General features: G+C 72.5%; 52 protein-coding genes (1 of these 52 running past the window's edge). 19 read left to right on the top strand and 33 right to left on the bottom strand.

The window, feature by feature from the left end; genetic code table 11:
- Positions 1-455 precede the first annotated feature (455 nt).
- Positions 456-1,535, top strand: coding sequence for a tryptophan--tRNA ligase (trpS, locus tag Sri02f_RS23105; protein WP_109003227.1), 1,080 nt, complete (start codon positions 456-458; stop codon positions 1,533-1,535).
- Here trpS and Sri02f_RS23110 read toward each other — a convergent pair.
- Positions 1,421-2,470 (bottom strand): GlxA family transcriptional regulator, encoded by a 1,050-nt coding sequence (locus Sri02f_RS23110; protein ID WP_159106765.1) that lies wholly within the window; start codon positions 2,468-2,470, stop codon positions 1,421-1,423. The two genes, trpS and Sri02f_RS23110, sit on opposite strands and share 115 nt — an antisense overlap.
- A 75-nt stretch (positions 2,471-2,545) precedes the next feature.
- Between Sri02f_RS23110 and Sri02f_RS23115 the strand changes: the two genes are divergently transcribed.
- Positions 2,546-3,133, top strand: a complete 588-nt coding sequence (locus tag Sri02f_RS23115; protein WP_109003228.1) for a cysteine hydrolase family protein — start codon at positions 2,546-2,548, stop codon at positions 3,131-3,133.
- Positions 3,134-3,220: 87 nt separating this feature from the next.
- Here the strand turns inward: Sri02f_RS23115 and proC are convergent, their stop codons facing one another.
- The 6 genes from proC to Sri02f_RS23145 all read right to left on the bottom strand — a co-directional run bounded on the left by proC (position 3,221) and on the right by Sri02f_RS23145 (position 7,936).
- On the bottom strand, positions 3,221-4,033 hold the full coding sequence (gene proC / locus Sri02f_RS23120; protein ID WP_109003229.1) for a pyrroline-5-carboxylate reductase: 813 nt from the start codon (positions 4,031-4,033) through the stop codon (positions 3,221-3,223).
- Positions 4,034-4,154: 121 nt separating this feature from the next.
- Complete coding sequence (locus Sri02f_RS23125) at positions 4,155-4,958, bottom strand: ABC transporter permease (RefSeq protein ID WP_109003230.1); 804 nt, start codon at positions 4,956-4,958, stop codon at positions 4,155-4,157.
- Positions 4,955-5,800: an ABC transporter ATP-binding protein gene (locus tag Sri02f_RS23130; RefSeq protein WP_109003231.1), complete on the bottom strand. Its 846-nt coding sequence runs from the start codon at positions 5,798-5,800 to the stop codon at positions 4,955-4,957. The genes Sri02f_RS23125 and Sri02f_RS23130 overlap by 4 nt, the downstream gene beginning before the upstream one ends.
- Positions 5,801-5,984: 184 nt before the next feature.
- Positions 5,985-6,755: a class I SAM-dependent methyltransferase gene (locus tag Sri02f_RS23135; protein WP_109003232.1), complete on the bottom strand. Its 771-nt coding sequence runs from the start codon at positions 6,753-6,755 to the stop codon at positions 5,985-5,987.
- A 168-nt stretch (positions 6,756-6,923) separates the two neighbouring features.
- Complete coding sequence (locus tag Sri02f_RS23140) at positions 6,924-7,514, bottom strand: hypothetical protein (protein WP_109003233.1); 591 nt, start codon at positions 7,512-7,514, stop codon at positions 6,924-6,926.
- 92 nt (positions 7,515-7,606) lie between these two features.
- Positions 7,607-7,936 carry an SH3 domain-containing protein gene (locus Sri02f_RS23145; protein WP_109003234.1) on the bottom strand — a complete coding sequence of 110 codons (330 nt, stop codon included), beginning with the start codon at positions 7,934-7,936 and terminating at the stop codon, positions 7,607-7,609.
- Between the two features lie 182 nt (positions 7,937-8,118).
- Between Sri02f_RS23145 and Sri02f_RS23150 the strand changes: the two genes are divergently transcribed.
- Positions 8,119-10,434 (top strand): serine/threonine-protein kinase, encoded by a 2,316-nt coding sequence (locus Sri02f_RS23150; RefSeq protein WP_109003235.1) that lies wholly within the window; start codon positions 8,119-8,121, stop codon positions 10,432-10,434.
- A 185-nt stretch (positions 10,435-10,619) separates the two neighbouring features.
- Here the strand turns inward: Sri02f_RS23150 and ilvD are convergent, their stop codons facing one another.
- The 4 genes from ilvD to Sri02f_RS23170 form a co-directional block, all read right to left on the bottom strand.
- Positions 10,620-12,473, bottom strand: a complete 1,854-nt coding sequence (gene ilvD / locus Sri02f_RS23155; RefSeq protein ID WP_109003236.1) for a dihydroxy-acid dehydratase — start codon at positions 12,471-12,473, stop codon at positions 10,620-10,622.
- A 111-nt stretch (positions 12,474-12,584) separates the two neighbouring features.
- On the bottom strand, positions 12,585-13,190 hold the full coding sequence (locus Sri02f_RS23160) for a TetR/AcrR family transcriptional regulator (protein WP_109003237.1): 606 nt from the start codon (positions 13,188-13,190) through the stop codon (positions 12,585-12,587).
- Complete coding sequence (locus Sri02f_RS23165) at positions 13,187-14,164, bottom strand: sugar phosphate isomerase/epimerase family protein (RefSeq protein WP_245970746.1); 978 nt, start codon at positions 14,162-14,164, stop codon at positions 13,187-13,189. Before Sri02f_RS23165 ends, Sri02f_RS23160 begins: the two co-directional genes overlap by 4 nt.
- A 220-nt stretch (positions 14,165-14,384) precedes the next feature.
- Positions 14,385-15,317 (bottom strand): Ppx/GppA family phosphatase, encoded by a 933-nt coding sequence (locus Sri02f_RS23170; RefSeq protein ID WP_109003238.1) that lies wholly within the window; start codon positions 15,315-15,317, stop codon positions 14,385-14,387.
- A gap of 124 nt (positions 15,318-15,441) precedes the next feature.
- Between Sri02f_RS23170 and Sri02f_RS23175 the strand changes: the two genes are divergently transcribed.
- Positions 15,442-16,332: a DUF3109 family protein gene (locus tag Sri02f_RS23175; protein WP_109003239.1), complete on the top strand. Its 891-nt coding sequence runs from the start codon at positions 15,442-15,444 to the stop codon at positions 16,330-16,332.
- 56 nt (positions 16,333-16,388) lie between these two features.
- On the opposite strand, the gene Sri02f_RS23180 is transcribed toward Sri02f_RS23175, so the two are convergent.
- Positions 16,389-18,257, bottom strand: a complete 1,869-nt coding sequence (locus Sri02f_RS23180) for a BACON domain-containing protein (RefSeq protein WP_445009691.1) — start codon at positions 18,255-18,257, stop codon at positions 16,389-16,391.
- A gap of 273 nt (positions 18,258-18,530) precedes the next feature.
- On the opposite strand from Sri02f_RS23180, the gene radA reads away from it, so the two are divergent.
- Both radA and disA read left to right on the top strand, forming a co-directional pair.
- Complete coding sequence (gene radA, locus Sri02f_RS23185) at positions 18,531-19,940, top strand: DNA repair protein RadA (RefSeq protein ID WP_109003241.1); 1,410 nt, start codon at positions 18,531-18,533, stop codon at positions 19,938-19,940.
- An 80-nt stretch (positions 19,941-20,020) separates the two neighbouring features.
- Positions 20,021-21,145, top strand: coding sequence for a DNA integrity scanning diadenylate cyclase DisA (gene disA / locus Sri02f_RS23190; protein ID WP_109003242.1), 1,125 nt, complete (start codon positions 20,021-20,023; stop codon positions 21,143-21,145).
- Between the two features lie 289 nt (positions 21,146-21,434).
- Here the strand turns inward: disA and Sri02f_RS23195 are convergent, their stop codons facing one another.
- The gene (locus tag Sri02f_RS23195; protein ID WP_174855689.1) at positions 21,435-22,280 is read right to left on the bottom strand and encodes a hypothetical protein; all 846 of its coding nucleotides are present in this window, start codon (positions 22,278-22,280) and stop codon (positions 21,435-21,437) included.
- Between the two features lie 259 nt (positions 22,281-22,539).
- Here Sri02f_RS23195 and Sri02f_RS23200 point away from each other — a divergent pair, with 259 nt between their 5' ends.
- The 5 genes from Sri02f_RS23200 to cseC all read left to right on the top strand — a co-directional run bounded on the left by Sri02f_RS23200 (position 22,540) and on the right by cseC (position 27,403).
- Positions 22,540-23,487: an HhH-GPD family protein gene (locus tag Sri02f_RS23200; protein ID WP_109003244.1), complete on the top strand. Its 948-nt coding sequence runs from the start codon at positions 22,540-22,542 to the stop codon at positions 23,485-23,487.
- A 322-nt stretch (positions 23,488-23,809) separates the two neighbouring features.
- Positions 23,810-24,352 carry a SigE family RNA polymerase sigma factor gene (locus tag Sri02f_RS23205; RefSeq protein WP_020132466.1) on the top strand — a complete coding sequence of 181 codons (543 nt, stop codon included), beginning with the start codon at positions 23,810-23,812 and terminating at the stop codon, positions 24,350-24,352.
- Positions 24,337-24,996: a hypothetical protein gene (locus tag Sri02f_RS23210; RefSeq protein ID WP_109003245.1), complete on the top strand. Its 660-nt coding sequence runs from the start codon at positions 24,337-24,339 to the stop codon at positions 24,994-24,996. Before Sri02f_RS23205 ends, Sri02f_RS23210 begins: the two co-directional genes overlap by 16 nt.
- Before the next feature lie 336 nt (positions 24,997-25,332).
- Positions 25,333-26,034, top strand: a complete 702-nt coding sequence (cseB, locus tag Sri02f_RS23215; RefSeq protein WP_109003246.1) for a two-component system response regulator CseB — start codon at positions 25,333-25,335, stop codon at positions 26,032-26,034.
- Between the two features lie 28 nt (positions 26,035-26,062).
- Positions 26,063-27,403, top strand: coding sequence for a two-component system sensor histidine kinase CseC (cseC, locus tag Sri02f_RS23220; RefSeq protein WP_109003247.1), 1,341 nt, complete (start codon positions 26,063-26,065; stop codon positions 27,401-27,403).
- On the opposite strand, the gene Sri02f_RS41325 is transcribed toward cseC, so the two are convergent.
- Together Sri02f_RS41325 and Sri02f_RS23225 are read right to left on the bottom strand one after the other, a co-directional pair.
- Positions 27,385-27,567: a hypothetical protein gene (locus tag Sri02f_RS41325; protein WP_159106766.1), complete on the bottom strand. Its 183-nt coding sequence runs from the start codon at positions 27,565-27,567 to the stop codon at positions 27,385-27,387. The genes cseC and Sri02f_RS41325 overlap by 19 nt on opposite strands.
- Positions 27,568-27,629: 62 nt before the next feature.
- Positions 27,630-29,213 (bottom strand): MDR family MFS transporter, encoded by a 1,584-nt coding sequence (locus Sri02f_RS23225; RefSeq protein WP_109003248.1) that lies wholly within the window; start codon positions 29,211-29,213, stop codon positions 27,630-27,632.
- 167 nt (positions 29,214-29,380) lie between these two features.
- Here Sri02f_RS23225 and Sri02f_RS23230 point away from each other — a divergent pair, with 167 nt between their 5' ends.
- Entirely contained in the window at positions 29,381-29,968 is a 588-nt protein-coding gene (locus Sri02f_RS23230; protein WP_109003249.1) for a TetR/AcrR family transcriptional regulator, read from the top strand.
- A gap of 63 nt (positions 29,969-30,031) precedes the next feature.
- On the opposite strand, the gene Sri02f_RS23235 is transcribed toward Sri02f_RS23230, so the two are convergent.
- Complete coding sequence (locus tag Sri02f_RS23235; protein ID WP_109003250.1) at positions 30,032-30,613, bottom strand: M23 family metallopeptidase; 582 nt, start codon at positions 30,611-30,613, stop codon at positions 30,032-30,034.
- A 514-nt stretch (positions 30,614-31,127) separates the two neighbouring features.
- Here Sri02f_RS23235 and Sri02f_RS23240 point away from each other — a divergent pair.
- Positions 31,128-31,784: an HAD family acid phosphatase gene (locus Sri02f_RS23240; RefSeq protein ID WP_109003251.1), complete on the top strand. Its 657-nt coding sequence runs from the start codon at positions 31,128-31,130 to the stop codon at positions 31,782-31,784.
- Between the two features lie 136 nt (positions 31,785-31,920).
- Here Sri02f_RS23240 and Sri02f_RS23245 read toward each other — a convergent pair whose 3' ends face one another.
- Positions 31,921-34,449 (bottom strand): ATP-dependent Clp protease ATP-binding subunit, encoded by a 2,529-nt coding sequence (locus tag Sri02f_RS23245; protein WP_109003252.1) that lies wholly within the window; start codon positions 34,447-34,449, stop codon positions 31,921-31,923.
- 721 nt (positions 34,450-35,170) lie between these two features.
- Here Sri02f_RS23245 and Sri02f_RS23255 point away from each other — a divergent pair.
- Complete coding sequence (locus Sri02f_RS23255) at positions 35,171-35,719, top strand: SCO3374 family protein (protein WP_373865121.1); 549 nt, start codon at positions 35,171-35,173, stop codon at positions 35,717-35,719.
- Here Sri02f_RS23255 and Sri02f_RS23260 read toward each other — a convergent pair.
- The 10 genes from Sri02f_RS23260 to Sri02f_RS23305 form a co-directional block, all read right to left on the bottom strand.
- A complete protein-coding gene (locus Sri02f_RS23260; RefSeq protein WP_069773146.1) occupies positions 35,698-36,033 on the bottom strand; it encodes a histone-like nucleoid-structuring protein Lsr2 in 336 nt (111 codons plus the stop codon). The genes Sri02f_RS23255 and Sri02f_RS23260 overlap by 22 nt on opposite strands.
- A gap of 225 nt (positions 36,034-36,258) precedes the next feature.
- Entirely contained in the window at positions 36,259-36,807 is a 549-nt protein-coding gene (locus Sri02f_RS23265) for an amino-acid N-acetyltransferase (protein ID WP_109003255.1), read from the bottom strand.
- A gap of 9 nt (positions 36,808-36,816) precedes the next feature.
- Positions 36,817-37,287 carry a BlaI/MecI/CopY family transcriptional regulator gene (locus Sri02f_RS23270; protein WP_109003256.1) on the bottom strand — a complete coding sequence of 157 codons (471 nt, stop codon included), beginning with the start codon at positions 37,285-37,287 and terminating at the stop codon, positions 36,817-36,819.
- Positions 37,288-37,458: 171 nt separating this feature from the next.
- A complete protein-coding gene (locus Sri02f_RS23275; protein ID WP_109003257.1) occupies positions 37,459-37,638 on the bottom strand; it encodes a hypothetical protein in 180 nt (59 codons plus the stop codon).
- A gap of 52 nt (positions 37,639-37,690) precedes the next feature.
- Positions 37,691-38,437 (bottom strand): hypothetical protein, encoded by a 747-nt coding sequence (locus tag Sri02f_RS23280; protein WP_109003462.1) that lies wholly within the window; start codon positions 38,435-38,437, stop codon positions 37,691-37,693.
- A 212-nt stretch (positions 38,438-38,649) separates the two neighbouring features.
- Positions 38,650-39,447: a type III pantothenate kinase gene (locus Sri02f_RS23285; protein ID WP_109003258.1), complete on the bottom strand. Its 798-nt coding sequence runs from the start codon at positions 39,445-39,447 to the stop codon at positions 38,650-38,652.
- Positions 39,448-39,463: 16 nt separating this feature from the next.
- Complete coding sequence (gene nadC, locus Sri02f_RS23290) at positions 39,464-40,465, bottom strand: carboxylating nicotinate-nucleotide diphosphorylase (RefSeq protein WP_109003259.1); 1,002 nt, start codon at positions 40,463-40,465, stop codon at positions 39,464-39,466.
- Positions 40,466-40,470: 5 nt separating this feature from the next.
- Positions 40,471-42,186, bottom strand: coding sequence for an L-aspartate oxidase (locus Sri02f_RS23295; protein WP_109003260.1), 1,716 nt, complete (start codon positions 42,184-42,186; stop codon positions 40,471-40,473).
- Positions 42,183-43,175 carry a pantoate--beta-alanine ligase gene (panC, locus tag Sri02f_RS23300; protein WP_109003261.1) on the bottom strand — a complete coding sequence of 331 codons (993 nt, stop codon included), beginning with the start codon at positions 43,173-43,175 and terminating at the stop codon, positions 42,183-42,185. The genes Sri02f_RS23295 and panC overlap by 4 nt, the downstream gene beginning before the upstream one ends.
- A complete protein-coding gene (locus Sri02f_RS23305) occupies positions 43,172-44,200 on the bottom strand; it encodes a Rossmann-like and DUF2520 domain-containing protein (RefSeq protein ID WP_109003262.1) in 1,029 nt (342 codons plus the stop codon). Before Sri02f_RS23305 ends, panC begins: the two co-directional genes overlap by 4 nt.
- Before the next feature lie 201 nt (positions 44,201-44,401).
- Here Sri02f_RS23305 and Sri02f_RS23310 point away from each other — a divergent pair, with 201 nt between their 5' ends.
- A complete protein-coding gene (locus tag Sri02f_RS23310; RefSeq protein ID WP_109003263.1) occupies positions 44,402-45,583 on the top strand; it encodes a threonine aldolase family protein in 1,182 nt (393 codons plus the stop codon).
- 110 nt (positions 45,584-45,693) lie between these two features.
- The gene (locus Sri02f_RS23315) at positions 45,694-46,800 is read left to right on the top strand and encodes a DUF5937 family protein (protein WP_109003264.1); all 1,107 of its coding nucleotides are present in this window, start codon (positions 45,694-45,696) and stop codon (positions 46,798-46,800) included.
- Between the two features lie 97 nt (positions 46,801-46,897).
- On the opposite strand, the gene Sri02f_RS23320 is transcribed toward Sri02f_RS23315, so the two are convergent.
- The 3 genes from Sri02f_RS23320 to Sri02f_RS23330 all read right to left on the bottom strand — a co-directional run bounded on the left by Sri02f_RS23320 (position 46,898) and on the right by Sri02f_RS23330 (position 49,636).
- Positions 46,898-47,530 (bottom strand): AAA family ATPase, encoded by a 633-nt coding sequence (locus Sri02f_RS23320; protein ID WP_109003265.1) that lies wholly within the window; start codon positions 47,528-47,530, stop codon positions 46,898-46,900.
- A 50-nt stretch (positions 47,531-47,580) separates the two neighbouring features.
- A complete protein-coding gene (locus Sri02f_RS23325) occupies positions 47,581-48,249 on the bottom strand; it encodes a response regulator transcription factor (protein ID WP_069773135.1) in 669 nt (222 codons plus the stop codon).
- A 184-nt stretch (positions 48,250-48,433) separates the two neighbouring features.
- Complete coding sequence (locus tag Sri02f_RS23330) at positions 48,434-49,636, bottom strand: sensor histidine kinase (protein ID WP_109003266.1); 1,203 nt, start codon at positions 49,634-49,636, stop codon at positions 48,434-48,436.
- Positions 49,637-49,780: 144 nt separating this feature from the next.
- Here Sri02f_RS23330 and Sri02f_RS23335 point away from each other — a divergent pair, with 144 nt between their 5' ends.
- Entirely contained in the window at positions 49,781-51,034 is a 1,254-nt protein-coding gene (locus Sri02f_RS23335; protein ID WP_245970748.1) for an SAM-dependent methyltransferase, read from the top strand.
- A gap of 40 nt (positions 51,035-51,074) precedes the next feature.
- Here the strand turns inward: Sri02f_RS23335 and Sri02f_RS23340 are convergent, their stop codons facing one another.
- Positions 51,075-52,226 (bottom strand): NADH-quinone oxidoreductase subunit D, encoded by a 1,152-nt coding sequence (locus Sri02f_RS23340; protein WP_109003267.1) that lies wholly within the window; start codon positions 52,224-52,226, stop codon positions 51,075-51,077.
- Between Sri02f_RS23340 and Sri02f_RS23345 the strand changes: the two genes are divergently transcribed.
- The gene (locus tag Sri02f_RS23345) at positions 52,225-52,770 is read left to right on the top strand and encodes a PH domain-containing protein (RefSeq protein ID WP_507772819.1); all 546 of its coding nucleotides are present in this window, start codon (positions 52,225-52,227) and stop codon (positions 52,768-52,770) included. The two genes, Sri02f_RS23340 and Sri02f_RS23345, sit on opposite strands and share 2 nt — an antisense overlap.
- Entirely contained in the window at positions 52,755-54,248 is a 1,494-nt protein-coding gene (locus Sri02f_RS23350) for a PH domain-containing protein (RefSeq protein ID WP_507772820.1), read from the top strand. The genes Sri02f_RS23345 and Sri02f_RS23350 overlap by 16 nt, the downstream gene beginning before the upstream one ends.
- Positions 54,249-54,372: 124 nt before the next feature.
- Here Sri02f_RS23350 and Sri02f_RS41330 read toward each other — a convergent pair whose 3' ends face one another.
- On the bottom strand, positions 54,373-55,917 hold the full coding sequence (locus Sri02f_RS41330) for a prolipoprotein diacylglyceryl transferase (RefSeq protein ID WP_159106767.1): 1,545 nt from the start codon (positions 55,915-55,917) through the stop codon (positions 54,373-54,375).
- A gap of 337 nt (positions 55,918-56,254) precedes the next feature.
- Positions 56,255-56,453 carry the final stretch of an alpha/beta hydrolase gene (locus Sri02f_RS23360; protein WP_109003269.1) on the bottom strand. 929 nt of this gene lie beyond the right edge of the window, so the window shows 199 of its 1,128 coding nt (coding positions 930-1,128); its start codon lies off the right edge, out of view; the stop codon is at positions 56,255-56,257.

Raw genomic sequence — 56,453 nt, forward strand, 5'->3', positions numbered from 1 at the left:
CTGTTGGGCCGTTCCGACGAGTGAGACTTTAGCGGATTCCCGGCCCCCGAAGCCAATCGGGGTCCTGCGCCCTTTCGAACGCGGATTCCTCATTTCGCGAATACACACGCCTATCGACGCGACGGCAGACGAATGGACTGCACGTCGAGAAGGGGCTGGTACCTGCGGAATGGCTGTCCGGGGACCGACCGGGGTCGGCGCTCACGTCGAACAACTCGGAGAACACTACGTACGCGGTCAGGGCGTGTCAACTCATGTCCCGACGGCACCCCTGACGCGTACGCTGGCCGGCATGACTACGCGTACGTGCACCCAGCTGTGGTGGGCCGCCTGACGGCGGCCGTGCTCACGTATGCACTCAACGGCCGCCGCTTCGGCGGCCGTTCGCGTATCTCCCTCCAGAGGTTCAGGGGATCGGCCGGCCGGGGCGGCGGTCTCGACCAGGAGGTGGAGAGATGAAGCGGGTCTTCAGCGGGATCAAGCCGACCGGGCACCTGACGCTGGGGAACTATCTGGGAGCGCTTCGGCAATGGGCCGAGGTCGACCAGCACCGCGCGGACGCGTTGTTCTGCGTGGTCGATCTGCACGCGCTGACCGTGGAGCACGATCCGGCGCGGGTGCGTCGGCTGAGTCGGCAGGCGGCGACGCTGCTGCTGGCGGCGGGGCTGGATCCCCGGTTGTGCACCGTGTTCGTCCAGAGCCATGTGGACGAACACGCGCGGTTGTCGTACCTGCTGGAGTGCGTGGCCACGGACGGCGAGATGCGGCGGATGATCCAGTACAAGGAGAAGGCCGCGCGGGAGCGCGAGCGCGGGGGCAGCGTGCGGCTCTCCTTGCTGACGTATCCCGTGCTGATGGCCGCGGACATCCTGGCCTACGCGACCGATGAGGTGCCGGTCGGCGACGACCAGGCGCAGCACGTGGAGCTGGCGCGGGATCTGGCGGTGCGGTTCAACCAGCGGTACGGGCACACGTTCGTCGTGCCGAAGGCCACGCTTCCGCCGGTGGCGGCGCGGGTGATGAACCTGCAGGAGCCTGCGTCGAAGATGGGCAAGAGCGACGACTTCGGACCGGGGATCGTCTATCTGCTGGACGAGCCCGACGTCGTCCGCAAGAAGGTGATGCGGGCCGTCACCGACAGTGGGCAGGAGGTCGTCTACGACCGGGCCGGGCGGCCGGGGGTGGCGAACCTGCTGGAGATCCTCGCCGCGTGCACGGGCGGGGAGCCGGAGGCCTTGAGCGCCGGGTACGCGTCGTACGGGGAACTGAAGAAGGACACGGCCGATGCGGTGGTGGAGGCCCTGCGGCCGCTGCGGGCCCGGCACCAGGAGCTGTGCGCAGACCCGGGCTACGTGGAGCGGGTGCTGCGGGAGGGGGCCGAGAAGGCGCGGGCCATGGCCCGGCCCGTCGTGGACGGGGCCTATCGCGCGATCGGGCTGCTGCCGCCGTTGGAGGAGCCCGCGGCGGAGCCCATGGCCGCGGCCGGGGCCCCGACCGGGCCGGGGGCGGTGGCGTCGCTGAACGCGGCGCGGTAGGCGCGGGGGCTGGTGGCGAGGCGCGATGCGAAGTGCTGGCGCATCGTGACCTCGCTGCCGAAGCCTGCGCGCCGGGCGACCTCGGGCATGGCGAGGTCGGTGCGTTCGAGGAGCTTCTGGGCGGCGGCGACGCGCTGGTCGAGGAGCCAGCGCAGGGGGGTGGCTCCGGTCGCCGCGGTGAAGTGGCGGGCGAAGCTGCGCGGGGACATGCCCGCGTGCGCGGCCAGGTCGGCGACGGTGAGCGGTTCGTGCAGGTGACGCAGGGCGTGTTCGCGTACGGCGGCCAGGGCGTCGGCGTCCCGGTCCGTGTGCGGGGTGGGGTGTTCGATGAACTGGGCCTGGCTGCCGGTGCGGAAGGGGGCGGTGACCATCGAGCGGGCGATGGCGGCGGCCGTCTCCGCGCCGTGGGAGCGGCGGACCAGGTGGAGGCAGAGGTCGATGCCGGCTGCCGTGCCGGCGGCGGTCCAGATGTTGTCGTCCTCAATGAAGAGGGCGTCGGCGACGACGGTGACCTGGGGGTGGTGGGTGCGCAGGAGGTCGATGAGGTTCCAGTGGGTGATCGCCCGGCGGCCGTCGAGGAGGCCGGCCTGGGCGAGGGTGAAGGCTCCGCCGCAGAGGGCGGCGAGGGTGGCGCCGCGGGCGTGGGCTCGGCGGAGGGCGTCCAGGACGGGGGCGGGCGCGGGGGTGAGGTGGTCGTCCAGGCCGGGGACCAGGACGAGGTCGGCCCGGGCGAGCCAGGTGAGGGGGCGGTCGGGCAGGAGGGCGAGGCCGCCGCGCATCGGGATGGCCGTGTCGTCGACGGCGACCCGGCGCAGGTCGAAGGCGGGGACGCCGCGGTCGGTGCGGTCGGTGCCCCAGACCTCGGTGATGACGGAGACGTCGAAGGCGCGGATGCCCGCGAAGGCGACGAGGGCGACCCGGTACGCGGGCTTCATGGGTGGCAGTAAACCATCGATCGATGACTTCGCGGGCTCTGGGGAGCGGGTCGGGCCGGCGGCAGGATCGTGGGCATGGACATCGCAGAGAACGCAGCGCTGGTGGTCGTCGACGTGCAGAAGGGCTTCGAGGAGCTGGAGTACTGGGGGGCGCGGAACAATCCGGGGGCCGATGACAACATCGCCGCCCTCGTCGACGTGTGGCAGGGGTCGGGACGGCCGGTCGTGTTCGTGCGGCACGACTCGGTGAAGCCGGGGTCGCCCCTGCGGGTGGGGTACGAGGGGAACGACTTCAAGGAGTACGTGGAGAGGCGTCGGGGGAAGGGCGCCGGGGCCGAGCTGTTCGTCACGAAGACCGTGAACTCGGCCTTCCTCGGGACGCCGGATCTGGGGGCCTGGCTGACGGCTCAGGGGATCTCGCAGATCGTGGTGGCCGGGATCCAGACGAACATGTGCGCCGAGACGACGGCGCGGATGGGCGGGAACCTCGGGTACGACGTGCTGTTCGCGTACGACGCCACCTACACGTTCGATCTGGAGGGGCCGTTCGGATGGCGGCGCGGTGCGGACGAGATCGCGCAGGCCTCGGCGGTCTCGCTGCACGGGGGCGGGTTCGCGCGGGTGGTGACCACCGAGGAGCTGGTGGACTCGGCGGCCGGGTGAACGGCCGTGGCGCAGGCCGGTCGCCGTGGCGCAGGCCGGTCGCCCGGTGCCCGGGGGCGGTCGCCCCGGGGGCACCCGGAGGGTCAGTCAGTCCTTCTTGCCGGCGGCCAGTTCGCGGCTGCGGTCGCGGGCGGCCTCCAGGGCGGCGATGAGGGCGGCCCGTACGCCGTGGTTCTCGAGTTCGCGGATGGCGTTGATGGTCGTGCCCGCGGGGGACGTGACGTTCTCACGGAGCTTGACCGGATGCTCGCCGCTGTCGCGCAGCATCGTCGCGGCGCCGATCGCGGACTGGACGATCAGGTCGTGGGCCTTGTCGCGGGGCAGGCCGAGCAGGATGCCCGCGTCCGTCATCGCCTCGACCAGGTAGAAGAAGTACGCCGGGCCGGAGCCGGAGAGGGCGGTGCAGGCGTCCTGCTGGGACTCGGGGACGCGGAGGGTCTTGCCGACCGCGCCGAAGATCTCCTCGGTGTGGGCGAGGTGACCGGCGCTGGCGTGGGTGCCGGCCGAGATGACGGACATCGCCTCGTCGACGAGGGCGGGGGTGTTCGTCATGACGCGGACGACCGGGGTGCCGGCGGCGAGGCGCTCCTCGATGGAGGCCGTGGTGATGCCGGCGGCGCCGCTGATGACCAGGCGGTCGGCGGGGACGTGCGGGGCGAGCTCGTCGAGGAGGGCGCCCATGTCCTGCGGCTTGACCGTCAGGATCAGCGTGTCGGCGGACTTGGCGGCCTCGGCGTTGGTGACCGGGGTGACTCCGTGGCGGGCGCGGAGTTCCTCGGCCCGCTCGGGGCGCCGGGCGGTGACGAGGAGGTCGGCCGGGCGCCAGCCGCCTCGGATCATGCCGCTGAGGAGGGCTTCGCCGATCTTGCCGGTGCCGAGGACTGCGACTTTCTGGGTCATGGCTGGAGGGTCCTCCGGGGGTGCGTCTTCCGTCGTCCGGGATCATCCTCGCACCGGGAGCGGGGGGTGGGTCCGGGTGTCCGGTGGGCGGACGGGCTCCGGGCGGGTCGGGCGGCCGCGGTCAGGGGGTTCGGCGTCGCAGCGTGGCCGCTCCCAGGAAGAGGACCAGGAGGGCGCAGCCGGCGACGATCAGGACGTCCCGGACGAAGGTCGCCGTCATGTCCGTGTGGTGGAGGACCTCGTTCATGCCGTCGACGGCGTAGGACATGGGCAGGACGTCGGAGACGGCTTCCAGGGCGGGGTGCATGGTGTCGCGGGCGGCGAACAGGCCGCACAGCAGCAGCTGGGGGAAGATCACCGCGGGCATGAACTGGACGGCCTGGAACTCCGAGGCCGCGAAGGCGGAGACGAAGAGACCGAGAGCCGTGCCGAGCAGCGCGTCCAGGAGGGCCACCAGGAGCAGGAGCCAGGCGCTGCCCGTGACGTCGAGATCGAGGAACCACACGGCCAGGGCCGTGGCCAGGGCCGACTGGACGATCGCGAGGCCTCCGAAGGCGAGCGCGTAGCCGGCGATCAGGTCCCCTTTGCCCAGCGGCATCGCGAGGAGGCGTTCGAGGGTGCCCGAGGTGCGTTCGCGCAGGGTGGCGATGGAGGTCACCAGGAACATCGTGATCAGCGGGAAGATCCCGAGGAGGGACGCGCCGATGCTGTCGAAGGTGCGGGGACTGCCGTCGAAGACGTAGCGGAGCAGGAACAGCATCAGGCAGGGGATGAGGATCAGCAGCGCGATCGTGCGGGGGTCGTGGCGCAGTTGGCGCAGGACGCGGGCCGCGGTGGCGGTGGTGCGGGACATGTTCAGGGCGCTGCCCGGGGCCGGGGCGACGGGCTGGGCGGGGGACGTCCGTGTGCTCGTCCTGGTGGTCATCGGGTGCTCTCCTTCGCTCGGGCCGTCTGCGTGGCGGCGTCCACCAGGTGCAGGAAGGCCGACTCGACGGTGTCGGCGCCGGTGCGGGTGCGCAGCGCGTCAGGGGTGGCGTCGGCGAGGATCTGGCCCTCGCGCATGAGGAGGAGGCGGTGGCAGCGCTCGGCCTCGTCCATCACGTGGGAGGAGATCAGGAGGGTCGCGCCGCGGCCGGTGGCGATCTCGTGGAAGAGGTTCCACAGGTCGCGGCGCAGGACGGGGTCCAGGCCGACGGTGGGTTCGTCGAGGACCAGGAGCTCCGGTGTGCCCAGGAGGGCGACGGCCAGGGAGACGCGGTTGCGCTGGCCCCCGGAGAGGTTGCCGGCCAGGGCGTCGGCGTGGTGGGTCAGGTCCACGTCGGCGATCGCGCGGGTGACGTTCTCGTGGCGCCGGTCCGCCGCCGCTCGGCCCGGGTCGAGGATCGCCGCGAAGTAGTCCAGGTTCTGGCGGATCGTCAGGTCGTCGTAGACGGAGGGGGCCTGGGTGACGTAGCCGATGCGGGTGCGCAGGGCGGGGTGACCGGCGGGGCGGCCGAGGACGTCCAGGGTGCCGGTGACCTTCGCCTGGGTGCCGACGACGGCGCGCATGAGGGTCGACTTGCCGCAGCCGGAGGGACCCAGGAGGCCGGTGATCTGGCCGCGGGGGACGGTGAAGTCGAGGGTGCGCAGGACGGTGCGGGGGCCGCGGACCACGGTGAGGCCGTGCGCACGTACGGCGTCCGCGGCGGCTTCGGAGGGGGCGGCGTGACCGCCGGAGCCGCCGGGGTCGGTCCCGGGCGGGCGGGAGCCGGGATTGAAATTCATCATGTGATGAATAATGCTCGCGGGGCGGTGAGGCGTCAAGTGGCGGGGCGCGGCGAACACACGTGCGCGGCGGCCCTCGAGGATGGGCCGCCGCGCACGGTCAGGTGTTGGACGGGTGGGTCGGTGCGGGTGGGGGGTCGGTGCGGGTGGGGGGCAGGCGCGGGTGGGGGTCGGGCGCGGGTGGGGGTCAGGCGCGGGCGTTGGTCGCGAGCAGCAGGATGACGTCGTAGACCTCTTCGACGAGTCCGTCGGGGAAGGCCCGGGTCAGGTGCTCGCGCTCCTCGGCCAGGAAGGCCGCGGTCGCCTCCTCGCCCTGGACCAGGAAGATCGAGTGGCTGCCGATGTTGGCCAGGTGCGTGTCGACCGGGACGGTGCGGCTCCAGCGGATCTCGCGGCGGACCAGGTCCAGGCGGCCCGAGGGGTCGACGGCACGGGCGCCCACGTTCCGGTCGGCCACGGGGACGCCCTCCCCGAAGGCGCGGGCGATGCGTCGGCCCTGCTCGTCGAGCCAGGGCACGTCCGGGGCGTCGGTGTTCCACCACAGTGCCAGCGCCCCGCCCGGACGCAGCACGCGCAGGGCCTCCGGGACCGCGCGGGCCGGGTCGGTCCAGTGCCAGGACTGGGCGTAGGTGAGGAAGTCGAGGGAGGCGTCGGCCAGCGGGAGGTGGTTGCCGTCGCCTCGGACGACCGTCACCTCGGGGAGGACGCGACGGAACTGCGCGGCCATGCCCTCCCCCGGCTCGACGGCGAGGACGTCCGCACCGCGAGCGTGCAGGAGAGCGGTCGAGATGCCGGTGCCGGCTCCGACGTCCGCGACCCGCGCACCGGCGAGGGGGCGGCCGGCCAGCTCCTCGATCGCGTCGAGGAGGGCGCTCGGGTAGGAGGGGCGGTTGGCGGCGTACTGGGCCGCGGCGGCGTTGAAGGAGTGGGCTCGGGCTGCGTGGGAGGAGACCGTCATGGGGCCATGCTCGCGGGGGGCGGGCGAGCAGGGGAACGTATTTACGAGCCCATGGACGCGTCAGGGTGAGGGGCGCCGGGCTCGGCCGGGGGGGCTGCCCTCCCCCGGGGACAGGGCGGAGCGGCCGGGCGGCCGACCGGGCGGCCGACCGGGCGGGTGGAGTCGGTGTCAGTTGTTGCGGCGCTTCTTCGAGGGGTTGCCCGTGCGGCGGGTGGCGCGCTGGGTGTGGCGGCGGCGGGCCTCTTCGAGTTCCTTGCGGTGGAGGCTCTCGCCGGGGGCCTCGGTGAGGGTGCGGAAGAAATAGGCGAGCAGTGAGCCCACGAAGCCGATGGCCAGCAGACCGCGCAGGGAGGCCTGGCGGTCGGGGTCGGGGCGCTTGGCGAAGCCCTCCCAGGTGTGGCGGAAGGCGAGGGCGCTGCAGACCGCGAACATCACGACGACCAGGAGGGTCACGAAGCCGCCGAGGTCGGCGATGGCGATGCCCTGGTAGGCGAGGCGCAGAACGAGGCAGGAGACGGCGGCGGCGACGAGGGAGCCGGCGGCTGCGGCGACCCGTCGGACCGCGTAGCCGCGCAGGCCGGGGTCGTGGTCCACCCAGGTGGTGCCGAAGAAGCGGAGGGGCTCCGGGCGGGGGCCCGCGCCCGGGCCGATCCCCGGGCCGGTACCCGCGGCGGGGGTTCCGGCCGCCCGGCCGGTCGGGGAGCCCGGAGAGGCCGGGGAGCCCGCCGAGGTGTCCGGGGTGCCGTTTTCGTCGCTCACGTGACGATTATGGCTCCGGGCGGGCGTGCGCTTCCGGGCGGGCTGCCCGGAACCCTCCTGCGAGAGGGCTCCGGACAGCGGTCGCCGTCGGATCAGGCGCAGCGCGAGGCGACGTAGCCGTCGCTGCCCGTGCGCACATACGCGTCCGAGACGTACTGGCCGTCCCCGATGTTGTCCCAGATGTCCGTCGTGCCGTACGGGCCGGAGACCGTGGTGCCCGGCGTCTGGCAGAAGATCGGGACCTTGACGCCCTCGGCCAGGACCTTGACGACCGAGTAGCCGGTGCCCGGGCCGCTGCGGACGTTCAGCCGGACGCCCGGGGCGACCGGGTAGTAGGTGAGGGCCAACGTCTTGAGGTCCGCCGCCGTGACGGCCACCGCCGTCTCGACGCCTTCGACCTCTTCCACACGGTCCACAGACATGAAAAAACCTCCCCCGTCGGACCCCATGACTGCCATGGGGTCACGTTGATTCCCCCGAATCCCGCAATAAAACACATGTACAGAATTCGCACGCGCAGGCTAGCAAGCCGCCTCTGCCGTTCACGCGTCATCGACTAGGCTCCGTGCGTCGCGCGCGCGGTTGAACAGCACGGGGGTGGTCCATGTCGCCACAGCGCAACACCGGGGCGGGCGCGGAAGCGGAACTTCCGGAGTACGCCGGCCACTACCGCCTGCGGGAATGCCTGGGCTCCGGTGGCATGGGCGTGGTGCATCTGGCCCACAGCACCTCCGGCATGAAGGTCGCGGTGAAGGTCGTGCACGCCCGGTTCGCCCGGGATCCCGAGTTCAGGGGCCGTTTCCGGCAGGAGGTGGCCGCGGCTCGGCGCGTGAGCGGGGCGTTCACCGCGCCCGTCGTCGACGCCGACCCCGAGGCCGAACGGCCCTGGATGGCGACCCTGTTCATTCCCGGGTCGACCCTCGCCGAGCAGGCGAAGCGGAACGGTCCCATGAGGTCCGGGGAGTTGCGGCGGTTGATGGCCGGGCTCGCGGAGGCCCTGCGGGACATCCACCGCGTCGGGGTCGTCCACCGGGACCTCAAGCCGAGCAACGTGCTGCTCGCCGAGGACGGCCCGAAGGTGATCGACTTCGGCATCTCCCGGCCGAAGGACAGCGAACTGCGCACCGAGACCGGCAAGTTGATCGGCACGCCGCCCTTCATGGCGCCGGAGCAGTTCCGGCGGCCCCGCGAGGTCGGGCCGGCCGCCGACGTCTTCGCGCTCGGCTCGGTGATGGTGCACGCGGCGACCGGGCGCGGGCCGTTCGACTCCGACAGCCCCTACGTCGTCGCCTACCAGGTCGTGCACGACGAGCCGGATCTGACGGGCGTGCCGGACAACCTCGCGCCGCTGGTCTCGCGCTGCCTCGCCAAGGAGCCCGAGGAGCGGCCCACTCCGGACGAGTTGATGCGGGAGCTGCGGTCGGTGGCGGCCTCGTACGACACACAGTCGTTCATACCGGCGCAGCGGACCCTCGGGGACGAGGTGACGGACCCGGCAGGCGTGGGGGGCCCGGCGGATCCCGCGGCTTCGGCTGGTCCGGGGGCTTCGGCTGCTCCGGGACTTGCGGCTGCTCCGGCAGTTCCGGCTGCTCCGGGGGCTCCTGATGAGCCGTCGGGGACGGGGTCCGAGCGGGCGGGCGGGACCGGGCGGGGGCCGGAGGCGCGGTCCGGGCCGTGGGCGCGGGCGCGGGCCCGGTCCGGGGTCCGGGGGCGGCGCGGGCGGATCGCGCTCGCCGCCGGCGCGCTGGCCGTCGTCCTCGCGGGCGGCGCGCTCGGCGTCCCGCGGCTGCTCGACGACGGTGACGCGGGCCGTGACGCGCGGACCGGCACGGCCGGCTCGCACTCCGCGTCGCCCGCCTTCAGCCCCTGGAGCACCCGGCCGGCCCAGGCGGACGCCGGGACGGACGCCGGCGCCGGGACGGGCGGCATGCCGCTGTGCGCGTCCGACGGCAGGCGGCTGCTCTGCGCGCAGTCGGGGCTGGTGTCCGCGTTGGCCGCCGCCGACGGGCGCGTGCTGTGGCGGCATGTGCTCGCCGACGGCGACCGGCCGGGCGAGGCGCCCGTGCTCGCGGGCGGGATGGCGCTGGTGGTCACGCACTCGGGCAGGCGCGTCGAGGCGCTGGACCCCGTGACGGGCGCCGTGCGCTGGCAGCAGGACCTGTCGGGGTACGGGAGCCTGCGTGCCGCCGGCGGCACGCTGCTGCTGACCGCGGCCGACGGAACGGTCACCGGGGTGGCCGCGGCGACGGGCGAGAAGACCTGGAGCCGCCGGATCCCGGGGGTGAGCGAGCCCTATTTCACCTCGTTCCCCGGTGATCCGCTGGCGTACGCGTCGAGCGTCTCGGACGACAAGCACACCAGGATCACGGCCGTGGATCCCGCGACCGGCGAGGTGCGGTGGAAGGAACGGCTCAGCGGCGCGCTCATACTGGTGGGAACCTCGGCCGGCAGCGCGGTCCTGCTGTCCCAGGGCGACGGCTACGGCACGGTCGACGCCGTGGTCCGCTACGACCCGGCGGGCCGGGCGGCGCGGCGGGTGCGGCTCGGCGTCGCACTGCAGGAGGCCCAGGCCGCGGTGCGCGGGGACCGGGTGTATCTGCTGGCCTTCGACGGGACGCTGGCGGCCGTCGACACGGCCGCCCAGAAGCAGGTGTGGTCCCTGCAGACGTCCGTGAGCCGGGGTTCGGCGCCGGCCGCCGACGGCGGGTACGTCTACTTCAGCGCCGCCGACGGCCGTCTCCTCGCCGTCGACGCGCAGGACGGCAGGCTCGTCGGGCAGACGGCGCTGCGGCTCGGCGCCCACTCCGACCGGGTGGTGGCCACGCTGCCCGCGCCCGAGGCGGTCGGCGGCCGGGTCTACGCCGGCGCTCCCGACGGAACCGTCTTCGCGGTGGACGGGCGGGATCCGGCGGGCTGGTGAGCCCGTCTGCCGGATCACGCCGACCGGGTCGGGGCAGGGCCGGTCGCCAGGCCCCGGGCCGCCGGCGGGCGGGCCGCCCCCGCGTCGGCCGGCGGGATCCGGCCGGGCGGTTCGCCCTTGCGCCGACGCGCCGAAGGCCGCCTCCGCGGTGCGGAGACGGCCCTCACGGCAACACCGGGCGGACGTCAGCCGAGCTTCGACACGTCCCGCACGGCGCCCTTGTCGGCGCTCGTCGCCATGGCGGCGTAGGCGCGCAGCGCGGCGGACACCTTGCGCTCGCGGTTCTTCGGGGCGTAGACGCCGCCGAGGGCCGCCTCGCGCCGGGCCAGCTCGGCATCGTCGACGAGGAGCTCGATCGTGCGGTTCGGGATGTCGATGCGGATGCGGTCGCCGTCCTCGACCAGGGCGATCGTGCCGCCGGACGCCGCCTCGGGCGAGGCGTGGCCGATCGACAGGCCCGAGGTGCCGCCGGAGAAGCGGCCGTCGGTGACCAGCGCGCAGGTCTTGCCGAGGCCGCGGCCCTTGAGGAAGGACGTCGGGTAGAGCATCTCCTGCATGCCCGGGCCGCCCTTGGGACCCTCGTAGCGGATGACGACGACGTCGCCGTCGGTCACCTGCTTGTTGAGGATCTTCTCGACGGCCTCCTCCTGCGACTCGCAGACGACCGCCGGGCCCTCGAAGGTCCAGATCGACTCGTCGACCCCGGCCGTCTTGACCACGCAGCCGTCGACGGCGAGGTTGCCGCGCAGGACGGCGAGGCCGCCGTCCTTGCTGTAGGCGTGCTCGGCGGAGCGGATGCAGCCGCCCTCGGCGTCCTGGTCCAGCGCCTCCCAGCGCTCGGACTGGGAGAAGGCCTCGGCGGAGCGGACGCAGCCGGGGGCCGCGTGCCACAGTTCCAGGGCTTCGGGGGAGGGCGAGCCGGCGCGGACGTCCCACGTCTTCAGCCAGTCCCCGAGGGACGGGCTGTGCACCGAGTGCACGTCCTCGTTGAGCAGGCCCGCGCGGTGCAGTTCGCCGAGCAGGGCGGGGATGCCGCCGGCGCGGTGCACGTCCTCCATGTAGTACGTGCGGTCCTTCGCGACGTTCGGCGCCACCTTCGCCAGGCAGGGCACGCGGCGCGAGACCTCGTTGATCTCCTCCAGGCCGAACGGGACGCCCGCCTCCTGGGCGGCGGCGAGGAGGTGCAGGATCGTGTTGGTCGAGCCGCCCATCGCGATGTCGAGGGCCATCGCGTTCTCGAAGGCCGCGATGGTGGCGATGTTGCGCGGCAGGACCGTCTCGTCGTCCTGCTCGTAGTAGCGGCGGGTGATGTCCATCACCGTGCGGCCGGCGTCCTCGTACAGCGCCCTGCGGGCGGTGTGGGTGGCCAGGACCGAGCCGTTGCCGGGGAGCGAGAGGCCGATGGCCTCGGTCAGGCAGTTCATCGAGTTGGCGGTGAACATGCCGGAACAGGAGCCGCAGGTCGGACAGGCGTTCTCCTCGATGCGGAGGATGTCCTCGTCCGAGATCTTGTCGTTGACGGCGTCGGAGATCGCGTCGACCAGGTCGAGCGTGCGGACCGTGCCGTCGACGAGCGTGGCGCGGCCGGACTCCATCGGGCCGCCGGACACGAACACCGTGGGGATGTTCAGCCGCAGGGCCGCGTTCAGCATGCCCGGGGTGATCTTGTCGCAGTTGGAGATGCAGATCAGGGCGTCCGCGCAGTGCGCCTCGACCATGTACTCCACGCTGTCCGCGATCAGGTCGCGGGAGGGCAGGCTGTAGAGCATGCCGCCGTGGCCCATCGCGATGCCGTCGTCGACGGCGATCGTGTTGAACTCGCGCGGGATGCCGCCGGCCTCCCGGATGGCCTCGCTGACGATCCGGCCGACCGGCTGGAGGTGCGTGTGGCCGGGCACGAACTCGGTGAAGCTGTTCGCCACCGCGATGATCGGCTTCCGGCCGATGTCCGCACCGGGTACACCGGAGGCGCGCATAAGGGCGCGGGCGCCCGCCATGTTGCGTCCGTGGGTGACTGTGCGGGACCTCAGCTCGGGCATCGTCGCTCGCTCCTTCAGACGGGTGTGGCTGTTAATGAGCGTACGCCGGTCATCCAGGGGGCGGGACGAGGTGTCCGGAATGCGGGACGCATGTCTCGGCGCCGGCGGCCGTCACGGGCCGGTCAGGTGCCCCTGCACGACCGGCGCCACGCGCGCGATGATCTGTTCCAGGTCCGCCGAGGCCAGCGGCTCCACCTTGATCACGTACCGCAGCATCGCGCAGCCCACCAGCTGCGCCGCGGCCAGCTCGGCGCGCAGCTCGGCGTCCGGCAGGTCGAGCTGGGAGGCGATGCGGCGCAGCAGCTGGGAGGCGACCAGACGGCGGAAGACGGCGGCCGCGGTGTCGTTGTTCACGGCGGAGCGCACGATCGCCAGCAGCGGCTTGCGGGTGGTGGGGTTCTCCCACACGCCGAGGATGAAGCGGGCGAGACGTTCGCCGACCTGGTCCGGCGGGCCGTCGGCGACCGCGGTCGGCGCGTTGAGCGCGGGCGCGAAGGCCACCTCGATCGCGGCCTCGAAGACCTGCTCCTTGGTGCCGAAGTAGTGGTGGACCAGCGCCGAGTCCACGCCGGCCGCCTTGGCGATCCCGCGCACGGACGTCTTGTCGTAGCCCCGCTCGGAGAACTCCTCGCGGGCGGCGGTCAGGATGCGGTCGCGGGTGTCGGCCGACTCGGCCCGCGGGGGCCGGCCGCGCCCGCGGGCGGTGACGCCGGTCATCGGCGGCGCGCCTTCGCCGACGACCGGCGCGACGACCGGGCCGACGGCGCGGACGACGGGGACGGGGGAGCCGACGAGGACGACGGAGCCGACTGAGCCGACGCGGACGAGACGGAGGAGTGGGGCCCGGGCGACGACGGGGCGGAGGACCGGGCCGAGGACGACGACGAGGCCGACGCGAGGTGCAGACGCGTGAAGGCCAGTGCCTCCGCCAGGTCGGCCTCCCGTTCGGCGCCGGACATCGCCCGCCGGGTGTTGACCTCTATGACCACGTGCCCGTCGAAACCGGTCAGCGCGAGCCGCTCCAGAAGTTCGGCACAGGGCTGGGAGCCGCGGCCGGGCACCAGGTGCTCGTCCTTCGCCGAACCGTTTCCGTCGGCGAGATGGACGTGGCCCAGCCGGTCGGCCATGCGGTCGACCATCTGCATGGCGTCCGTGCGGGACGTCGCGGCGTGGCTGAGGTCGATGGTGAAGTGCCGGTAGTCGTCCTTCGTGACGTCCCAGTCGGGCGCGTACGCGAGCATCTCGCGGTCGCGGTAGCGCCACGGGTACATGTTCTCGACGGCGAACCGCACATCCGTCTCGTCCGCCATCCGCCAGATGCCGGTGACGAAGTCGCGCGCGTACTGGCGCTGCCACCGGAACGGCGGGTGGACGACGACGGTGCTCGCGCCGAGCCGCTCGGCGGCCGCGCGGGCCCGCTGGAGCTTGGTCCACGGGTCGGTCGACCACACCCGCTGCGTGATGAGCAGGCAGGGGGCGTGCACGGCGAGGATGGGGATCCGGTGGAAGTCGCTGAGTCTGCGCAGCGCGTCGATGTCCTGGCTGACGGGATCGTTCCAGACCATGACCTCGACGCCGTCGTATCCGAGGCGCGCGGCGATCTCGAAGGCCGTCGCCGTCGACTCCGGATAGACCGAGGCAGTCGACAGGGCGACCTTCGCATCCGGGATCCGCACGACTGGCTCTGCCATGGGGGACAGGTTACGGGGTGGGATCGGGTGGGTGCGGGGCACCTGCGGCCCCGGACGCCCGCGCGCAGTTGTGCCGTCGCGCCGTCCCGCACGTCGTTCCGCTGCCGAGTCCGCCGCACTGTCGGGTCCGTCACGTCCGTCACGTCCGTCACGTCGCCCCGGTCCGGCAGGCGGCCACCGTCCGTCATGCCGGCCCTGCCCGCCGGGCCGCCCCCGTCTCTCAGGTGGACGCCATGTGATCGAGTTTGCGCAGGATGACGCCCTCCCTGAGCGCCCAGGGGCAGACCTCCAGCGTCTCGACGCCGAACAGGTCCATCGCGCCCTCGGCCACCAGCGCGCCCGCCACGAGCTGGCTCGCACGGCCCTCCGAGACGCCCGGGAGCGCCGCCCGCTGGGCCGACGTCATCCCGGCCAGGCGGGGCACCCAGGCTTCCAGGGAGCCGCGCTTGAGCTGACGCTGGGTGTACGGGCCGTCGGCGGACCGGGCCGCGCCGGCGATGCGGGCGAGCTGCCTGAAGGTCTTCGACGTGGCGACCACGTGGTCGGGAGCGCCGAAGCGGGCGAACTCGCCGACCGTGCGGGCGATCTGCGCGCGGGCGTGGCGGCGCAGGGCTCGTATGTCCTCGGGGGCGGGCGGGTCGCCGGGCAGCCAGCCCGCGGTCAGCCGGCCCGCGCCGAGCGGCAGCGACACAGCCGCGTCGGGCTGCTCGTCGATGCCGTACGCGATCTCCAGGGAGCCGCCGCCGATGTCCAGGACCAGCAGCTTTCCGGCCGACCAGCCGAACCAGCGGCGGGCGGCGAGGAAGGTGAGCCGGGCCTCCTCGGCGCCGCTGAGGACCTGGAGCTCGACGCCGGTCTCGGCCTGCACGCGCGCGAGGACGTCGTCGGCGTTGGTGGCCTCGCGCACGGCGGAGGTCGCGAAGGGCAGCAGATCCTCGACGCCCTTGTCCTCGGCCGCCTGGAGGGCGTCCTTGACGACGCCGATCAGTTTGTCGACGCCCTCGGGGCCGATCGCTCCGTCCTCGTCGAGGAGTTGGGCAAGGCGCAGTTCCGCCTTGTGCGAGTGCGCGGGCAGCGGGCAAGCGCCCGGGTGTGCGTCCACCACCAGCAGATGCACCGTGTTCGATCCCACGTCGAGGACACCGAGTCTCATGCAGGGAACGCTACTGCCCGCCGGGCGATCACGGTGGTGCGGGGCGAAACGCCTCGTCGAGAAGGTGATGGCCGGGCGGTGGACGACGTCCCCGAAGCGGCTCCCGGCGACTTACCCTGGACGGGTGCCAAAGACGAACAAGGCGAAGGCCGACAAACCGACCGCCGGCCCTTCCCGGGCGAAGCCGGTGAAGCCGCCGAGGAAGTCCAGGAAGGACCCGGCGGCGAAGGCTACGGCTGCCGACGAGAAGGGCCTGGACTTCGCCCGCGCGTGGGTGGAGTTCCCGGACCCGGCGGACGCCGAGCAGGTCTTCCGGTGTGATCTGACCTGGCTGACCTCACGTTGGAACTGCATCTTCGGCAGCGGCTGCCAGGGCATCCAGGCGGGCCGCGCGGACGACGGATGCTGCTCGCTGGGCGCCCACTTCTCCGATGAGGACGACGAGAAGCGCGTCGCCGGGCATGTGGCGAGGCTCACCCCCGACATCTGGCAGCACCACGCCGAGGGCGAGCGCGGCGGCTGGGTCTCGCAGGACGAGGAGGGCTCCCGCCAGACCCGCCCGTTCAACGGCTCCTGCATCTTCCAGAACCGTCCGGGGTTCGCGGGCGGCGCCGGCTGCTCGCTGCACATCCTGGCCCTGCGCGAGGGCCGCGAGCCCCTGGAGACCAAGCCGGACGTCTGCTGGCAGCTTCCGGTGCGGCGGACGTACGACTGGATCGACCGGCCCGACGACACGCGCGTGCTGCAGGTGTCGATCGGCGAGTACGACCGGCGTGGCTGGGGCCCGGGCGGCCACGACCTGCACTGGTGGTGCACGTCGGCGACCTCGGCGCACGGCGCGGGCGACCCGGTGTACGTGTCGTACCGCCCGGAACTGACCGAGCTGATGGGCAAGGCCGGCTACGACCGCCTGGTCGAACTGTGCGAGGAACGCCTCGCCGCGCAGTTGCCGCTGCTGGCGCCGCATCCGGCGGACCCGGTCGACGCGGTCGACCCGGTGCCGCCCGTCGGCTGACCTCACGACGGGCTGTCGCCGGCCTTGACGCCCGGCGACCTGCCCGCGACCCGGGTCTACGACGTCGCCGGGCCCGGCGGGTCGCCGTCCCCGCTCGGGGACGGGCTGTCCGGGGCGGACGGGGACGGGTCGCCGGGACTGGGCTCCGGATCGGCCGAGGCGGGCGGGGCCGTCGGGGCGGGGTCCGCCGAGGGCGCGGTCGTCGGGGTCGGCGCCGGGCCGGACGTGGAGGGCGGGTCGCCGGGGCCCGGACCGTGGCCGTGGCCGTGGCCGGGGTGCGACGGCCCGGGGTGCGACGCGCCGGGGGCGGTGCCGTAGCCCTCGATGGAGACGACGGCGCCCGCCGGGGCGATCGCCACCCGCGCGTGCCAGTGCCCGGAGGGTTCGCGCAGGGGGTCGACGTAGACCTTGACCGTCACCGACTCGCCGGGCTTCAGGGTGCCCGCGGAACGGCTCAGGTAGAGCCAGGGGGCGGGAGTGGTGGCCGACCAGCGGATCGGCTCCTCCGCTTCCGCGGACGCGGCGAGGGTGACGAGGGTGGTGTCGCCGCTGGTGACGGCCGTCACGGAGAGCCGGCCGGAGGCGCCGCGGCCGAGTCCGCTGACGCTGATGACCTCCACGGAGACGTCCGGTCGGCCGCTCCTGGACGGATCGACGCCGGGGCGGGTGGTCACGTTCCCGGCGTTCTCGTACCCGCCCCCCGTCTCGCCGTCGAAGCTGCCGGGGCCGTGCGCCTCGCCGGCGCTGGCCGAGCGGCCCTCGGCCCCCTCCCCCGTCGGCGTGCCGCGATAGGCCGCCCACAGGGCGATCACGGGGGCGGCGACGACGGTGGCGACGACGGTCGTCGTGACGGCACGCGCGCGGAGCCGCTCCCGGCGGGCGGCGCGGTCCTTGGGGTCCATCGGGAAGCCGCGCCGGTCGTAGCGCGGGACCACGACCCCCCGCGCGCGGGCGAGGCGGGCCATGGCGACGTGCAGCTGCGCGCGGGGCGCTTCCAGGACCGGCAGCTCGGAGGGGGTGACGCCGGCGCCGGGCCAGCGGCCGGGGACGGCCCGCTCGGCGGCGCGACGGCAGTGGGGGCAGTCGTCGACGTGCCGGACGAGCTCGCGGCGCAGGGCGGCGCTCAGCACGAGCTGGTTCTCCCCGGCGAGGCGGCTCACACCGGGGCAGCCGCCGGTCTCCACGACGGCGAGCGCCGCGCGCGTGCGCTCGACCTCACAGGCGGCGGAGGCGAGCAGTTCGCGGGCGGCGGCGAGATCCCTGCCGAGCACGGCGGCGACCTCGTGCGCGGCCAGGTGGTGGCGCACGGCCAGTTCCAGCGCCTCGCGCTGCTCCGGGGAGGTGCCGGCGGCCTCCGGCCAGGCGAGCAGGGCGAGTTCGCGCCGCTGCTGCTCCTGGAGTTCGTCGCAGCCGGGTGGCGCGGAGGAAAGAGGGGTCGCTGCGGCGGACGCCGAGGGCGCGACGGACGCGGCGGAAGAGGCGGCGGCGGTCGGAGCTGCGGGTGTCGGGGGCGTCATGGACGCCGGGGACGCCGGGGACGGCGCACGCTTCCTGGTCTGCCGGTGGTGGCCCCCGTCGCGCCGCGCGGCGTGCGTGCTCCGACGTTTCTGCTTGGCCTCGCCGAGCTTGCGCAGACAGGCCCAGCGGGCCAGCGCGTACAGCCAGGCCCGGCGGTCGCCCGCCGCGTCCGGCATCCGCTGGCCGCGCCGCTCGGCGAACGCGAGGGCGTCCCCCAGGGCGGCGACGGCCGCGTCGTGGTCGCACAGGACGGACAGACAGTAGGTGAACAGGCCGTCCAGGTACGGCTCGTAGCGCGCGGGCGGCCGCTGCGCGGGCGTGCGCGCCGCAGCGGTGTCGCGCGCCTCCCGGTGCGCCCGGTGCGCGCCGGTCGTGCGGGTCGAGGTTTCCGGGCTGCTGCTCATCACCCGTGCGACCGTAGGCGGCGCGGAACGAGGTCCACTTGTCCCTTGAGTCCTTTTAATCCGTACGGGTGAAACGATCCCTCATAAGGGGACAGCGGAGGGGGGTCCCATGGCCCGTTCGTGACGGGGCGTGGCCGGATCACAGGGGGTGTCACTCGTTCCCCGGCGCGCGCCCCCGCGCGCGTGCGGTGGCTGAGCGACAGCGCGGGGCCTCCGGGGGAGCCCGGTCGTCCACTGGCGCGTCCGGCTGTCAGTGGCGGCGGCTACGGTTTCCCCATGGCTGCCCGTACGAAGACCACCAAGGACCGACCGTCCTACCGCTGCACGGAGTGCGGCTGGCAGACGGCCAAGTGGCTCGGCCGCTGCCCCGAGTGCCAGGCGTGGGGGACGGTCGAGGAGTACGGCGCGCCCGCGGTCCGCACGACGACGCCGGGCCGGGTCACCACCTCCGCGGTGCCCATCGGCCAGGTCGACGGCCGCCAGGCCACCGCCCGCCCCACCGGCGTGCCCGAGCTGGACCGCGTCCTGGGCGGCGGGCTCGTGCCCGGCGCGGTCGTGCTGCTGGCCGGGGAGCCCGGCGTCGGCAAGTCGACGCTCCTGCTCGACGTGGCGGCCAAGTCGGCCAGCGACGAACACCGCACGCTCTACGTCACCGGCGAGGAGTCCGCGTCCCAGGTCCGCCTGCGCGCCGACCGCATCGGCGCCATCGACGACCATCTGTACCTGGCGGCCGAGACCGATCTGTCGGCCGTCCTCGGCCACTTGGACGCCGTGAAGCCGTCCCTGCTGATCGTGGACTCCGTGCAGACGGTGGCCTCTCCGGAGATCGACGGAGCGCCCGGCGGCATGGCCCAGGTCCGCGAGGTCGCGGGAGCCCTGATCCGCGCCTCCAAGGAACGCGGCATGTCCACGCTCCTGGTGGGCCATGTCACGAAGGACGGCGCGATCGCCGGCCCCCGCCTCCTCGAACACCTCGTGGACGTCGTCCTGAGCTTCGAGGGCGACCGGCACGCGCGGCTGCGCCTGGTGCGCGGCGTCAAGAACCGTTACGGCGCCACCGACGAGGTCGGCTGCTTCGAACTGCACGATGAGGGCATTACCGGCCTTGCGGACCCGAGCGGACTTTTCCTGACCCGTCGTGACGAACCGGTCCCGGGCACCTGTCTGACGGTCACCCTGGAAGGCCGCCGCCCCCTGGTCGCCGAAGTGCAGGCGCTCACCGTGGACTCCCAGATCCCCTCGCCCCGGCGCACGACGTCCGGCCTGGAGACCTCCCGCGTCTCCATGATGCTGGCCGTCCTGGAGCAGCGCGGCCGGATCAGCGCGCTCGGCAAACGGGACATCTACTCGGCGACGGTCGGCGGGGTGAAGCTCTCGGAGCCCGCCGCGGACCTGGCCATCGCCCTCGCCCTGGCCTCCGCCGCGAGCGACACCCCGCTGCCCAAGAACCTCGTCGCGATCGGCGAGGTGGGCCTCGCGGGCGAGGTCAGAAGGGTCACGGGCGTCCAGCGCAGGCTCTCCGAGGCCCATCGCCTGGGCTTCACCCACGCGCTCGTGCCGGGCGATCCGGGAAAGATCCCGGCGGGCATGAAGGTCCTGGAAGTGGCGGACATAGGAGACGCCCTGCGGGTCCTGCCGCGTTCCCGTCGCCGAGACGCCCCCCGGGAGTCGGAGGACCGCCGGTAGACTTTGCCCTGGTCTCGCCCGTCCGTACGAAACGAGTGCGCGAAACGGGAGCGTCCCAGACCTGTGACCGGAGGAGTGCAGTGGCAGCCAACGACCGGGCGGCAGCTCCCGGAAAGTCCGGTGGGAGTTCCGGTGCCGACGGCCTGATGCGTGCCGCGCTGAGCGCGGTGGCTCCCGGCACGGCCCTGCGCGACGGCCTGGAGAGGATCCTCCGCGGCAACACCGGCGGGCTCATCGTGCTGGGCTCCGACAAGACGGTCGAGGCGATGTGCACGGGCGGGTTCGTCCTGAACGTCGAGTTCGCGGCCACGCGCCTGCGTGAGCTGTGCAAGCTCGACGGCGGCATCGTGGTCTCCTCCGACCTGTCCAAGATCCTCCGGGCGGGCGTCCAGCTCGTGCCGGACCCCATGATCCCCACGGAGGAGACGGGCACCCGGCACCGCACGGCGGACCGGGTCAGCAAGCAGGTCGGCTACCCGGTCGTCTCGGTCTCCCAGTCCATGCGCCTGATCGCCCTGTACGTCGACGGGCAGCGCCGCGTCCTGGAGGACTCCGCGGCGATCCTGTCCCGCGCGAACCAGGCGCTGGCCACCCTGGAGCGCTACAAGCTCCGCCTGGACGAGGTCGCGGGAACGTTGTCAGCGCTGGAGATCGAGGACCTGGTGACGGTCCGGGACGTCTCCGCGGTGGCACAGCGCCTGGAGATGGTCCGCCGCATCGCCACCGAGATCGCCGAATACGTGGTCGAACTGGGCACGGACGGGCGACTGCTCGCCCTTCAGCTCGACGAGTTGATCGCAGGCGTGGAGCCGGAGCGCGAGCTGGTGGTCCGCGACTACGTCCCCGAGCCCACGGCCAAGCGTTCCCGCACGGTCGACGAGGCGCTCTACGAGCTGAACGCGCTGTCCCACGCCGAGCTGCTCGAAATGTCCACCGTGGCCCGCGCATTGGGCTACACCGGCTCGCCCGAGGCGCTCGACTCGGCGGTCTCCCCGCGCGGCTTCCGCCTGCTGGCGAAGGTGCCTCGTCTCCCCGGCGCCATCATCGACCGCCTGGTCGAGCACTTCGGCGGCCTGCAGAAACTCCTCGCCGCGAGCGTCGACGACCTGCAGACGGTGGACGGCGTGGGCGAGGCGCGGGCCAGGAGCGTCCGCGAGGGCCTGTCCCGGCTGGCGGAGTCGTCGATCCTGGAGCGCTACGTCTGACCGACGGGTCCGGTCGACGGGTCCGGTCGACATGGTCTACGGGTCCGGCCGGCACGTCCGACCGGTTCGACCGTTCGGGCCGGCACGTCTGACCGATCCGGCGAGCCCGGCGGGCTGCGGCGAGCCCGGCGGGCTGCGGCGAGCCCGGCGGGCTGCGGCGGGCCCGGCTCGATCGGCCGCCCCTGCTTGCTGGACCGCTGCGGTCCGCCGGGCTTCCGGCCGGCCGGTGGCCGCCCCGAGACCGACCCCCTGTGCAGCCGGTCCAGTCGCTTCAGCCGCTTCAGCCGCTTCAGTCGCTCTTCAGCACGAAAGACGTCTGCGCTTTCGCGAACCCGGGGGCCTTGGCCTCCACCAGATACGTGCCCGCTCCCGCCGTCCCCGCCGGAGGCGTGGCGCACTGCGGTGCGCTCGGCTTGCGGTCCCACTTGAGGGTGTACGTGAAGCTGCTTCCGGCCGGCACCCGGTACAGCAGGCTCCCGGCTCCCTTGGGGCAGTCCGCGGACGACCAGTAGTCGTCGTCGCCGTCCGCCTTCGTGATCGTCAACACCGCGGCCTTGGGCCCGAGATCGACCTTGCAGTCGGCGGCCGAGCTGTTCTTGGCCGTCAGCCGGAAGGTGGGGGTCTCGTCCGGCGAGTACGCGTTGCGGACGCTGCGCAGCGTCAAGGTGACCGCGCCCGGCGTGCAGTTGGGCAGCGTCGTCCCGGCCGGCAGCGTCGTGGCCGTGCCGCCGTCGCCGCCGATGGCACCGGCGCCGCCGCTGCCGCTCGCGCTGCCGTTCGCGCCGTCGTCGATGTCGCCCGAGCCGTCCGAGCCACCGGCGCCGGCGCCGCCGCCCGAGCCCGCACCGGATCCGGTGCCCGAGCCGGATCCGCCGGTGGCCCCGGCGCTCGACTCGTCCCGCCCGCCCGGGTTTTGGCTGATCGCGGGCCCCGACCCGGGCGGTCCCGGCGTGATGGAGGAGGCGGGGTTCTTGCCGCCGCCCCCGTCGGCGCCGTTCCTGCCGCCGCCTCCGCCCGACGTCATCGCCCACAGGACCAGCAACGCCAACAGGGCGAACACGGACAGCAGTACGGCCCTCCGTCGCCAGTAGATGGAGGAGGGAAGCGGCCCGACCGGATTGCGCAGTGATCCCACGGCCCAAACTGTACGAGAGATCGAAGCGTTCGCTGGCCCCACCCGCCGCCGGGAACACAACTTTTCCGGATCATCATTTCGGAAGCCGCCCTCCCCGCACTCGACTTCGTCCCCCGGGACCGCCCCTCCATTGCCGATCGCACTCATTGCAGCTCTGGCCATGGCCGCGCGCCCGCGCGGGAAGCGCCGCCGGCGGGCGACCCGGCCGAGTGGCGGTACACGCGCGTGCCCCGGTGCGCATGGCAGGATCGGTAGGGCCATGACTGCCCCCACGAAGCCCCCGCACAGCAGCAGCCCCGCCCGCGAGCACGTCGGCGCCGCCGCCGACGCCTCCGGAGCGGATCTGCACGCCCCGGTCATCCACTGGTTCGACGACCACGCCCGCGACCTCCCCTGGCGGCGCCCCGAGGCCGGGGCGTGGGGTGTGATGGTCAGCGAGTTCATGCTCCAGCAGACGCCGGTCAGCCGCGTCCTGCCGGTCTACGAGCAGTGGCTCGCCCGCTGGCCGCGCCCCGCCGACCTCGCCGCGGAGGCCCCCGGCGAGGCCGTGCGCGCCTGGGGGCGGCTCGGCTACCCGCGCCGCGCCCTGCGGCTGCACGGCGCCGCGGTGGCGATAACGGAACGGCACGGCGGCGACGTCCCGTCCGACCATGCGCAGCTCCTGGCGCTGCCCGGCATCGGCGAGTACACGGCCGCGGCCGTCGCCTCCTTCGCGTACGGCCAGCGACACGCCGTCCTGGACACCAATGTCCGCCGCGTCTTCGCGCGCGCCGTCAGAGGTGTGCAGTACCCGCCGAACGCCACCACGGCAGCCGAGCGCAAGCTGGCCCGCACCCTGCTCCCCGACGACGAGCGGACGGCCGCGCGCTGGGCCGCCGCGTCCATGGAGCTCGGCGCGCTCGTCTGCACGGCCAGGAACGAGACGTGCGTGCGGTGCCCCATCGCCGCGCAGTGCGCCTGGCGGCTCGCGGGCAAGCCGGAGCACGACGGCCCGCCGCGCCGCGGCCAGACCTACGCCGGCACCGACCGACAGGTCAGGGGCAAGCTGCTCGCCGTCCTGCGCGAGGCGCACGCGCCCGTGCCGCAGGCCGCCCTCGACCGCGTGTGGCACGAGCCGGTGCAACGCGCGCGTGCGCTGGACGGGCTCGTCGCGGACGGACTGGTGGAGCCGCTGGAGGGCGGGCTGTACCGCCTGCCCCTTACCTGACGCATGGTCAGTTCACAGTCGGGAGGCTTCGTCACGGCCGTCGTCGGCGTTCGTCACGGCCGTCTTCGGGCGTTTGTCACGCCCGGCGCATGGACGAATCCCCCCATAGTCCGGCGATCCGACCTTTCCCCTTACCCCGAACCTCTCTCCGTTACACAACCGACGGACAGCTGAGCGCTAGCCGAAGGCTGCTTCGGACAGCGCCGTGACAACACCTCCGTAGCTTCATCTGCGTACCCGGCGGAGTCACGGCGGGCGGCAGACCACAAGCAGTGAACCGGCGGCGACCACCGTCGGAACGGGGAATCGGAGGCGGTTGACCATGGCGCAGGGCGAGGTGCTCGAGTTCGAGGAATACGTCCGCACGCGGCAGGACGCGCTGCTGCGCAGCGCCCGTCGGCTCGTCCCGGACCCGGTCGACGCCCAGGACCTGCTGCAGACCGCGCTGGCCCGGACGTACGGCCGCTGGGACGGCATCGCGGACAAGCGGCTCGCGGACGCCTACCTTCGCCGGGTCATGATCAACACGCGGACCGAGTGGTGGCGCGCCCGCAAGCTCGAGGAAGTGCCGACCGAGCAGCTCCCCGACGCCCGTGTGGACGACTCCACCGAGCAGCACGCCGACCGCGCCCTGCTGATGGACGCGATGAAGGTGCTCGCACCCAAACAGCGAAGCGTCGTCGTACTGCGACACTGGGAGCAGATGTCCACGGAGGAGACGGCCGCCGCCCTCGGCATGTCGGCCGGAACGGTCAAGAGCACGCTGCACCGGGCGCTCGCCCGGCTCCGCGAGGAGCTGGAGGCCCGCGATCTGGACGCACGCGCGCTGGAGCGTGAGGAGCGGGAGCGTTGCGCGGCGGCCTGACCCAGGCCGGGCCCACACCGGCCCGAGGCACCATCCAGGCGGTGATCACGGGAACGACCGTGCTCGCCGCCCTCGGCCTTTTCGTCTCCGCCTGCGGCACCGGCGGCACCGGCGCCCGCGACGAGGGCCCGGCCCACGTCGACACGGCGGTGGGCGCCACGGCCTCGCCCTCGGCCGCCCCCACCGGCCCCCCGGACCGGAAGGACGCGGTACGTCTCGTCAAGGACGACCCCGCGGTCTCGGCGGAGGTCAAGAGCGAGCTGAAGCCCTGCGTGGGCGACGAGTACCCGGTCGACGTGTCGTACGGGGACCTCACCGGCGGCTCCGGGGACGACCTGATCGTCAACGTGCTCACCTGCGGTGACGCCGTCGGCGTCGGCTCCTACGTGTACCGGGAGGAGGGCGACGGCTACGCGAACGTCTTCAAGGCGGAGGAGCCTCCGGTCTACGCGGAGATAGACCGCGGCGATCTGGTGGTGACCAAGCAGGTGTACGAGAAGGGCGACCCCGTCTCCAGCCCCTCCGGGGAGAACGTGCTCACCTACCGCTGGGTCGCCGGCCGCTTCCTCAAGGAGTTCAGCTGGCACAACGACTACAGCAGCGTCGTCGGCGGGGCGCCCACACCGGTGCCGACGACCGGCTGACCTGCCCGGGAGCGGCCGGGCGAAGGAAATTCGCAGGGGCGTGAACCGATCGGGCCCTCCGTTGCGATCATCTGGTGGAGGGGCGAGAGCGGTCGAGGTCACGCGGGCAGTGAACGCTCGCGGCGTTCCACGCGTCCCCCCAAGGGGCGTCCCTGACAGCGAGCGGACAGAAACCCGACAGACTGACCACCGGCAGACTGGCGACCGGCGGGCTGGCGGCCGACGGACGCGACCGACAGGCTGGCCACCATCAGACCGCTGACCGGCCGGTCGGCGATCGACAGGCGCCCCCGCCGACACGCACACGAGCACGCAACGAGAACTGAGAGCACCGGGATGGCAGACCAGACCCACGTTCTGTTCGTCGAGGACGACGACGTCATCCGCGAGGCCACCCAGCTCGCCCTGGAGCGGGACGGCTTCGCGGTCACCGCGATGCCCGACGGCCTGTCCGGGCTGGAGGCCTTCCGCGCCGACCGCCCCGACATCGCGCTGCTGGACGTCATGGTGCCGGGCCTGGACGGCGTGAGCCTGTGCCGGCGCATCCGGGACGAGTCCACCGTGCCGGTGATCATGCTGTCCGCGCGCGCCGACTCCATCGACGTCGTCCTGGGGCTGGAGGCCGGTGCCGACGACTATGTGACCAAGCCGTTCGACGGCGCCGTCCTGGTCGCCAGGATCCGTGCCGTGCTGCGCAGGTTCGGTCACGCGGGCGGCGGCGACCGCACCGAGCCCGACGCCGCCCCCGCCGGCGGAGTGCTGACCTTCGGCGACCTGGACGTCGACACGGAGGGCATGGAGGTGCGCCGGGCCGGGCAGCCGGTGGCGCTGACCCCGACCGAGATGCGCCTGCTGCTGGAGTTCTCCTCCGCTCCGGGCACCGTCCTGTCGCGCGACAAACTGCTGGAGCGGGTGTGGGACTACGGCTGGGGCGGCGACACCCGGGTCGTCGACGTCCATGTGCAGCGGCTGCGCACGAAGATCGGCCAGGACCGCATCGAGACGGTCCGCGGCTTCGGCTACAAGTTGAAGGCCTGAGCGGGGCGGAGACAGAAGTATGCGGGGGATGATCCGGCACCGGCGTCCGGCCCGTGCGGAGGGAATAAGCCTCCGCACGGGTCTGCGATGGAAGCTGAGCGCGGCGATCGCGCTGGTCGGCGCACTGGTGGCGATCGCGCTCAGCCTGGTCGTGCACAACGCCGCGCGCGTGTCCATGCTGGACAACGCGCGCGATCTCGCCGACGAGCGCGTCCAGATCGCGCAGCGCAACTACGAGCAGTCGGGGCGGCCCAACTTCTACTTCCCCAACATCAAGATCGACGACTCCAGCCTGCCGCCCGCGTTGCGCGAGAAGGTCCGCGACGGCCGCCGGGCCACGTTCGTCTCCGACCGCAGGGGCGGTGAGCCGGACATCTGGGCGGCCGTGCCGGTCAAGGACGGACATGTGCTGTCCCTGCACACCGGGTTCACCGACCGCAGCACGGACATCCTCAAAGACCTCGACCAGGCCCTGGTGATCGGCTCCATCGCGGTCGTCCTCGGCGGCAGCGCGGTCGGCGTGCTCATCGGCGGTCAGATGTCGCGCCGGCTGCGCAAGGCGGCGGCCGCGGCCAACCAGGTCGCCAAGGGCGAGACGGACGTCCGCGTGCGGGACGCGATAGGCGGGGTCGTACGGGACGAGACCGACGACCTGGCGAGCGCGGTGGACGCCATGGCGGACACCTTGCAGGCGCGGCTGGAGGCCGAGCGCCGGGTCACCGCGGACATCGCGCACGAACTGCGCACCCCGGTGACGGGACTGCTGACGGCGGCCGAGCTGCTGCCGCCCGGCCGGCCGACCGAGCTGGTGCTCGACCGGGCCAAGGCCATGCGCACCCTCGTCGAGGACGTCCTGGAGGTGGCCCGGCTGGACGGCGCCTCGGAGCGTGCCGAGCTGCAGGACATCGTGCTCGGCGAGTTCGTGTCCCGCCGGGTCGCGGCCAAGGACCCGGACGTCGAGGTGCGGGTGGTGCACGAGTCGATGGTCACGACCGACCCGCGCCGCCTGGAGCGGGTGCTGTTCAACCTGCTGGCCAACGCGGCCCGGCACGGCAAGCCGCCCATCCAGGTCACCGTCGAGGGCCGGGTCATCCGGGTCCGCGACCACGGCCCCGGGTTCCCCGAGGACCTGCTCGCCGAGGGGCCGAGCCGCTTCCGTACCGGCAGCGCCGACCGGGCGGGACACGGACACGGGCTCGGGCTCACCATCGCGGCGGGCCAGGCGCGCGTCCTCGGCGCCCGGCTGACCTTCCGCAACGTGCGGCCCGCGGGAGCCCCGGAGCACATACCGTCCGAGGGCGCCGTGGCCGTGCTGTGGCTGCCCGAGCACGCGCCGACCAACACCGGGAGCTACGCGACGATGCCGTGACGCCCGCCGCCGGCCGTCGCCGTCACCCCGGCCGTCGCCGTCACCGGGGCTGGCGCCGTCACCGTCGCATGGTCTTCGGCGTTGCCACTGCCGTTGCCGTCGCCGCGTCTTCGCCGTCGGCGTCCCGCGTCGGCGTCGCCATTGCCGTCGCCGAAGGGCTTCATCGACGCGGCATGAGGAAGGCCCCCGGGGCGGACACCGCCGGAGGCCTTCGTTCAGTGCGAGGTCAGACCGCCTCGACCATGGGCGGCGGCGCGACGGTCGTGCCGTCGCCCGCCTCGTCCGCCTTCTGCGGCCCCGCCCCCTTCAGCGGAACCTCCTTCACGAACACCGCAGCCACCAGCGCGGCGATCGCCACCACAGCGCCCAGCAGGAACGCCGTGTGGGTGCCTGCCGACACCGCGTGCTGGTAGGCCTCCCGGGCGGCCGCCGGCAGCTTGGCCAGGCCGGCCGCGTCCAGCTGCGCGGAGCGCTCGGTGACCTTCGAGCCCAGCGCGCCGGCTCGCTCGGACATCACGTCCTGGACGCGGTTGTTGAACAGCGCGCCCATGATCGCGACACCGAAGGAGGAGCCGAGGGTACGGAAGAGGGTGGTGGACGAGGACGCGACGCCCATGTCCTTCATCTCGACGCTGTTCTGTGCGACCAGCATCGTGATCTGCATCAGGCAGCCCATGCCGAGACCGACCACGGCCATGAAGACGCCGGAGGTGAGGCGGCTGGTCCCGGTGTCCATCGTCGACAGCAGGTACAGACCGATCACCATCAGGACGCTTCCGACGACCGGGAAGACCTTGTACTTGCCGCTGCTCGTGGTCACCCGCCCGGCCACCATCGAGGTGACCAGCATCGCGCCGAGCATCGGCAGGAGCAGCAGCCCGGAGTTGGTCGCGGACGCGCCCTGCACCGACTGCTGGTACAGCGGCAGGAAGAGGGTGGCGCCGAACATCACGAAGCCGGTGATGAAGCCGATGAGCGACATCAGGGTGAAGTTGCGGCTGCGGAAGATGTGCAGCGGCACGATCGGCTCCGCGGCCCTGGTCTGCCAGAACACGAACCCGATGAGCGAGGCGACGCCGATGGCGATGAGCTCCATGATCCGCGCGGAGGTCCAGGCGTACTCCGAGCCGCCCCAGGTGGTGACGAGGACGATGGAGGTGATGCCGAGCGTCAGCAGGCCGGCGCCGAGGTAGTCGATGCGCGACTGCGAGCGCTTCTTCGGCAGGTGCAGGACGACGCTGATCGCGATGAGGGAGACCACGCCGAGCGGCAGGTTGATGTAGAAGGACCAGCGCCAGCCCCAGTTGTCGGTGATGGTGCCGCCGACCAGCGGTCCGCCGATCATCGCGAGCGCCATGACGCCGGCCATCATGCCCTGGTACTTGCCGCGCTCCCGCGGGGGGATCAGGTCGCCGATGATGGCCATGACGCCGACCATCAGACCGCCGGCGCCGAGGCCCTGGATCGCGCGGAACCCGATGAGTTCGCCCATGTTCTGGGCCATGCCGCTCAGCGCGGAGCCGATCAGGAAGATCACGATCGACGTCATGAAGGCGCCCTTGCGCCCGTACATGTCGCCGATCTTGCCCCAGATCGGGGTCGAGGCGGCGGTCGCCAGGGTGTACCCGGTCACCACCCACGAAAGGTGCTCAAGGCCCCCGAGGTCACCGACGATCGTCGGCATCGCGGTGCCCACGATCATGTTGTCGAGCATCGCGAGCATCATCGTGATCATGAGCGCGAGCAGGACGACCCGCACGCTCCTGGGCTGTTTCTCCGGCTCGGTCTCTGGATTCTTCGTGTCCGCCATCGTTCCCACTCCCCTGGGTCCCGCCCCGGACGGCCACTTACTTGCCGCCCGGCTAGTTCAGTACACTGGGAAGGTAGACCCGTCACTAGCCGGGCGTCAAGTAAGTTACTGGTGTCGAACTAGCCGGACGGCAAGTAAGTCTCCGCGGAGCCCCTAGGAGTACGAGGATGGACCGCATCATGGACGGCACCAAGCAGCAGCGTCGCGGCAACACCCGCCAGCGCATCCAGGACGTGGCCCTCGAACTCTTCGCCGAGCAGGGGTACGAGAAGACCTCCCTCCGCGAGATCGCGGAGCGCCTGGACGTCACGAAGGCCGCCCTGTACTACCACTTCAAGACCAAGGAAGAGATCATCGTCGGCATCTTCACGGATCTGACGAAGCCGATCGAAGACCTGATCGAGTGGGGCAAGGAGCAGCCGCACACCCTGGAGACCAAGCACGAGCTCGTACGGCGCTACAGCAAGGCGCTCTCCGAGGCGGCCCCGCTCTTCCGCTTCATGCAGGAGAACCAGGCGACGGTGCGGGAACTCCAGATCGGCGACTCGTTCAAGGACCGCATGCGGGGCCTGCGCGACATCATCATGGATCCCGAGGCGCCCCTCATCGACCAGGTCCGCTGCGTGAGCGCCATCTTCACGCTGCACGCCGGGATGTTCTTCCTGAACGACCTCGACGGCGACCCCGAGGACAAGCGGGCAGCCGTCCTGGAAGTCGCCGTCGATCTGGTGACGCAGGCGCATCACGGCGGCTGACCGCGCGGCCGCGTCACAGCGGCCGATCGCGCACCGGCGTCACGTCGCCCGATCACGCACGGGTCAGACCTTCACGCCCTTGGCGTGCAGGAAGGTGACCGGGTTGATCGCCGAACCGTAGTTGGGGGTCGTGCGGATCTCGAAGTGCAGGTGCGGACCGCTGGAGTTGCCGGTGTTGCCGGACAGCGCGATCTTCTGGCCGGTCTTCACGACCTGGCCGACCTTCACCTCGATGCGCGAGAGGTGGGCGTACTGCGAGTACACGCCGTTGGCGTGCTTGATCACGATGGCGTTGCCGTAGGCCGGGCCGTCGCCGGCGCCGTTGCCGCCGGCCTTGACCACGGTGCCGCCGTGCGCGGCCATGACCTTGGTGCCGCTCGGCACGGCGAAGTCCTGACCGCTGTGGGTGGAGTGCCACATCTTGCCGGCCTGGGCGAACCCGGCGGACAGCGTGTACTTCTTCACCGGGTCTATCCAGGAAGCGGCCGAGACGGCCGTCTTGGCGGTGTGCGCGGCGGCGGGGGCGGCAGCGGACGCCACTCCGGTCCCCAGCACGACCGAGGCGCCCACTGCGGCGACCCCGACGGCCATGCGGGTGCGGAGCAGGGACGTACGGGAAGAACGGAACGTGACGCGCTGGAACATCGAAGACCTCATGGGAACGGGGACAGGGGAAACCACCTGGCGAGAACCTCCGCCGAGGTGGCCATCCCTTGGTAACCCGGAGGCCCATAGACCCCCAAACGTGTGATCTACGACGGAAGCTAGTACTTCATGGCAAAACTTCCTAGTCCTTGACAGATCACCCGTTCCGGACACTTCCGACACCGGCCCGCCGCGAAGGGCCCCGCGAACCGGCACTCTGGATCTCGTGTCCCTTTTGCCCAAGTTCGCGCAGTGACTATCCCGCCTAGTAGGTCTCAAACCGCCTGTGCGGCATGTCACCGGCCGCCCGCCTCAAGGGACTTCGGATGTGACGGCGACTACTCCCTTGCCCCGCACGGCACTTGTGACCCCGGTCACGTCGCGTGCACGGGTCTGTGACCAGCCTCTCATCCACCTCTACCGTCCAGTATCCCGCTGGTTTCCCTCAGGCCACTCCCACCGATCAGCATGCACACGACACTGGCAGCGCAAGGACGCGAGAGGACCCCCACCCATGACCAGAGGCACCTGGATGCGCCGCACAGCCCTGACCGCCGTGGCGACCGCAGCCGTCACGGCGCTGGCCGTCCCGGCCGGCGCCCAGGCCGCGACGGCCACCGGCACCACGGCCGTGTCCACCTCCACCGCGGCCGCCTCCGCCGCCACGGCCGCCAAGGACGTCGACTACGCCACCTGGCAGCAGGACTGCCAGGCCGTGATGAACCAGGCGCTGCCGGCCCTGAAGCAGCGCATCGCCGCCGCCAAGCCGGGTGAGAAGCAGGCGATCGTCTTCGACGTCGACAACACCGCCCTGGAGACCGACTTCGGCTTCAGCTTCCCGCAGCCGGCCAACAAGCCCGTCCTGGACGTCGCGAAGTACGCCCAGGACCACGGCGTCTCCCTGTTCTTCGTCACCGCCCGCCCGGGCATCATCTCCGGGGTGACCGACTACAACCTCAAGAACGTCGGCTACAAGGTCTCCGGCCTCTACGTGCGCGGCCTCCTCGACCTCTTCAAGGACGTCGCCGCCTACAAGACCGCCCAGCGCGTGACCATCGAGTCCAAGGGCTACACGATCATCGCGAACGTCGGCAACAGCGCCACCGACCTCTCGGGCGGCCACGCCGAGACGACCTACAAGCTGCCGGACTACGACGGTCAGCTCTCCTGACCCAGGCTCTCCTGACCCGTAGGTCGTTCACGGGCGCTGCCTAGCCGCACGGCGGACGTCTCCCAGACCTCGGGGCATGCGAAAGGGGCCGGTGCTGGAAAGCACCGGCCCCTTTCTTCGGCTCGACCCCGGGAGGTCAGGCCTCCTTGCTCAGGTTCGGTCCGGCTCCGCCGGCCGCCTGCTCGATCGGCGGGACGTCGGGCAGCGCCGCCTTCTCCTCGCCGCGGAAGGTGAACGTCTTGGTGTCACCCTCGCCCTCGGTGTCCACGACCACGATGTGACCGGGGCGCAGCTCGCCGAAGAGGATCTTCTCCGAGAGCGTGTCCTCGATCTCGCGCTGGATGGTGCGACGCAGCGGACGCGCACCCAGCACCGGGTCGTAACCCTTCTTGGACAGCAGCTCCTTGGCGGACTGGGAGAGCTCGATGCCCATGTCCCGGTCCTTCAGGCGCTCGTCCACCTTGCCGATCATCAGGTCGACGATCCGCAGGATGTCCGCCTGCGTGAGCTGCGGGAAGACCACCACGTCGTCGACGCGGTTGAGGAACTCGGGGCGGAAGTGCTGCTTGAGCTCGTCCGACACCTTGTTCTTCATGCGCTCGTAGTTGGTCTTCGAGTCGCCCGAGGCCGCGAAGCCCAGGTTGAAGCCCTTGGAGATGTCCCGGGTGCCGAGGTTGGTCGTCATGATGATGACCGTGTTCTTGAAGTCCACGACCCGGCCCTGGGAGTCGGTCAGACGACCGTCCTCCAGGATCTGCAGCAGCGAGTTGAAGATGTCCGGGTGGGCCTTCTCCACCTCGTCGAAGAGGACGACGGAGAACGGCTTGCGGCGGACCTTCTCGGTCAGCTGGCCGCCCTCTTCGTAACCCACGTAACCGGGGGGCGAACCGAAGAGACGCGACACCGTGTGCTTCTCGCTGAACTCCGACATGTCGAGGGAGATCAGCGCGTCCTCGTCACCGAAGAGGAACTCGGCGAGCGCCTTGGACAGCTCGGTCTTACCGACACCGGACGGGCCGGCGAAGATGAACGAACCACCGGGACGCTTCGGGTCCTTGAGGCCCGCACGCGTACGGCGGATCGCCTTCGACAGCGCCTTGACGGCGTCGACCTGGCCGATGACCCGCTTGTGGAGCTCGTCCTCCATGCGCAGCAGACGCGAGGACTCCTCCTCGGTCAGCTTGAAGACCGGGATGCCGGTGGCCGTGGCGAGGACCTCGGCGATCAGCTCGCCGTCGACCTCGGCGACGACGTCCATGTCGCCGGCCTTCCACTCCTTCTCGCGCTTGGCCTTGGCGGCCAGGAGCTGCTTCTCCTTGTCACGGAGGGAGGCGGCCTTCTCGAAGTCCTGCGAGTCGATCGCGGACTCCTTGTCGCGGCGCACGCCGGCGATCTTCTCGTCGAACTCGCGCAGGTCCGGCGGAGCGGTCATCCGGCGGATGCGCATCCGGGAACCGGCCTCGTCGATCAGGTCGATCGCCTTGTCCGGCAGGAAGCGGTCCGAGATGTACCGGTCGGCCAGGGTGGCGGCCTGGACCAGCGCCTCGTCCGTGATGGAGACACGGTGGTGCGCCTCGTACCGGTCGCGCAGACCCTTGAGGATCTCGATCGTGTGCGGCAGCGACGGCTCCGCGACCTGGATGGGCTGGAAGCGGCGCTCGAGGGCCGCGTCCTTCTCCAGGTGCTTGCGGTACTCGTCGAGCGTGGTGGCGCCGATGGTCTGGAGCTCACCTCGGGCCAGCATCGGCTTCAGGATCGAAGCGGCGTCGATGGCTCCTTCGGCGGCGCCCGCACCGACCAGCGTGTGCAGCTCGTCGATGAACAGGATGATGTCGCCGCGGGTGCGGATCTCCTTGAGGACCTTCTTCAGGCGCTCCTCGAAGTCACCGCGGTAGCGGGAGCCGGCGACCAGGGCGCCGAGGTCCAGGGTGTAGAGGTGCTTGTCCTTGAGGGTCTCGGGCACCTCGCCCTTGACGATGGCCTGCGCGAGGCCCTCGACGACGGCGGTCTTGCCGACGCCGGGCTCACCGATCAGGACCGGGTTGTTCTTGGTGCGGCGGGACAGCACCTGCATGACCCGCTCGATCTCCTTCTCGCGCCCGATGACCGGGTCGAGCTTGGACTCACGAGCGGCCTGGGTGAGGTTCCGGCCGAACTGGTCGAGGACCAGGGATGTCGAGGGGGTGCCCTCGGCAGGACCGCCACTGGCTCCGGCGGTCTCCTTGCCCTGGTAACCGGAGAGCAGCTGGATGACCTGCTGCCGCACCCGGTTGAGATCAGCGCCCAGCTTGACCAGGACCTGGGCGGCGACGCCCTCGCCCTCGCGGATCAGGCCGAGCAGGATGTGTTCCGTGCCGATGTAGTTGTGGCCCAGCTGAAGGGCCTCGCGGAGCGACAGCTCCAGGACCTTCTTGGCACGGGGGGTGAAGGGGATGTGCCCGGACGGGGCCTGCTGCCCCTGCCCGATGATCTCCTCCACCTGCTGGCGGACCGCCTCGAGCGAAATCCCGAGGCTCTCAAGGGCCTTGGCGGCGACACCCTCACCCTCGTGGATCAGGCCCAGGAGGATGTGCTCGGTGCCGATGTAGTTGTGGTTGAGCATCCGGGCTTCTTCCTGAGCCAGGACGACAACCCGCCGCGCGCGGTCGGTGAACCTCTCGAACATCGTTAATCGCTCCTCAGAGCGGTCAGGCAGTGGGGGGAACTTCCCCTCCCTGTCCTTCCGCAGCTTAGTCCCGCAAGCGGGGACCGCTCATTCCAACTGCCGACACCGTCCTTGGCCTCCTGACCCCGAACGCCGACATCCTGTCCAACCCGATGGTGCGAGACGATGTTCCCGCAGGCCAGGCAGATACCCCAGTCGCCAGTACGCCGATGGCGAACGTGAGACGGCCTTTCCTGCGTGTCGCCCCCTCCCACTAGGGATGTCTTACCCGCCGGGACTGACACTCCATGCCGTGCGCACCCGTTCCCTCCGCTACGGGCGAACAACCTTGCGCGTCCCGGCACCCGTACCCGCCCCTCCCGTCGGGACACTGCGCAGTCACAGAAACACCCAGCGTAACTTGCGGGGCTTTTTCGCGGTTGCACTTGGCATGGTTGGCTCAGTCCCCCCGGCCGCCCGCCCGGCCGCCGCCGCGATCACCACGGTTCCCCTCCCCCGACGGCCGCTCGACCCGGACGATCCGGCCCACCCGGCCCACCCGGCCGGCCCGACCGGTCCGGACGGTCCGGACGGTCCGGCCCGTTCGACCGGTCCGGCCGATTCGGCCGATCCGGCTGATCCGCGCGGTCCGGCTGATCCGCGCGGTCCGGCTGATCCGCGCGGTCCGGCTGATCCGCGCGGTCCGGCTGATCCGCGCGGTCCGGCTGATCCGGACGACCGGATTCGCGGCTGGTACGAGAACGAACTGGGCTGGGCGACGGTGCCCGGGTCCCCGGTACGACTTTCGGTGGGCGCGCGCTTCGACGTCCTGGACGTGCCGGCCGAGGCGGGCTTCGCGGGGCTGCGACACCTGGCGCCGGGCTCGCCGGTGGCCGTGCGGGGCGACCGGATGCGGCTGCTGGTGGCGGCGGGCGGCGCGGAGGAGGTGCCGGAAATCCTGCAGTGGCTGGAGTGGGGCGCGTTGCCGCTCGGCCTGACGGCGATCGGTGCGGGCGGGACCGTCGAGGCGCCGCCGCCTCCCGCCCGCCTGCCGGGGCACGGCCCGGGCCGCGCTCCGGGACCGCGCCGCCCCGGGCCGGTGCAGGGGGCCGCCGTCTGGCTGCGGCCCCCCGTGGCAGGGTGCGAGGTCGAGGCCTCGCTGCCGACGGTGTCGGCATGGGGGGCCACTGAGGGCGCCCCCGATCTCGTACGGCTGGTGGACACGCTGGCGACTCATTGTCACCGTGTCCGACTGCGGCGCGCGTGCGCTCAGCCGTTGGCCTTCTCGTAGGCCTCGCGAATGGTCGCCGGAACTCGGCCGCGGTCATTGACCTCGAAACCGTTCTCCTTCGCCCACGCGCGGATCTGAGCGGTGTCCTGGCTGCCGCCGGAAGCGGCGCGCGCCTTTCCGCGCCCGCCGGAAGCACGTCCGCCGGTACGACGGCCGCCCTTCACGTAGGGCTCGAGAAGTCCACGCAGCTTGTCGGCATTGGTGGTCGTGAGATCGATCTCGTAGGTCTTGCCGTCCAGCGCGAACGTCACGGTCTCGTCCGCCTCGCCGCCGTCGAGGTCGTCGACAAGAAGGACCTGAACCTTCTGTGCCACCGGATTTCCTTTCATCGAAAACGTGAGGGCCGGGGGTCCGCGGCGTCCGCCGTTTAGCCGCACCCTGTTATATGCAGTACTGCAGTACGTCGGAAAGCAAACCGCTTTTGCTGGGAAAACACAAACCCCTGGCAGAGACCCGCAGCCCGTCCCTCGCCCGGAAACGTGCGCGTTTCGGACATAGGGACCCGAGCAAGGCGGGTCGGCCGGAATGGGCGGCGGCGATCACAGATGCAGAAGCATCCGGCTGTTGCCCAAGGTGTTCGGTTTCACTCGTTCGAGTCCGAGGAACTCCGCGACGCCCTCGTCATAGGAACGCAGCAGCTCCGCGTAGACATCGGTGTCGACCGGCGTCTCACCGATCTCCACGAAGCCGTGCTTGCCGAAGAAGTCCACTTCGAAGGTCAGACAGAAAACACGGCGAACGCCGAGCCAGCGTGCGGTGTGGAGCAACTTCTCCAACAACTGGTGGCCCACGCCGGCCCCCTTGAGCCCGGGCTTCACCGCGAGAGTGCGCACTTCGGCCAGGTCTTCCCACATGACGTGCAGGGCGCCGCAGCCGACCACCTCGGCGTTGTCGTCGCGTTCGGCGACCCAGAACTCCTGGATGTCCTCGTAAAGAGTCACCGTTGCTTTGTCGAGCAGGATGCCGCCGCGGACGTAGGCGTCAAGGAGACGGCGCACGGCGGCGACATCGCCGGTCCGGGCCCGCCGGACGGTGATGGCTTTAGCGCTGACTTCGAGGTTCTCGGCCGAGCGACTCTCTGCTGACATGTGCGGACGCTATCGCCCGCCGCCCTCCGATGCCGAGGCGGGGTTCTCCCCGGCACCGCCGGCAGTCCCCCCACTCCCCGAGCTCTCGGCAGTCGCGGGTTCGGCGGGTGCGGGTTCGGGTTCGGGTTCGGGTGTGGGTGCGGGTTCGGCGGATTCCGGACCTTGGACGATGCGTACGGCGTCACGCAGCGCACCGCGCTGTTCGTCGCTCATCATCCCGAAGAAGGCGACGAGAGCGGCGGCGGGGTTGTCGCTCTGGGACCAGGCGTCGTTCATCAGGGCGGCGGCGTAGGCGGCACGGGTGGAGACCGCCTCATATCGATAGGCCCGGCCTTCCGCTTCGCGGCGCACCCAGCCCTTCTGATGGAGATTGTCCAAAACGGTCATCACCGTGGTGTAGGCGATGGACCGTTCCTGCTGAAGGTCTTCCAGGACTTCTCGAACGGTCACCGGACGGTTCCACTTCCACACCCGCGTCATGACCGCGTCTTCGAGTTCTCCCAATGGGCGAGGCACAGCTCAGAACAATAGTGGGAGATCTCGCCAATCGCGTGCCGGACGGGCACCTTCATCATCAAACGGGAACAAAAAGGGCGTGCGACTCCGAAAGGAGACGCACGCCCTGCGGGGTCGTGGCGGCGTGGCGGGTCGTCAGGCGTCCGGGCCGACGGAGGCCTGGCGGGCGCTCTCCGCGTGCGCGAGCGCGGCGTCGACGGCCGCGTCCTCCTTGGCCTTGTTGGCCCCGCCCTGGGTCTTCACGATCACCCTGATCAGGCCGACGAAGAACACGGCCATGACGACGGGAGGCACGAGCGCGGAGACATAGTCCATGGATCCAGAGTAGCCAGCCGGAAACCGGATCCCGGGGCGGGGTGCGGCCGGGTCAGCCGACGGCCAGCCGCCGGTGCTGCGGGTCGGCGGGCGGAGGGGTCGGCCTGCGCCGCGGGAAGACCTCGCCGGGCGTGGGGACGGGCCGCCGGGCCGGCTCGGGGGCGGGCTTGACGGGGACGGGCCCCGGACCCGGAGCGGGCGCGGCCGGCTTCTCGGCGGGTTCCTTCCGCGGCGCGGGACCCGGCTTCTTCCCCGACTCCTCGGTCCCCGACTCCTGGGCTCCAGACTCCCCGGCTCCCGGCGCCTCGGCCGCGAGGGCCGGGACGAGGCTCCTGCGGTGCGCGCTGGAGAGGCCCCCGGGAAGGGCCTGGAGCCGCGTACGGGACGCGGGGACGGTGGGCACGGCCGGCGCGGCCCGGCGTGCCGCACGGCCCGCCAGACGGGCGCGTACGTCCTGCTCGGCGAGCGCCTGGCAGCGGTCCAGGAGGGCGGCGGCCGTCGGGTTGCCGCGCAGGGCGCGCAGTGCGGCGAGATCGTCCGGTACGGGCCGGTAGCCGCCGGCCAGCGCCTCCTCCAGGAGAGTGAGGTAGCCGGCGACGGTGCCGGGGAGGGCTGCGCGGTACCGGCCGAGGTCGGCCACCAGGAAGGCCCGCAGCCGGGCGGCCTCGCCCACCGCCTCGTCGAGCGACTCGGCGAGGCGGTGGCAGTCCTGGACGTCCTCGGCGGAGACGGGGCCGGGGTGGAGGGCGATGGCGAGGGCGCGGCGGAGCACACGCAGCTCCTCCGCGCCGAACGCCAGGCCGCCGCGGGATCCATAGGGCGTGGGCATGCGGCGACGATACGCGCTAATCAGACAAATTCGACATAGGGGTTGAACGCGGCGCGCCCGGATCCGCCCTGGTGGCCCACCGCTCACCCCCCGATGGCCCACCGCCGGCTCGCCCCGCGCGGGGTCCGGACCACGCCGTGCCCCGTCCGCGAGGCCGCGCCCCGCGCGGGAGGCGCCGAGGCTCACATGCGCGAGACGTTGCGTTCGTACACCAGGCGCAGGCCGATCAGCGTCAGCCACGGCTCGTGCTCGTCGATCACCGAGGACTCGCCGAGCACCATCGGCGCGAGCCCGCCCGTCGCGATCACCGTGACCTCGTCCGGGTCGTCGGCCAGCTCGCGGGCCATCCGGGTCACCACGCCGTCGACCTGGCCCGCGAACCCGTAGACGATCCCGGACTGCATGGCCTCGACCGTGTTCTTGCCGATCACGCTCCGGGGCCGGGCGACCTCGATCTTGCGCAGTTGTGCGGCCTTGACGCCGAGGGCCTCCACGGAGATCTCGATGCCGGGGGAGATGACGCCGCCGACGTACTCCCCGCGCGCGCTGACCGCGTCGAACGTGGTGGCCGTGCCGAAGTCGACGACGATCGCCGGGCCGCCGTAGAGCTCGTTCGCCGCGACGGCGTTGATGATGCGGTCGGCGCCGACTTCCTTGGGGTTGTCGAACAGGATCGGCACGCCCGTCTTCACGCCCGGTTCGACGAGCACGGCGGGCACGTCGCCGTAGTACCGGCGCGTCACCTCGCGCAGTTCGTGCAGCACGGAGGGCACGGTCGCGCAGATCGCGATCCCGTCGATGCCGTCGCCCAGCTCGTCCCCGAGGAGCGGGTGCATGCCCATCAGGCCCTGGAGCAGCACGGCGAGTTCGTCCGCGGTGCGGCGGGGGTCGGTCGAGATGCGCCAGTGCTCGACGATGTCCTCACCGTCGAACAGACCGAGCACGGTGTGCGTGTTGCCCACGTCGATCGTCAGCAGCATGGCCGGTTCCCGTTCCCTACTCAGCCGCTCGCAGATCCAGACCGATGTCCAGGATCGGCGAGGAGTGCGTCAGTGCGCCGACCGCGAGGAAGTCCACGCCGGTGTCGGCGTACGCCTTGGCGTTGTCCAGGGTCAGCCGGCCCGACGCCTCCAGCAGGGCCCGCCCGCCGACGATGGCCACGGCCTCCTCGCACTCACCGGGGGTGAAGTTGTCCAGGAGGATCAGATCGGCCCCGGCGTCGATCACCTCGCGCAGCTGGTGCAGGGTGTCGACCTCGACCTCGATCGGCACGTCCGGGAAGGCCTCCCGGACGGCCTCGAAGGCCTGCGCGACGCCGCCCGCGGCGACCACGTGGTTGTCCTTGACCAGGGCCGCGTCGGACAGCGACATCCGGTGGTTGACGCCTCCGCCGCAGCGGACGGCGAACTTCTCCAGCGAGCGCAGGCCCGGCGTCGTCTTGCGGGTGTCGCGCACGCGCGCCCGGGTGCCCTCCAGGACGTCCGCCCACGCGCGCGTGGCGGTGGCGATGCCGGACAGCCGGCACAGCAGGTTGAGCGCGCTGCGCTCGGCGGTGAGGAGGTCACGCGTGCGCGTGGTGACCGACAGCAGCGGCTGTCCGGCCTCCACGCGGTCGCCGTCCTCGACATGCCGCTCGACCTCGAACTCGTCCGTGCAGACGACCGAGACGACCGCCTCGGCGATCCTGAGGCCCGCGACCACGCCCGCCTCGCGCGCGGTGAAGTCGGCGGTGGCGACCGCCTCCTCGGGGATGGTCGCGACGGTCGTCACGTCGACGCCGTGGGCCAGGTCCTCCCCGATCGCGACGTTCGCGATGTCCTCGACCTCGACCGGGTCGAGCCCGGCGTCGGCCAGGAGCTGGGCGAGCGCGGGATCGAGCCCGCACTCCGCGTATTCGGCGTATTCCTCGTCGGTGCGTTCGGCGTCTGCGTCGGCGCCGCAGGCACAGCCGTCGCCGCAGCCGCCGCTCCGGGCGAGGGGAAGGTCGGGGGTGCTCACGTCTGTCACTGCTCCTGGTGGTGCTGCCGGGTAGGGGGGAAGTCTGCGGTATCGGTGGTGTGTACGGCGAGCGTGCGGTCCGGATTCAGTCGTACGACGATGTGACGGCGCCAGTTCGCGTCGTCGCGGTCGGCGTGGTCCTCGCGCCAGTGGCAGCCCCGGGTCTCCTCGCGCTGCCGGGCGGCGGCGACCAGGACGCGCGCGACGCACAGGAGGTTGGTGGCCTCCCAGGTGTCGACGCCGGGCTCGGCCGTCTTGCCGTTCTCCTCGAGGGCGTCGCGGGCCTCCGAGTGCAGTCGCTGGAGCTGGTCGGCGGCCTTCTCCAGGGACCCGGCGGAGCGCAGGACCCCCGCGCCGTCGGTCATCACCCGTTGGATGGCGAACCGGGCCTCGGCGGCGAGCAGCGGATGCGCGGGCCGCTCGGGGTGCGCGACGGGCGCGGGCACCCGCGCGTGGAATGCGTCGCCCGCACGGCTCGCGACGATGTCGGTCACGATGCGCTCGGCGTAGACGAGGCCCTCCAGGAGGGAGTTCGACGCGAGCCGGTTCGCGCCGTGCACACCGGTGCAGGCGACCTCTCCACACGCGTAGAGCCCCGGCACGGTCGTCCGGCCGCGGGAGTCGGTGCGCACGCCTCCGGACGCGTAGTGGGCGGCCGGGGCGACCGGGACGGGCTCGGTCACCGGGTCGATGCCGTGGGCACGGCAGGCGGCGAGGATCGTCGGGAAGCGGTGCTCCCACATGGTGGCGCCGAAGTGCCGGGCGTCGAGGAACATGTGCTCGACGTCCTGCTCCTGCATGCGCCGCATGATGCCCTTGGCGACGATGTCCCGGGGCGCGAGTTCGGCGAGTTCGTGCTGTCCGACCATGAAGCGCACGCCGTCCGCGTCGACCAGGTGGGCGCCTTCGCCGCGCACGGCCTCGGAGACGAGGGGCTGCTGGCCCTCCGCGTCCGCGCCGAGGAACAGCACGGTCGGGTGGAACTGGACGAACTCCAGGTCGGAGACCTCGGCTCCCGCGCGCAGGGCGAGCGCCACGCCGTCGCCGGTGGACACGGACGGGTTGGTGGTGGCGGAGAACACCTGGCCCATGCCGCCGGTCGCGAGGACGACCGCGGGGGCGTGCACGGCCCCCACGCCGTCGTGCTGGCCCTCGCCCATGACGTGCAGGGTCACGCCGGCGGTACGGCCGTCGGCGTCCGTGAGGAGGTCCAGGACGAGGGCGTTCTCGATCGTGCGCATGCCCCGCGCGCGGACCGCCTCGACGAGCGCCCGGGAGATCTCCGCGCCGGTCGCGTCGCCGCCCGCGTGCGCGATACGACGACGGTGGTGACCGCCCTCGCGGGTGAGCTCCAGGCCGCCTTCCTCGGACTCGTCGAAATGCGCGCCGGTCGCGATCAGCCGGCGCACCGCGTCGGGGCCCTCGGTGACCAGGATGCGCACGGCGTCCTCGTCGCACAGGCCCGCGCCGGCCACCAGCGTGTCGTCCAGGTGCTGTTCGGGCGTGTCGCCCTCGCCCAGGGCCGCGGCTATGCCGCCCTGCGCCCAGCGCGTGGAGCCGTCGTCGAGACGGGCCTTGGTGACGACGACCGTCGTCAGGCCGGCGGCCTCGCAGCGCAGGGCCGCGGTCAGACCGGCCACGCCGGAGCCGACGACCACGACGTCCGCGGCGATGCTCCATCCGGGCGCGGGCGCGTGCAGTCGTATGCCTGTGCTGGTCACGAGGCGGCTCCGAAGGTGAGGGGGAGGTTGTCGATCAGCCGGGTCGTGCCGACCCGGGCGGCGACGGCGAGGACGGCCTCGCCGGTGAAGCCGTCCTCGATCTCGGTGAAGTCGGACGGGTCGACGAGCGCGAGGTAGTCCAGCTCCAGCGGCGGGACGAGGCGGGCCGCCTCGTCGAGGACCGTGCGGGCGGCCGCGCGGACGCCCGCGGGGTCGCCGGGAGCGGCCTTGGCGACGGCGTGCGCGTCGGCGGCCGCGCGGGACTCGCCGAGAGCGCTGAGCGCCTCGGCGCGCGCGTGGCTGGCGGGCACCTCACGCGCGCGGGCCCGCAGCGCCTCCTGCGCGGCGTGCCGGTCGCGGCCGGCGAACAGCGCTTGGGAGAGGGCGAGCGCGGTGCGCCGCTCCTCGGCGGACAGGTAGCGGTTGCGGCTCGACAGAGCCAGCCCGTCCTCCTCGCGCACGGTCGGCACGGCGACGATCTGCACGCCGAAGTTCAGATCCCGCACCATGCGGCGGATGAGGGCGAGCTGCTGGGCGTCCTTCTGCCCGAACAGGGCCGTGTCGGGCCGGGTGAGGTGCAGCAGCTTCGCGACGACGGTGAGCATGCCGTCGAAGTGCCCCGGGCGGGAGCTTCCTTCCAGGCGCTCGCCCATCGGGCCAGCGGTGACGCGGACCTGGGGCTCCCCGCCGGGGTAGACCTGGTCCACGGAGGGGGCGAACACGATGTCCGCGCCGGCCTGCTCGGCGATCTTGAGATCGGCGTCGAGGGTGCGCGGGTAGCGGTCGAGGTCCTCGCCCTGGCCGAACTGCAACGGGTTGACGAAGACCGTGACGACGACCTCGCCGTCCGGCCCGGCGAGGTCACGGGCGGTGCGCACGAGGGTGGCGTGCCCCTCGTGCAGGGCGCCCATCGTCATCACGACGGCCCGGCGGCCGCCACGCGTGCGTGCGTGCAGTTCGTCGGCGGTGCGCAGCAGGGCGGTGGTCATCCCGCGTCTCCTTCGGTGCCGTCCGTGCCATCGGTGGCGTCCGTGCCACCGGTGGCGTCCGTGCCACCGGTGGCGTCTGTACCGTCCGCGCCGGGAGCGCCCGGAGCACGGGGGACGCGGTGGGCTTCGTCGGCGAGCACCCCCAGGAGGTCCTCGGCCAGTTCGGGCTTGAGCAGTCCGTGGGCGAGCGCGCGGTCGGCGGTCGCGCGCGCCATCGCCAGATAGCCCGCGACGGCCTGCGGGGCGTGCTCGCGCAGTTCCGCGACATGCGCGGCGACCGTGCCGGCGTCCCCGCGCGCGACGGGGCCGGTGAGCGCCCCGTCGCCGGAGCGCAGGGCGTTGTCCAGAGCGGCGCCGAGGAGCGGGCCGAGCATCCGGTCGGGGGCCTCGACGCCGGCCACGCGCAGCAGCTCCATGGACTGGGCGACCAGCGTGACCAGGTGGTTGGCGCCCAGGGCGAGGGCGGCGTGGTAGAGCGGGCGGCTCTCCTCGGCGATCCACTCCGGCTCGCCGCCCATCTCGATCACGAGCGCCTCGGCGGCCAGCCGCAGTTCCTCGGGCGCGGTGACGCCGAAGGAGCAGCCGGCCAGCCGCTGGACGTCCACGGGGGTCCCCGTGAAGGTCATCGCCGGATGCAGGGCCAGCGGCAGCGCGCCAGCGCGCAGGGCGGGGTCGAGGACCTTCGCGCCGTAGCGCCCGGAGGTGTGCGCGAGGAGCTGGCCCGGCCGTACCGCCCCGGTGTCGGCGAGGCCCTCCACGAGCCCGGGCAGCGCGTCGTCGGGGACGGTGAGCAGCACCAGGTCCGCCCGCTGGAGGACTTCGGCGGGCGGCACCAGGGGCACGTCGGGCAGCAGGACCGCGGCTCGTCGCCTGGAGGCGTCGGAGACGCCCGAGACGGCGACCGGCCGGTGCCCGGCGAGTTGGAGCGACGCGGCCAGGGCTGGCCCGACCCGGCCGGCGCCGACGACGCCGACGGCGAGCCGCGCGGGGCGGTCCCTGGGGTCTGGCTGTTGGGGTGTACTCACTCGACGACGGCCTTCCGTTCCAGTCCGCTCCGGGTACCGGACGATTTCTCGTCATGTTAACGCGATCTGTTCCAGGGGAGCCCGGTTGTCCACAGGCTGTGGGTTTTCCCACCCGTTCCCACCCGTTCCCGAGAGCGCGCCGACAGCGGGGGCGGTACGCGCGCGTGCCCGCACGAGGCGCCGCACGGCATCATCCGGGGCATGACCAACACGGCGGAGCACAGCGAGGAACAGTCGGCGCAGCAGCGCCTGCGGGAGCGGCGGGCGCTCGCCCACCGGAAGGCGGAGCGCGTGCTGTCCCGCGCGGGGTTCCAGGGGACGCTGCGCGACCGGCTCTCGGTGCTGCAGGAAGCCGCGTCCGAGGTCCATGACCTGGACGAATCCGCGGACGTCTACGGGGACGGCGTCGTGGAGGCCCTGGAGAGGCGGGTCGCCGGGCTGCTGGGGACGGAGGCCGCCGCGTTCTTCCCCACCGGCACGATGGCCCAGCAGGTCGCCCTGCGCTGCTGGGCCGGCCGCACCGGCGATCCGACCGTCGCGCTGCACGCGATGAGCCATCCCGAGGTGTGGGAGCGGGGCGCGTTCGGCGCCGTGAGCGGCCTGCGCACGGTCCGGGTGACGCGCGAGCCCCGGCTGCCCACGGCCGAGGAGATCCGCGCCTTCGACGAGCCCTTCGGTGCGCTGATGCTGGAGCTGCCCCTCAGGGACGCCGGATTCGTGCTGCCCTCCTGGGAGGAGCTGACCGAGGTCGTGGAGGCGGCGCGCGAGCGCGACGCGGTGGTGCACTTCGACGGCGCGCGCCTGTGGGAGACGACCCACCACTTCGGCCGCACCCTGCGGGAGATCGCGGACCTGGCGGACAGCGTCTACGTGTCGTTCTACAAGTCGCTCGACGGCTTCGGCGGCGCCGCGCTCGCCGGCCCGAAGACCCTGGTGGACGAGGCGAAGGCCTGGCGGCACCGCTACGGGGGCACCGTCTTCCAGCAGTTCCCCACCGCGCTGTCGGCCCTCGTCGGCCTGGAGCGCGAGCTGCCCCGGCTGCCGGAGTACGTGGCCCACGCGCGCGTAGTGGCCGCGGCCCTGCGCGAGGGCTTCGCCGGGACCGAAGCGCCTTGGGCACGCGTGCACCCCGAGGTCCCGCACACGCACCAGTTCCAGGTCTGGCTGCCGTACGAGGCGGACGTCCTCGCCGAAGCGGCCGCGTCGCAGGCCGAGGAGACGAAGACGATGCTCTTCGCCGGCGCCTGGGACCGCGGCGGGCCGGGGCTGTCCTTCACCGAGGTCACCGTCCGCGCCGCCGGCCTGACCTGGACGGCGGACGACGTGAAGGCGGCGGTCGCGGACTTCACGGCCCGGGCGGCCGAGGCGGCCCGGGGCCGGTAGGCGGAGGGGCAGGGGCAGGGGGTCGGCAGGCGGCCCGGGGCCGGTGGGAGGGTTGACGACGGCCGTCAATCGTGGAGGGCGTTGTCAGTGGCCGGGTGCACCATGTGGGCATGAGCCTGAGCATCGACATCGCGGGGCTGCGGCCGGAGAGGGTCGCCGTCGTGCCCTCGCCCCTGGCCGAGCTCGGCATGGCGTTGCACGCGCTGTCCGAGCCGGGGCACCATCCCGGCCTGCGGGGCTGGGTCACCTCCGTCACCGCCCGGCTCGGCTCGCACCTGGCCGACCGGATGTGCGAGGCCGACTTCCTGTGGCGGACGACGTTCTCGGACCTCTTCCTGCCCTACGCGGGCATCCCGGGCGGCAGCACGCTCCCCCGAGCCACGCTCGCCGAGGAGCTCGACCTGCTGGACAAGCTGACGGACGAACAGTTCGTCGACGCGGCGCTGGAGTTCACCTGCGCCCCCGGGTACGACCTGCCGGGCCCGACCCTGCTCTCCCACCCGGAGCTGTGCCGGCGTGCGCTCGACCTGGCCGCCACGCGCGGGCCGCGGCAGGTCCGGTTCACCCGGCGGCTGCTGGAGGACCCGCCGTCCGTGCGTGGCTGGCTGCGGCAGTTCCTGGAGGACTGCGACGAGGCGTTCTTCGCCGACGTCTGGGCCCGGGTGCGCCTCCCGCTCGCCGCCGACGCCCGCCACAAGACGTACCTCCTGCGCCACAAGGGCCTGGCGGAGACGCTCGCCTCGGTGTCCTCGGCCGTGACGCTCGACGAGAGCGGCACGCGGATCACCGTGGACAAACTGGTCCAGGGCCGCAGCTCCACCGGCGACGGCGGCCTGCTGCTCGTGCCGACCAGTCTGGGCTGGCCGCATCTCATGGTGCTGCACCGGTACGGCTGGCAGCCGGTGCTGCACTACCCGGTGAGCTCGCCCGAGCTGGCCTCGCCCCCGTCGGTGGAACAGCTGACCCTGCGGATGACGGCGCTGTCCCACCCCGTCCGGATGCGGATCTGCCGGCTGCTGGCCCGCAGCGCGTACACCACGACCGAGCTGGCCCAGGTGCACGGCAGGACGGCCCCCGAGATATCCCGTCACCTCGCCGTCCTGAAGAAGGCCGGCCTGGTCACCACGCGCCGGCGCGGCCGGTACGTGCTGCACCAGCTCGACGTGACGGTGGTGGCCCGGCTGGGCAGCGACTTCCTGGAAGGGATACTCCGCTGAGGCCCGACCGTCCGCCTCGCGGTCGCGACGAAGGCGGTCGCGGGCAGGACGGTCACCGGGTAGACGGTCGCGACGAAGGCGGGGCGCCTCCGGGAGGTCAGTCGAACCGGATGTGCCGCACGCCCACCCCGGCCTGTCGAAGCCGTGTCCGCAGCGCGCCCTCCGTGTTGGGGACGAGCGTCAGCCCGGCCAGGACGGCGATGCGGTCGGCCGTCCTCGGCACGGTCGTGCGGTCCGTCCACAGATGCTCGGCGAACTCCGGCTCCCGCAGCCGCTCCAGGCAGTGGTCGAGCTGCTGGACGGCCCAACTCTCGCGACGCAGACCAGCGTTCCTGCCCACGGCGAACCCGAGGAGGTGTCCGAGGCCGCGTTCTCGCAGCCGCTTCAGGACCGTCTCACGTTCGGCGAGGAGCGTGAAGTGGCGTACGTCGTGGCCGAGTGCGCGCAACCGGCCGACGGTCTCGTCGAAGTAGCGGGGATCGGTGACGGTCATGGGGGCGATGACCACGCCGTCGTGCGCGCGGAGGGCCAGGTCGAGGACCTCGACGACGCCCTGCCGCCACGACGCCAGGTCCTGGAAGTCCCCGCGCAGTTCGGGCGGCAGCATCCGGCGCAGCCCGAACCCGGCATGCTCGGGGTCGCAGACGACGCTGCCCGGCAGCCGGCGTCGTATCTCGTGTGCGGTCTGTGTCTTGCCGCCCCCGAAGGGGCCGTTGATCCACAGGAGCATGCGCAGACCCTAGTGGCCGCCGCCCTCCCGGACGGCTCGTTCAAGCAGGTTCACAGACCGCCCGCGCGGACGAGTCCGGTCTCGTACGCCAGGACCACGACCTGGACCCGGTCGCGCAGCCCCAGCTTGGTCAGGATGCGGCCCACGTGGGTCTTGACGGTGGCCTCGGACAGCACCAGCCGGGCCGCGATCTCCCCGTTGGACAGCCCCTGGGCGACCAGCACCATGACCTCGCGTTCGCGCTCCGTCAGCCGCTCCAGCTCCTTGTGCCGGGGCTCCTTGCCGGTGCTCGGCAGCATCGGAGCGAACCGGTCCAGCAGACGGCGGGTGGTCGACGGGGCGACCACCGCGTCGCCGCTGTGCACGGAGCGGATGGCGGTGAGGAGCTCGCCCGGCGGCACGTCCTTGAGCATGAACCCGGAGGCGCCCGCCTTCAGCCCGGAGAACGCGTACTCGTCCAGGTCGAAAGTGGTCAGGATCAGCACCTTCGGCGCGTCGGGCTCCGCGCAGATGCGCCGGGTGGCCTCCACGCCGTCCAGCTTCGGCATGCGGACGTCCATCAGCACGACGTCGACCGCCGTGGAGCGCACCACCTGCAGGGCCTCGACGCCGTCGCCCGCCTCGGCCACGACCTCCATGTCCGGCTGGGCGGCGAGCACCATCCGGAACCCGGTGCGCAGCAGCACCTGGTCGTCGACGAGCATCACGCGGATCGTCATCGAGTCCTCTTCCGTTTTCTTTCTGATTCCGCCGAGTGTCTCCGGCGGCGGTTCGGGCGGTTCAGCGGGTCGGGCGGTTCAGGCGGTCAGGCGGTCAGGCGGTCAAGCGGTCAGGCGGTGCCAACGGTGCGGGGCGGGCGTTGCAGGGGGCGTGACAGGTGTCAACGCGGGGCGCGCGTGGGCGTCAATGCGCCGGTTTGAGCGGGAGCAGAGCGCTGATGCGGAATCCTCCGCCGGGCCGCGGGCCCGCGTCCAGGGTGCCGCCCACCATGCCGACCCGCTCCCGCATGCCGATCAGGCCGTGGCCCGCGCCGTCGGCGCCGCCCTCCTCGTACAGCTCGTGCGGAGCGCCCTTGCCGTCGTCCTCGACGAGCAGGCCGAGACCGTCGTCGAAGTAGACGAGACGCACGCTCGCGCCGGCGTTGGGTCCGCCGTGCTTGCGGGTGTTCGTCAGCGCCTCCTGCACGATGCGGTACGCCGTCAGCTCGACGCCGCTGGGCAGCGGCCGCGCGGTGCCCTCGACCTTGAAGTCCACCGGCAGGCCGGAGCCGCGGCACTGCTCGACGAGATCCTCGATCTGCTCGACGTCCGGCTGCGGCACGTACTCGCCGCCCTCCTGGTGCTCGCCGGTGCGCAGCACTCCCAGCAGGCGCCGCATCTCGGCCAGCGCCTGGCGGCCGGTGGAGGAGATCGTCTCCAGCGCCTTCCTCGCCTGGTCGGGCGCGGCGTCGAGGACATAGGCGGCGCCGTCGGCCTGCACCACCATCACCGACACGTTGTGCGCCACGACGTCGTGCAGCTCGCGCGCGATCCGGGCGCGCTCGGCGGCGACCGCGACCTTCGACTGCGCCTCTCGCTCCCTCTCCAGGCGCGCCGCGCGCTCCTCCAACTGGGCGAAGTAGGCGCGGCGGGTGCGCAGGGAGTCGCCGAGCACCCAGGCCAGGGCGAACGGCACCGTCTGAAAGACGATGACCGCCACCTGGCCCGGCACGCTCGCGTTCTCGTGCGGCCAGCGCAGCTGCGCCAGGGTGGCCGCACTCAGCGCCATCACCAGGGCGAGGCGCGAGGCCCAGCGGGCGCCGGTCGCCGCGACCGTGTAGACGATCACCAGCAGGGCGAAGTCGGCTGCCGTCACCCCGACGTCCAGCACCAGCTGCGCTGTTCCCAGCACGGCGGCGAGCACGAGCATCTGCTCGGGCATGCGCCGGCGCAACGCGATGACCAGGCACAGCAGGAAGACGACCGGCACCAGCAGCGCCATGGAGTCGGTGCCGCCCCGGTCCTGCCCGGCGGTTCCGGCAGCGGCGGAGATCCCGAACAGGACGAGGGCCCAGAAGCCGTCGACCCTGGTCGGGTGTCTGCGAAGGAAGTCATAGAGGCGCTGCACGTAACCCAGCGTAGGGAAGGCCGGTGCGTGCAGGGGTCAACCGGAGGACCGATCCGGTCCGGGCGGGCGTACTCCGCAAGGTGGATGCCGTGATCACCTGTACGCCTAGTCTGACCGGGTGGTGAACGACGGACGGTGGACGCGGTGACCGATTCGGGCGGGTGGCGCGGCTGGCGGGCCGCCATGCAGGAAGCCCTGTACGGCCGGGAAGCCCTGTACGGCCCGGACGCACAGGCCGGCCCGGACGCACAGGCTTGCCCGGACGCGCAGAGCCGCGCGGAGGCGCAGACCGGCGCCGGCGCACCGCGCGACCGCCGCACACATGCGCCTGGCGGCTTCTACCGGCGGCCCGAGGGGCCGGCCGGGCACTTCCGTACGTCCGTGCACGCGTCGCCGCTGTTCGCCGAGGCCGTGGCCCGGTTGCTCTGCCGGGTCGACGAGGCACTGGGCCGGCCTCCGTCGCTCGACTTCGTCGACATGGCCGCCGGCCGGGGCGAACTGGTCACGGGGGTGCTGGCGGCGCTCCCCGCCGACGTGGCCGCCCGCACGCGCGCGTGCGCCGTCGAGATCGCCGGCCGCCCCGAGGGTCTCGCCCGTCGGGTCGAGTGGCTGCCCGAGCCGCCCCAGAAGATCACCGGGCTGCTCTTCGCCAACGAGTGGCTGGACAACGTCCCCCTCGACGTCGCGGAGGTCGACTCCGCGGGCGTGCCTCGCCTGGTGCTCGTCCGGGACGACGGGGCGGAGCGGCTCGGCGAGCCGGTCTCCGGCGCGCAGGCGCGGTGGCTCGCGCGATGGTGGCCGCTGCCGGGCGAGGAAGGGCTGCGGGCGGAGATCGGACTTTCCCGGGACACTGCGTGGGCCTCCGCGGTGGCATGCGTGGTGCGCGGGCTCGCGGTGGCCGTGGACTACGCGCACTCCGCCGACGCGCGCCCCCCGTTCGGGACGCTCACCGGCTTCCGGGAGGGACGCGAGACGGCGCCGGTGCCGGACGGCTCCTGCGACATCACCGCCCACGTCGCCCTGGACGCGTGCGCGGAGGCGACGACGACAGCCCAGGCCCAGGCGCAGGGGCAGGCCCAGGGACATGCGCAAGGACATGCGCAGGGGCAGGGGCAGGGGCAGGGGCAGTCGACGACAGGGAGGCCGTCCGCAGCGTCCCGCGCGCGTCTGCTCGGCCAACGCGCCGCCCTGCACGCCCTGGGCGTCACGGGGGCGCGCCCCCCGCTCGCGCTCGCCTCCACGGACCCCTCGGGATACCTGCGCGCCCTGGCGGACGCCACACAGGCCTCGGAGCTCACCGCGCGGGGCGGACTGGGCGACTTCGGCTGGCTGCTCCAGCCGGTGGGAATCGCGGACCCGCTCGGCACGGAACGCGGCCGGGAGACGGCCGGCGGCTGACCGGCCGCCGCCCGACGGCGACCGGCGGCCCGTCCCCGGCCTACTTGTCGATGTCCCCGACCACGAAGAACATCGACCCCAGGATCGCCACCATGTCCGCGACCAGGGTGCCCGGCAGCAGCTCGGTGAGCGCCTGGATGTTGTTGTACGACGCCGAGCGCAGCTTCAGCCGGTACGGGGTCTTCTCGCCCTTGCTGACGAGGTAGTAGCCGTTGATGCCTAGAGGGTTCTCGGTCCAGGCGTACGTGTGCCCCTCGGGCGCCTTGAGGACCTTCGGGAGCCGCTGGTTGATCGGGCCCGGCGGCAGGTCGACGAGTCGGTCCAGGCAGGCGTCCGCGAGGTCGAGCGCGTTGTGCGTCTGCTCCAGCAGGCACTCGAAACGCGCCAGGCAGTCGCCCTCGGTCCGGGTCACCACCTTCAGCGTGTCCTGCAGCTCCCCGTACGCCAGATAGGGCTCGTCCCGGCGCAGGTCGAAGTCGACGCCCGAGCCGCGCGCGATCGGACCGCTCACGCCGTACGCGTGCACGTGCTCCGGTGCGAGGACGCCCACGTCACGGGTGCGTCCGCGGAAGATCTCGTTGCCGAGCACCAGGTCGTCGTACACGTCCATCCTGGAGCGCACGGCGGCGACGGCGTCCCGCGCGCGGGAGGTCCAGCCGGCCGGCAGGTCCTCCTTGAGGCCGCCGACGCGGTTGAACATGTAGTGCATGCGGCCGCCGGAGACCTCCTCCATGACGTTCTGCAGCACCTCGCGCTCACGGAAGGCGTAGAAGACGGGAGTGATGCCGCCCAGCTCCAGCGGGTAGGACCCGAGGAACATCAGGTGGTTGAGCACCCGGTTCAGCTCGGCGAGCAGCGTGCGCGTCCACACGGCCCGCTCGGGGACCTCCATGCCGAGCATCCGCTCCACCGCGAGGACCACGCCCAGCTCGTTGGAGAACGCGGACAGCCAGTCGTGGCGGTTGGCCAGCATCACGATCTGGCGGTAGTCGCGCGCCTCGAACAGCTTCTCCGCGCCGCGGTGCATATAGCCGATCACCGGCTCCGCGTGCCGGATGCGCTCGCCGTCCAGCACGAGCCGCAGCCGTAGCACGCCGTGCGTGGAGGGATGCTGGGGGCCGATGTTGAGCACCATGTCGGTGCTCTCCGCGGCGCCGCCGATCCCGACCGTGGTCTCCGTCGTAGGAGTCATGGCGACAGTCTCCCTTACGTACGCTGACCCCATGGAGACGGGGAGCCCGGCAAGCCCGGGGGGCGCGGAGACGGCGGCGGTCGCACCGGTGTGGAACGGGCTGCCGCCGGGCCTGCTGCGGATGCGGCGGCTGTTGCTGGTGGTGTGGCTGGGGTTGGCGGCCGTCGGAGCAGGCCTGCTGCTGGGGTTGCTCGTCGGCCCCGTCTGGGCGGCGTTCGCACTGCTGCCCCTGGCCGGCATCGCCTGGGGATGGGTCCTGCTCGGCCGCAACTGGCGCTCCTGGCGGTACGCCGAGCGGGCCGACGACCTGTTGATCAGCCGCGGGGTGCTGTGGCGCGAGGAGACCGTGGTGCCGTACGGGCGCATGCAGCTGGTCGAGGTCACCTCCGGCCCCGTCGAGCGCTACTTCGGGCTGGCCAGCGTCCAGTTGCACACCGCGGCCGCCGCGACCGACGCGGCCATCCCGGGCCTGGACCCGTCCGACGCGGAACGGCTCCGCGACCGACTCACCGCCCTCGGCGAAGCCCGATCGGCGGGCCTGTGACGACCCCGGACGTCGGGAACGGGATACCGGACGGCCCCGGCCTGCCGGACGAGCTCGAAGGACCGGGCAGGACCGGTGACCTGAAGGAACCAGGTGAGCCGGACAGGCCGGGGCTGCCGGGGGCTGCCGGAGTGCCCGAGGCGGCCGCACCGCCCGGGGCGGCCGGGGCCGACGGCTCGCGGCGGGCCGTCATCGAGCGGCGGCTGCATCCGGTCACACCGTTCCGGCGGGCCTGGGCGCCCATTGCGGTGCTCGTCGGCTGGGCGGTCCACGACCCGAACCAGGCGCAGGAGCAACTGACCCGGCTGACCACGACCGCCCTGCTGACAGCCCTCGCCGTCCTCGTCCCGGCAGCCTCCCTCTATGGCTTCCTGACCTGGTGGTTCACCCACTTCGCGGTGACGGACAGCGAACTGCGCATCCGCACCGGCCTGCTGTTCCGGCGTGCGGCGCACATCCGGCTGGAACGCATCCAGGCGATCGACGTCAGCCAGCCGCTGCTGGCCCGGATCGCGGGCGTCGCGAAGCTCCGGCTCGACGTCGTGGGCGCCGAGAAGAAGGACGAACTGGCCTTCCTGGGCGAGGAGGAGGCCCGCGCGCTGCGGGCGGAACTGCTCGCGCGGGCGGCCGGATTCGCACCGGAGACGGCGCACGAAGTGGGCGAGGCGCCCGCGCGCGAGCTGTTGCGCGTGCCGCCGCGCAAGCTCGCGATCGCGCTGGTGCTGACGGGCGCGACCTGGGGCGCGCTGGCCGCCGCAATCGTCGTGCCGCCGGTGCTGTGGCTGGCCACCCACAGCGTGTGGACGGTCCTCGCGACCGGCGTGCCGCTGCTCGGCGCGGCGGGCGCGACCAGCGCCGGACGGTTCGTCGGCGAGTACGACTGGACGGTCGGCGAGTCGCCGGACGGCCTGCGCATCGACCGCGGCCTCCTGGACCGTACGCACGAGACGGTGCCGCCCGGGCGGGTGCAGAGCGTGCGCATCGTCCAGCCGCTGCTGTGGCGGCGTCTCGGCTGGGTGCGCGTCGAACTGGACGTGGCCGGTTCCGCCAACTCCGTGCTCGTGCCGGTCGCTCCGCGCGAGGCCGCGGAAGCCGTCGTCGCGCGCGTGCTGCCGGGGGTGAGCGTCCCGGCCGCGGACTCGCTCTCGCGCCCGCCGCGACGGGCCGGGCGGTGTGCGCCGGTGTGGTGGCGGGGCTACGGAACCGCCGTCACCGACGCGGTGTTCGCCACCCGGCACGGACTGCTGCGCCGGAGACTGACGCTCGTGCCGCACGCCAAGGTCCAGAGCGTGCGGCTGACGCAAGGGCCCTGGCAGCGCCTCTGGCGGCTCGCGGACGTCCGTGTGGACACGGGCGCGGGCAAGACCGTCACAGCCCGCCTGCGGGACGCACAGCAGGCGGCGGAGCTGCTCCGGAGTCAGGCCGAACGATCACGGACCGGACGCCTGGACGCCCGGCCCGACCGTTGGATGGCTTAGACAGCCCAGGCGCCCGGAACCCTCGGGACCCACGAGAACCTCGGCACCCAGGGGACCCACAGGACCCTCGGGACCCGCAGGACCTCAGAACCCACAGGGCCCTCGGAATCCACAGAACGGGCGGTCAGGAGACGGCGCTGCGGAGCCCCTGGATGTCGATGTGCTCCGTCTCGTCGTGCGCGGTCAGGTCGATCACCTGGCCCACTCCGCGCGCCGCCTCGTCCGCCGGCTTGAACTCCGCCTCGGACTCGGCCTTGTGCAGCGCGAGGGCCTCCTGGCCGACGACGTCGGCGAGGTCCTCGTTCTGCACCGCCTCCAGTGCGTCGGGCTCCGCGTCGCTCTTCGTGCCGAAGAAGTCGAAGCCGCCCTCGGCGGTCGGCCGCCGTACGGGTTCGGCGGCCGGAACGACGGCCACGGCGGTCGGCACCGCGAAGTGCCCGGAGGGACGCTGCACGGGAGAGGCGGGACGCCGGACGACCGCACCCGCCTCGGCGGCGGCAGCGGGCTCGGCGGCGGGAGCGGCCCCACGGCCGGGACCCGGGCCGGGATCGGGGTCGGGGTCGCTGTCGGGGTCGAGGGGCGCCTCCGGACGCGCGGTCCGGGCACCGTCCACCGCCGGAGCGTCCGCGGCCTCCGCCCGGACGGCTGCACGACCGGCCTCGTCCAAGGCGGCCTCGTCCAGGGCGGCCTCGTCCAGGGCGGCCTCGTCGTCCGAAGCAGGCTCGTCCGAAGCAGGCTCGTCCGAAGCAGCCTGGTTCGCGGCGATTCCGTCCGCCGAAGCCGGCGCCTCGTCCGGCCTCTCGCCGTCGGGGGCCTCGTCCTCATCGGCAACCCTGCGAGGGGCGGCCGCGCGCGCGTGCTCGTCGACCGCCTCGGGCTTCCCCTGTGCTTCGTCCTCCTGCACGGCCTCCGCGGAAGCCACCCGTGCGGACGCCTCGTCGGCAGGACCCTTCGTGAGCCCCTCGTCGGGGTCCTGGGTGACCTCCTCGCCCGGCGCCTTGACGCCGTCGGCGTCGAACCGTGCGAGGGCCGCCTGCGCCCGCAGGAACAGCTTGGACCCCGCCGGCGAGAACACCGCCGACGTCTGCGCCTTCTCCTCGCCGGACTCGGAGGATTCGGCGACCTCATCCGATGCGCCGGAGCCGGACGCCTCCGCCGTCTCGGCGGGCTCCGAGTCCTGCGGTCCGCGCGCGGCGGGCAAGGCAGGCTCCGGAGCCGCCTCTATCTCCAGCAGGCGACGGCCTTCCAGGGCGCTGGCGCGCTCGGTCTCCGCGGTGGCGTACCGGCGCAGCAGCGCGGCGTGCTCGTTGCGCAGGCCGGCCAGCTCGGCCCGCTTGGCCCGCAGCCGCTGCTCCAGCTTGACCCGGAGCTCACGTGATTCTTCGAGGTCGCTCTCCACCTCGGCGACGCGTTCCTCGAAGCGCCACTCGTCACCGGCACGCGCGCGCGTGAGGTCGGCGACCTGCTTGCCGGCCTGCACGTCCCAGTGACGCATCACGACCGCGCCGACGATCGCCGTCGCCGCGGCGGCCGCGGCCAGCACACGGAGCGCCGCAGCCTGCGTGAACACCCAGGGGCCGAGGGCGCAGACAAGGGAGACGCCTGCGATCGCCGAGGGGGGCAGCAGCCTGTGCAAAGGAGGGGAATGGCGGTGACGTCCTCGTGGCATGGCCAGAAACTTACCGCGCGTAGGCGTTTGTTGGCGCCCCGCCCCACAAAAACTCAGCCATAACGAAGCGTTCACACTGCATCAGGAAACAGCCTTGTCGCCGAATTCGACAAGAAGCAAGATCATTTCCCGTCGGAGGAAGGGGCCGAGGGGCACCCACCGCCTCCCTCCCGGGCGGAGGCCGCACCCACCCGGCACGAGGGCCGCCCCCGTCCCCGACCCCGCCTTTGCGGCCACCCCGCACCCGCCCCCGCCTCCACGATCGCCGCCACCCCCGCCTCCGCCTCTACCTCCGCCACCGCATCGGCATCGGCATCGGCATCGGCATCGGCATCGCTCAACGGTCGCTCAGCCGACCGCTGATCCACTGCAGCGTCGGCGGAATCTCGCGCCGCCAGGTGTTGAAGTTGTGCCCGCCGCTTTCCAGGATGATCGACGAGACCTTGGTCCTGCCCGTGGCCTTCGCCAGCTCAATGAACTTCTGCGTGGCCTTGTAGTTGCTTTCTCCGGCCTTGCTGCTGGTGACCAGCAGGGAG

It is taken from the genome of Streptomyces rishiriensis, assembly GCF_003112535.1.
In the GTDB taxonomy this organism is placed as follows: Bacteria; Actinomycetota; Actinomycetes; order Streptomycetales; family Streptomycetaceae; genus Streptomyces; species Streptomyces rishiriensis.

Coding starts and splice junctions, on each gene's coding strand:
- trpS (WP_109003227.1), top strand. CDS start 456: ATGAAGCGGGTCTTCAGCGGGATCAAGCCGACCGGGCACCTGACGCTG.
- Sri02f_RS23110 (WP_159106765.1), bottom strand. CDS start 2,470: ATGAAGCCCGCGTACCGGGTCGCCCTCGTCGCCTTCGCGGGCATCCGC.
- Sri02f_RS23115 (WP_109003228.1), top strand. CDS start 2,546: ATGGACATCGCAGAGAACGCAGCGCTGGTGGTCGTCGACGTGCAGAAG.
- proC (WP_109003229.1), bottom strand. CDS start 4,033: ATGACCCAGAAAGTCGCAGTCCTCGGCACCGGCAAGATCGGCGAAGCC.
- Sri02f_RS23125 (WP_109003230.1), bottom strand. CDS start 4,958: ATGACCACCAGGACGAGCACACGGACGTCCCCCGCCCAGCCCGTCGCC.
- Sri02f_RS23130 (WP_109003231.1), bottom strand. CDS start 5,800: ATGATGAATTTCAATCCCGGCTCCCGCCCGCCCGGGACCGACCCCGGC.
- Sri02f_RS23135 (WP_109003232.1), bottom strand. CDS start 6,755: ATGACGGTCTCCTCCCACGCAGCCCGAGCCCACTCCTTCAACGCCGCC.
- Sri02f_RS23145 (WP_109003234.1), bottom strand. CDS start 7,936: ATGTCTGTGGACCGTGTGGAAGAGGTCGAAGGCGTCGAGACGGCGGTG.
- Sri02f_RS23150 (WP_109003235.1), top strand. CDS start 8,119: ATGTCGCCACAGCGCAACACCGGGGCGGGCGCGGAAGCGGAACTTCCG.
- ilvD (WP_109003236.1), bottom strand. CDS start 12,473: ATGCCCGAGCTGAGGTCCCGCACAGTCACCCACGGACGCAACATGGCG.
- Sri02f_RS23160 (WP_109003237.1), bottom strand. CDS start 13,190: ATGACCGGCGTCACCGCCCGCGGGCGCGGCCGGCCCCCGCGGGCCGAG.
- Sri02f_RS23165 (WP_245970746.1), bottom strand. CDS start 14,164: ATGGCAGAGCCAGTCGTGCGGATCCCGGATGCGAAGGTCGCCCTGTCG.
- Sri02f_RS23170 (WP_109003238.1), bottom strand. CDS start 15,317: ATGAGACTCGGTGTCCTCGACGTGGGATCGAACACGGTGCATCTGCTG.
- radA (WP_109003241.1), top strand. CDS start 18,531: ATGGCTGCCCGTACGAAGACCACCAAGGACCGACCGTCCTACCGCTGC.
- Sri02f_RS23200 (WP_109003244.1), top strand. CDS start 22,540: ATGACTGCCCCCACGAAGCCCCCGCACAGCAGCAGCCCCGCCCGCGAG.
- Sri02f_RS23205 (WP_020132466.1), top strand. CDS start 23,810: ATGGCGCAGGGCGAGGTGCTCGAGTTCGAGGAATACGTCCGCACGCGG.
- cseB (WP_109003246.1), top strand. CDS start 25,333: ATGGCAGACCAGACCCACGTTCTGTTCGTCGAGGACGACGACGTCATC.
- cseC (WP_109003247.1), top strand. CDS start 26,063: ATGATCCGGCACCGGCGTCCGGCCCGTGCGGAGGGAATAAGCCTCCGC.
- Sri02f_RS41325 (WP_159106766.1), bottom strand. CDS start 27,567: ATGAAGCCCTTCGGCGACGGCAATGGCGACGCCGACGCGGGACGCCGA.
- Sri02f_RS23225 (WP_109003248.1), bottom strand. CDS start 29,213: ATGGCGGACACGAAGAATCCAGAGACCGAGCCGGAGAAACAGCCCAGG.
- Sri02f_RS23230 (WP_109003249.1), top strand. CDS start 29,381: ATGGACCGCATCATGGACGGCACCAAGCAGCAGCGTCGCGGCAACACC.
- Sri02f_RS23235 (WP_109003250.1), bottom strand. CDS start 30,613: ATGTTCCAGCGCGTCACGTTCCGTTCTTCCCGTACGTCCCTGCTCCGC.
- Sri02f_RS23240 (WP_109003251.1), top strand. CDS start 31,128: ATGACCAGAGGCACCTGGATGCGCCGCACAGCCCTGACCGCCGTGGCG.
- Sri02f_RS23245 (WP_109003252.1), bottom strand. CDS start 34,449: ATGTTCGAGAGGTTCACCGACCGCGCGCGGCGGGTTGTCGTCCTGGCT.
- Sri02f_RS23265 (WP_109003255.1), bottom strand. CDS start 36,807: ATGTCAGCAGAGAGTCGCTCGGCCGAGAACCTCGAAGTCAGCGCTAAA.
- Sri02f_RS23270 (WP_109003256.1), bottom strand. CDS start 37,287: ATGACGCGGGTGTGGAAGTGGAACCGTCCGGTGACCGTTCGAGAAGTC.
- Sri02f_RS23275 (WP_109003257.1), bottom strand. CDS start 37,638: ATGGACTATGTCTCCGCGCTCGTGCCTCCCGTCGTCATGGCCGTGTTC.
- Sri02f_RS23285 (WP_109003258.1), bottom strand. CDS start 39,447: ATGCTGCTGACGATCGACGTGGGCAACACGCACACCGTGCTCGGTCTG.
- panC (WP_109003261.1), bottom strand. CDS start 43,175: ATGACCACCGCCCTGCTGCGCACCGCCGACGAACTGCACGCACGCACG.
- Sri02f_RS23310 (WP_109003263.1), top strand. CDS start 44,402: ATGACCAACACGGCGGAGCACAGCGAGGAACAGTCGGCGCAGCAGCGC.
- Sri02f_RS23315 (WP_109003264.1), top strand. CDS start 45,694: ATGAGCCTGAGCATCGACATCGCGGGGCTGCGGCCGGAGAGGGTCGCC.
- Sri02f_RS23320 (WP_109003265.1), bottom strand. CDS start 47,530: ATGCTCCTGTGGATCAACGGCCCCTTCGGGGGCGGCAAGACACAGACC.
- Sri02f_RS23325 (WP_069773135.1), bottom strand. CDS start 48,249: ATGACGATCCGCGTGATGCTCGTCGACGACCAGGTGCTGCTGCGCACC.
- Sri02f_RS23345 (WP_507772819.1), top strand. CDS start 52,225: ATGGCGACAGTCTCCCTTACGTACGCTGACCCCATGGAGACGGGGAGC.
- Sri02f_RS23340 (WP_109003267.1), bottom strand. CDS start 52,226: ATGACTCCTACGACGGAGACCACGGTCGGGATCGGCGGCGCCGCGGAG.
- Sri02f_RS41330 (WP_159106767.1), bottom strand. CDS start 55,917: ATGCCACGAGGACGTCACCGCCATTCCCCTCCTTTGCACAGGCTGCTG.